The 55,287-nt window shown below is 69.7% G+C and carries 57 protein-coding genes and 1 riboswitch (2 of these 58 cut by a window edge); of the genes, 27 read left to right on the forward strand and 30 right to left on the reverse strand.

Annotation, left to right across the window (positions count from 1 at the left end; translation table 11 throughout):
- Positions 1-361, forward strand: partial view of a bifunctional albaflavenone monooxygenase/terpene synthase gene (locus OG870_RS30760; RefSeq protein WP_266521292.1) — the 3' end only. It extends 1,016 nt beyond the left edge of the window; only the last 361 of its 1,377 coding nucleotides appear in the window; its start codon lies beyond the left edge, outside the window; the stop codon is at positions 359-361.
- Positions 362-364: 3 nt separating this feature from the next.
- Here OG870_RS30760 and OG870_RS30765 read toward each other — a convergent pair whose 3' ends face one another.
- Positions 365-1,327 carry a GlxA family transcriptional regulator gene (locus OG870_RS30765; RefSeq protein ID WP_266844007.1) on the reverse strand — a complete coding sequence of 321 codons (963 nt, stop codon included), beginning with the start codon at positions 1,325-1,327 and terminating at the stop codon, positions 365-367.
- 93 nt (positions 1,328-1,420) lie between these two features.
- Between OG870_RS30765 and OG870_RS30770 the strand changes: the two genes are divergently transcribed.
- The gene (locus OG870_RS30770) at positions 1,421-1,645 is read left to right on the forward strand and encodes a hypothetical protein (protein WP_266521297.1); all 225 of its coding nucleotides are present in this window, start codon (positions 1,421-1,423) and stop codon (positions 1,643-1,645) included.
- Here the strand turns inward: OG870_RS30770 and OG870_RS30775 are convergent.
- From OG870_RS30775 to OG870_RS30815, 9 genes are all read right to left on the reverse strand, one after another.
- Positions 1,612-2,094, reverse strand: coding sequence for a hypothetical protein (locus OG870_RS30775; protein WP_266844005.1), 483 nt, complete (start codon positions 2,092-2,094; stop codon positions 1,612-1,614). The two genes, OG870_RS30770 and OG870_RS30775, sit on opposite strands and share 34 nt — an antisense overlap.
- A gap of 127 nt (positions 2,095-2,221) precedes the next feature.
- Positions 2,222-4,294 (reverse strand): putative Ig domain-containing protein, encoded by a 2,073-nt coding sequence (locus tag OG870_RS30780; protein WP_266844003.1) that lies wholly within the window; start codon positions 4,292-4,294, stop codon positions 2,222-2,224.
- A 237-nt stretch (positions 4,295-4,531) separates the two neighbouring features.
- The gene (locus OG870_RS30785) at positions 4,532-5,152 is read right to left on the reverse strand and encodes a nucleotidyltransferase family protein (protein ID WP_327691714.1); all 621 of its coding nucleotides are present in this window, start codon (positions 5,150-5,152) and stop codon (positions 4,532-4,534) included.
- A gap of 28 nt (positions 5,153-5,180) precedes the next feature.
- Entirely contained in the window at positions 5,181-6,137 is a 957-nt protein-coding gene (locus OG870_RS30790; RefSeq protein ID WP_405626881.1) for a ribonucleotide-diphosphate reductase subunit beta, read from the reverse strand.
- A gap of 59 nt (positions 6,138-6,196) precedes the next feature.
- Entirely contained in the window at positions 6,197-8,578 is a 2,382-nt protein-coding gene (locus tag OG870_RS30795; protein WP_266589834.1) for a ribonucleoside-diphosphate reductase subunit alpha, read from the reverse strand.
- A 121-nt stretch (positions 8,579-8,699) separates the two neighbouring features.
- Positions 8,700-8,828: riboswitch (cobalamin riboswitch) on the reverse strand.
- Between the two features lie 62 nt (positions 8,829-8,890).
- Positions 8,891-9,382 carry a GNAT family N-acetyltransferase gene (locus OG870_RS30800; protein ID WP_266589836.1) on the reverse strand — a complete coding sequence of 164 codons (492 nt, stop codon included), beginning with the start codon at positions 9,380-9,382 and terminating at the stop codon, positions 8,891-8,893.
- A 74-nt stretch (positions 9,383-9,456) separates the two neighbouring features.
- Positions 9,457-11,085 (reverse strand): monocarboxylate uptake permease MctP, encoded by a 1,629-nt coding sequence (mctP, locus tag OG870_RS30805; RefSeq protein WP_266521314.1) that lies wholly within the window; start codon positions 11,083-11,085, stop codon positions 9,457-9,459.
- The gene (locus tag OG870_RS30810) at positions 11,082-11,345 is read right to left on the reverse strand and encodes a DUF3311 domain-containing protein (protein WP_266521316.1); all 264 of its coding nucleotides are present in this window, start codon (positions 11,343-11,345) and stop codon (positions 11,082-11,084) included. Before OG870_RS30810 ends, mctP begins: the two co-directional genes overlap by 4 nt.
- Before the next feature lie 189 nt (positions 11,346-11,534).
- Positions 11,535-12,299, reverse strand: coding sequence for a GntR family transcriptional regulator (locus tag OG870_RS30815; RefSeq protein WP_266521317.1), 765 nt, complete (start codon positions 12,297-12,299; stop codon positions 11,535-11,537).
- Positions 12,300-12,605: 306 nt separating this feature from the next.
- Here OG870_RS30815 and OG870_RS30820 point away from each other — a divergent pair, with 306 nt between their 5' ends.
- From OG870_RS30820 to OG870_RS30835, 4 genes are all read left to right on the forward strand, one after another.
- Complete coding sequence (locus tag OG870_RS30820; RefSeq protein WP_266521319.1) at positions 12,606-13,889, forward strand: extracellular solute-binding protein; 1,284 nt, start codon at positions 12,606-12,608, stop codon at positions 13,887-13,889.
- Between the two features lie 101 nt (positions 13,890-13,990).
- Positions 13,991-14,980 (forward strand): carbohydrate ABC transporter permease, encoded by a 990-nt coding sequence (locus OG870_RS30825; protein ID WP_266521321.1) that lies wholly within the window; start codon positions 13,991-13,993, stop codon positions 14,978-14,980.
- Positions 14,977-15,864: a carbohydrate ABC transporter permease gene (locus tag OG870_RS30830; protein ID WP_266521323.1), complete on the forward strand. Its 888-nt coding sequence runs from the start codon at positions 14,977-14,979 to the stop codon at positions 15,862-15,864. The genes OG870_RS30825 and OG870_RS30830 overlap by 4 nt, the downstream gene beginning before the upstream one ends.
- 9 nt (positions 15,865-15,873) lie before the next feature.
- Positions 15,874-17,361 (forward strand): glycoside hydrolase family 3 protein, encoded by a 1,488-nt coding sequence (locus OG870_RS30835; RefSeq protein WP_266521325.1) that lies wholly within the window; start codon positions 15,874-15,876, stop codon positions 17,359-17,361.
- A gap of 149 nt (positions 17,362-17,510) precedes the next feature.
- Here the strand turns inward: OG870_RS30835 and nagB are convergent, their stop codons facing one another.
- On the reverse strand, positions 17,511-18,296 hold the full coding sequence (gene nagB / locus OG870_RS30840; protein ID WP_266589838.1) for a glucosamine-6-phosphate deaminase: 786 nt from the start codon (positions 18,294-18,296) through the stop codon (positions 17,511-17,513).
- A gap of 295 nt (positions 18,297-18,591) precedes the next feature.
- On the opposite strand from nagB, the gene OG870_RS30845 reads away from it, so the two are divergent.
- A complete protein-coding gene (locus OG870_RS30845; RefSeq protein WP_266592481.1) occupies positions 18,592-19,614 on the forward strand; it encodes an SIS domain-containing protein in 1,023 nt (340 codons plus the stop codon).
- Positions 19,615-19,724: 110 nt separating this feature from the next.
- On the opposite strand, the gene OG870_RS30850 is transcribed toward OG870_RS30845, so the two are convergent.
- Positions 19,725-20,477, reverse strand: a complete 753-nt coding sequence (locus OG870_RS30850; protein ID WP_266589840.1) for an SDR family oxidoreductase — start codon at positions 20,475-20,477, stop codon at positions 19,725-19,727.
- Positions 20,478-20,574: 97 nt separating this feature from the next.
- On the opposite strand from OG870_RS30850, the gene OG870_RS30855 reads away from it, so the two are divergent.
- Positions 20,575-21,207 (forward strand): TetR/AcrR family transcriptional regulator, encoded by a 633-nt coding sequence (locus tag OG870_RS30855; protein ID WP_266589842.1) that lies wholly within the window; start codon positions 20,575-20,577, stop codon positions 21,205-21,207.
- A gap of 433 nt (positions 21,208-21,640) precedes the next feature.
- On the forward strand, positions 21,641-23,107 hold the full coding sequence (locus OG870_RS30860) for a sensor histidine kinase (RefSeq protein WP_266523709.1): 1,467 nt from the start codon (positions 21,641-21,643) through the stop codon (positions 23,105-23,107).
- A 169-nt stretch (positions 23,108-23,276) separates the two neighbouring features.
- On the opposite strand, the gene OG870_RS30865 is transcribed toward OG870_RS30860, so the two are convergent.
- A complete protein-coding gene (locus OG870_RS30865; protein WP_006142322.1) occupies positions 23,277-23,534 on the reverse strand; it encodes a WhiB family transcriptional regulator in 258 nt (85 codons plus the stop codon).
- A gap of 320 nt (positions 23,535-23,854) precedes the next feature.
- Positions 23,855-24,823, reverse strand: a complete 969-nt coding sequence (locus OG870_RS30870; RefSeq protein WP_266521334.1) for a diacylglycerol/lipid kinase family protein — start codon at positions 24,821-24,823, stop codon at positions 23,855-23,857.
- 140 nt (positions 24,824-24,963) lie between these two features.
- Here OG870_RS30870 and OG870_RS30875 point away from each other — a divergent pair, with 140 nt between their 5' ends.
- The gene (locus tag OG870_RS30875) at positions 24,964-25,413 is read left to right on the forward strand and encodes a hypothetical protein (protein WP_266589844.1); all 450 of its coding nucleotides are present in this window, start codon (positions 24,964-24,966) and stop codon (positions 25,411-25,413) included.
- A gap of 36 nt (positions 25,414-25,449) precedes the next feature.
- Here OG870_RS30875 and OG870_RS30880 read toward each other — a convergent pair whose 3' ends face one another.
- From OG870_RS30880 to OG870_RS30890, 3 genes are all read right to left on the reverse strand, one after another.
- Positions 25,450-26,556 carry an RNA polymerase sigma factor SigF gene (locus OG870_RS30880; RefSeq protein WP_405624795.1) on the reverse strand — a complete coding sequence of 369 codons (1,107 nt, stop codon included), beginning with the start codon at positions 26,554-26,556 and terminating at the stop codon, positions 25,450-25,452.
- A gap of 17 nt (positions 26,557-26,573) precedes the next feature.
- On the reverse strand, positions 26,574-26,987 hold the full coding sequence (locus OG870_RS30885) for an anti-sigma regulatory factor (protein WP_019058277.1): 414 nt from the start codon (positions 26,985-26,987) through the stop codon (positions 26,574-26,576).
- Between the two features lie 269 nt (positions 26,988-27,256).
- Positions 27,257-27,517 carry a UBP-type zinc finger domain-containing protein gene (locus OG870_RS30890; protein WP_266843993.1) on the reverse strand — a complete coding sequence of 87 codons (261 nt, stop codon included), beginning with the start codon at positions 27,515-27,517 and terminating at the stop codon, positions 27,257-27,259.
- 62 nt (positions 27,518-27,579) lie between these two features.
- Between OG870_RS30890 and OG870_RS30895 the strand changes: the two genes are divergently transcribed.
- A complete protein-coding gene (locus OG870_RS30895; protein WP_266843991.1) occupies positions 27,580-29,175 on the forward strand; it encodes a Na+/H+ antiporter in 1,596 nt (531 codons plus the stop codon).
- Positions 29,176-29,200: 25 nt separating this feature from the next.
- On the opposite strand, the gene OG870_RS30900 is transcribed toward OG870_RS30895, so the two are convergent.
- Both OG870_RS30900 and OG870_RS30905 read right to left on the reverse strand, forming a co-directional pair.
- Complete coding sequence (locus OG870_RS30900; RefSeq protein ID WP_327691715.1) at positions 29,201-30,094, reverse strand: 1-aminocyclopropane-1-carboxylate deaminase/D-cysteine desulfhydrase; 894 nt, start codon at positions 30,092-30,094, stop codon at positions 29,201-29,203.
- Between the two features lie 22 nt (positions 30,095-30,116).
- Positions 30,117-30,707 carry an N-acetylmuramoyl-L-alanine amidase gene (locus OG870_RS30905; RefSeq protein WP_266521348.1) on the reverse strand — a complete coding sequence of 197 codons (591 nt, stop codon included), beginning with the start codon at positions 30,705-30,707 and terminating at the stop codon, positions 30,117-30,119.
- 294 nt (positions 30,708-31,001) lie between these two features.
- Here OG870_RS30905 and OG870_RS30910 point away from each other — a divergent pair, with 294 nt between their 5' ends.
- From OG870_RS30910 to OG870_RS30935, 6 genes are all read left to right on the forward strand, one after another.
- A complete protein-coding gene (locus OG870_RS30910; RefSeq protein WP_266843989.1) occupies positions 31,002-32,408 on the forward strand; it encodes a family 2B encapsulin nanocompartment shell protein in 1,407 nt (468 codons plus the stop codon).
- A gap of 113 nt (positions 32,409-32,521) precedes the next feature.
- Positions 32,522-33,610, forward strand: a complete 1,089-nt coding sequence (locus tag OG870_RS30915; protein WP_266843987.1) for a family 2 encapsulin nanocompartment cargo protein polyprenyl transferase — start codon at positions 32,522-32,524, stop codon at positions 33,608-33,610.
- Positions 33,611-33,852: 242 nt separating this feature from the next.
- Positions 33,853-34,446 carry a GNAT family N-acetyltransferase gene (locus OG870_RS30920; RefSeq protein ID WP_266843985.1) on the forward strand — a complete coding sequence of 198 codons (594 nt, stop codon included), beginning with the start codon at positions 33,853-33,855 and terminating at the stop codon, positions 34,444-34,446.
- Positions 34,447-34,551: 105 nt separating this feature from the next.
- Positions 34,552-34,746 (forward strand): hypothetical protein, encoded by a 195-nt coding sequence (locus tag OG870_RS30925; RefSeq protein WP_266589854.1) that lies wholly within the window; start codon positions 34,552-34,554, stop codon positions 34,744-34,746.
- Between the two features lie 86 nt (positions 34,747-34,832).
- Positions 34,833-35,246 (forward strand): YciI family protein, encoded by a 414-nt coding sequence (locus OG870_RS30930; protein WP_266521358.1) that lies wholly within the window; start codon positions 34,833-34,835, stop codon positions 35,244-35,246.
- A gap of 10 nt (positions 35,247-35,256) precedes the next feature.
- A complete protein-coding gene (locus OG870_RS30935) occupies positions 35,257-36,477 on the forward strand; it encodes an RNA polymerase sigma factor (RefSeq protein WP_266843983.1) in 1,221 nt (406 codons plus the stop codon).
- A gap of 304 nt (positions 36,478-36,781) precedes the next feature.
- Here the strand turns inward: OG870_RS30935 and OG870_RS30940 are convergent, their stop codons facing one another.
- A complete protein-coding gene (locus OG870_RS30940) occupies positions 36,782-37,189 on the reverse strand; it encodes a VOC family protein (RefSeq protein WP_266843981.1) in 408 nt (135 codons plus the stop codon).
- Positions 37,190-37,216: 27 nt separating this feature from the next.
- Positions 37,217-37,609 (reverse strand): helix-turn-helix transcriptional regulator, encoded by a 393-nt coding sequence (locus tag OG870_RS30945; RefSeq protein ID WP_266521366.1) that lies wholly within the window; start codon positions 37,607-37,609, stop codon positions 37,217-37,219.
- 102 nt (positions 37,610-37,711) lie between these two features.
- On the opposite strand from OG870_RS30945, the gene OG870_RS30950 reads away from it, so the two are divergent.
- Genes OG870_RS30950 through ppk2 form a run of 3 tightly spaced genes read left to right on the forward strand, consistent with a single transcriptional unit; the run spans position 37,712 to position 40,072 of the window.
- Positions 37,712-38,866 (forward strand): inorganic phosphate transporter, encoded by a 1,155-nt coding sequence (locus tag OG870_RS30950; RefSeq protein WP_266521368.1) that lies wholly within the window; start codon positions 37,712-37,714, stop codon positions 38,864-38,866.
- 19 nt (positions 38,867-38,885) lie between these two features.
- The gene (locus tag OG870_RS30955) at positions 38,886-39,155 is read left to right on the forward strand and encodes a hypothetical protein (protein ID WP_266843978.1); all 270 of its coding nucleotides are present in this window, start codon (positions 38,886-38,888) and stop codon (positions 39,153-39,155) included.
- Positions 39,156-39,169: 14 nt separating this feature from the next.
- The gene (gene ppk2, locus OG870_RS30960) at positions 39,170-40,072 is read left to right on the forward strand and encodes a polyphosphate kinase 2 (protein WP_405624801.1); all 903 of its coding nucleotides are present in this window, start codon (positions 39,170-39,172) and stop codon (positions 40,070-40,072) included.
- 173 nt (positions 40,073-40,245) lie between these two features.
- Here ppk2 and sodN read toward each other — a convergent pair whose 3' ends face one another.
- Positions 40,246-40,641, reverse strand: a complete 396-nt coding sequence (gene sodN, locus OG870_RS30965) for a superoxide dismutase, Ni (protein WP_005480378.1) — start codon at positions 40,639-40,641, stop codon at positions 40,246-40,248.
- 145 nt (positions 40,642-40,786) lie between these two features.
- On the opposite strand from sodN, the gene sodX reads away from it, so the two are divergent.
- Positions 40,787-41,221, forward strand: coding sequence for a nickel-type superoxide dismutase maturation protease (gene sodX / locus OG870_RS30970; RefSeq protein WP_266592485.1), 435 nt, complete (start codon positions 40,787-40,789; stop codon positions 41,219-41,221).
- Here sodX and OG870_RS30975 read toward each other — a convergent pair.
- Positions 41,125-41,754 (reverse strand): CGNR zinc finger domain-containing protein, encoded by a 630-nt coding sequence (locus tag OG870_RS30975; protein WP_266589862.1) that lies wholly within the window; start codon positions 41,752-41,754, stop codon positions 41,125-41,127. The two genes, sodX and OG870_RS30975, sit on opposite strands and share 97 nt — an antisense overlap.
- Positions 41,755-41,854: 100 nt before the next feature.
- Between OG870_RS30975 and OG870_RS30980 the strand changes: the two genes are divergently transcribed.
- Positions 41,855-42,628 (forward strand): class I SAM-dependent methyltransferase, encoded by a 774-nt coding sequence (locus OG870_RS30980; RefSeq protein WP_266589864.1) that lies wholly within the window; start codon positions 41,855-41,857, stop codon positions 42,626-42,628.
- Between the two features lie 170 nt (positions 42,629-42,798).
- On the opposite strand, the gene OG870_RS30985 is transcribed toward OG870_RS30980, so the two are convergent.
- The 3 genes from OG870_RS30985 to OG870_RS30995 are packed head-to-tail and all read right to left on the reverse strand — an operon-like array spanning position 42,799 to position 45,532.
- Positions 42,799-43,605 carry an amino acid ABC transporter ATP-binding protein gene (locus OG870_RS30985; RefSeq protein ID WP_323178456.1) on the reverse strand — a complete coding sequence of 269 codons (807 nt, stop codon included), beginning with the start codon at positions 43,603-43,605 and terminating at the stop codon, positions 42,799-42,801.
- Positions 43,602-44,540: an amino acid ABC transporter permease gene (locus OG870_RS30990; RefSeq protein WP_266521422.1), complete on the reverse strand. Its 939-nt coding sequence runs from the start codon at positions 44,538-44,540 to the stop codon at positions 43,602-43,604. Before OG870_RS30990 ends, OG870_RS30985 begins: the two co-directional genes overlap by 4 nt.
- Positions 44,541-44,572: 32 nt before the next feature.
- The gene (locus OG870_RS30995) at positions 44,573-45,532 is read right to left on the reverse strand and encodes an ABC transporter substrate-binding protein (RefSeq protein ID WP_266521424.1); all 960 of its coding nucleotides are present in this window, start codon (positions 45,530-45,532) and stop codon (positions 44,573-44,575) included.
- Positions 45,533-46,106: 574 nt separating this feature from the next.
- On the opposite strand from OG870_RS30995, the gene OG870_RS31000 reads away from it, so the two are divergent.
- The 4 genes from OG870_RS31000 (at position 46,107) to OG870_RS31015 (ending at position 49,464) form a co-directional block, all read left to right on the forward strand.
- Entirely contained in the window at positions 46,107-47,330 is a 1,224-nt protein-coding gene (locus OG870_RS31000) for an NAD(P)-dependent malic enzyme (protein WP_266521426.1), read from the forward strand.
- A gap of 278 nt (positions 47,331-47,608) precedes the next feature.
- Complete coding sequence (locus tag OG870_RS31005) at positions 47,609-48,574, forward strand: zinc-binding dehydrogenase (RefSeq protein WP_266843975.1); 966 nt, start codon at positions 47,609-47,611, stop codon at positions 48,572-48,574.
- A 114-nt stretch (positions 48,575-48,688) separates the two neighbouring features.
- Entirely contained in the window at positions 48,689-48,898 is a 210-nt protein-coding gene (locus OG870_RS31010; RefSeq protein ID WP_016437953.1) for a helix-turn-helix domain-containing protein, read from the forward strand.
- Entirely contained in the window at positions 48,898-49,464 is a 567-nt protein-coding gene (locus OG870_RS31015; RefSeq protein WP_266843974.1) for a Clp protease N-terminal domain-containing protein, read from the forward strand. The genes OG870_RS31010 and OG870_RS31015 overlap by 1 nt, the downstream gene beginning before the upstream one ends.
- Positions 49,465-49,725: 261 nt before the next feature.
- On the opposite strand, the gene OG870_RS31020 is transcribed toward OG870_RS31015, so the two are convergent.
- A complete protein-coding gene (locus OG870_RS31020; protein WP_266589872.1) occupies positions 49,726-50,787 on the reverse strand; it encodes a PadR family transcriptional regulator in 1,062 nt (353 codons plus the stop codon).
- A gap of 1 nt (position 50,788) precedes the next feature.
- Positions 50,789-51,814 carry a DUF4097 family beta strand repeat-containing protein gene (locus OG870_RS31025; RefSeq protein ID WP_266843972.1) on the reverse strand — a complete coding sequence of 342 codons (1,026 nt, stop codon included), beginning with the start codon at positions 51,812-51,814 and terminating at the stop codon, positions 50,789-50,791.
- Between the two features lie 188 nt (positions 51,815-52,002).
- On the opposite strand from OG870_RS31025, the gene OG870_RS31030 reads away from it, so the two are divergent.
- Positions 52,003-52,854 carry a hypothetical protein gene (locus OG870_RS31030; RefSeq protein ID WP_266843970.1) on the forward strand — a complete coding sequence of 284 codons (852 nt, stop codon included), beginning with the start codon at positions 52,003-52,005 and terminating at the stop codon, positions 52,852-52,854.
- 15 nt (positions 52,855-52,869) lie between these two features.
- Here the strand turns inward: OG870_RS31030 and OG870_RS31035 are convergent, their stop codons facing one another.
- Positions 52,870-53,052, reverse strand: coding sequence for a DUF6104 family protein (locus OG870_RS31035; RefSeq protein WP_031091411.1), 183 nt, complete (start codon positions 53,050-53,052; stop codon positions 52,870-52,872).
- Between the two features lie 83 nt (positions 53,053-53,135).
- Positions 53,136-55,287: the 3' portion of a multifunctional oxoglutarate decarboxylase/oxoglutarate dehydrogenase thiamine pyrophosphate-binding subunit/dihydrolipoyllysine-residue succinyltransferase subunit gene (locus OG870_RS31040; RefSeq protein WP_266521442.1), read on the reverse strand. 1,658 nt of this gene lie beyond the right edge of the window; the window shows 2,152 of its 3,810 coding nt (coding positions 1,659-3,810); its start codon lies beyond the right edge, outside the window; the stop codon is at positions 53,136-53,138.

Consider the following 55,287-nt stretch of genomic DNA (forward strand, 5'->3'; position numbering starts at 1 on the left):
CCGGCGGGCGGTGACCGAAACGGCACTCGGTGGCTATCGCATTCCGGCCGGGGCCGACATCGTCTACAGCCCGTACGCGATCCAGCGCGATCCGAAGTCGTACACGGGCAACCTCGAGTTCGACCCCGACCGCTGGCTTCCCGACCGGGTCAAGGACGTGCCGAAACACGCCATGAGTCCGTTCAGCACGGGCAATCGCAAATGCCCCAGCGACCACTTCTCGATGGCCCAGCTGTCCCTGATCACGGCGGCGGTGGCGAGCAAGTACCGCTTCGAGCAGGTGGCCGGTTCCGACGACCGCACCCGCGTGGGCATCACGCTGCGCCCGCAGAAGCTGCTGCTGAAGCCGGTGCCGAGGTGACCGTCAGGCCGCTTCCGGTCCCCTGAACGTGCGGCGGTAGGCATTCGGGGTGGTCCCGATCGCCTGGACGAACTGGTGACGCAGCGCGGCCGCGTTGCCGAACCCGGTTCGGCCGGCGATCGAGTCCACCGTCTCGTCCGTCGCCTCCAGCAACCGCTGGGCCTGCAGCACGCGTTGGCGCAGGATCCAGCGGTAGGGAGTGGTTCCCGTCTCCTGCTGGAAGCGGCGGGCGAAGGTGCGCGGCGACATGTGCGCGCGCTCGGCCAACTGCTCGACGGTGACCTCCTCGTCGAGGTGGCGCTCCATCCACACCAGCACCTCGGCGACCGTGTCGCCGTGCGAGCGGGGCAGCGGGCGCTCGATGTACTGCGCCTGCCCGCCCTCCCGGTGCGGCGGCACCACCATGCGCCGGGCGATCTTGTTGGCCACGTCCGGGCCCTGCTCCTTGCGCACGATGTGCAGACAGGCGTCGATGCCGGCGGCGGTGCCCGCGGAGGTGATCACCGGGTCCTCGTCGACGTACAGGACGTCGGGCTCGACGGTCAGCCGCGGGTACGCCAGCGCCAGCTGGTCCGCGTCGTGCCAGTGCACGGCGCAGCGCCGGCCGTCCAGCAACCCGGCCGCGGCGAGTACGAAGACGCCGGAGCAGACGCTGAGCACCCGGGCCCCGCGCTCGGCCCCGCGCCGCAGCGTCTCCAGCAGCTCGGGCGGAAACTCCCGGGTCCCGTAGCAGGCGCCGGCCGGTACCGCGATGAGGTCGGCCTCCTCCAGCCGCTCCAGGCCGTGCTCGACCTGCATGGAGAAGCCCGCGCGCGTGCTCAGCACCCGCCCCTCGGCCGAGGCGACCGCGAAGTCGTACACGGGCAGTCCGTCGTCACTGCGGTCGGTGCCGAACACCTCGCACACGACGGCCAGTTCGAAGGGATTCACGCCGTCCAGCACGACGGCGGCAACGTTCTGCAGCATGTCTCCAGTGTGCCTCGACATTGGCAGTATTTCGAGGGCCTACGGCAGTCCTGCCACTGTTTGTAAGGAGTGAACGGGACGACAGTGGTGTCCATGGATACGGCACACATCGAAGGACTGATCGGAATGCTGACCGTTCTCGCCATCCTCGTCGTCATGGTCGTCCCGTCAGTGATCGGCATCGCGCACGATCGTCGTATCGACCGTCGGATCCGCGAGGCCGACCGCGCCCGCCGGGAGGCCGCGGGGACCGCGCCCACGGAGCGCCTCACACCGAGGCAGCGCTACCTCACCACCACGGTGACCCACCACTCCTGAATGCCCAGGCAGGAGACCCGGCCCGTCTGGGCGGCGCACAGCGGCCGTGTGGACGTGAGCCGGGTCTTTCCCGTCGACACCGCCTTGAAGGCGGCGCTCGCGTCGCCGCGCTGCAGGACGATCCCGCTGTTGGTGGGTTCGAGCCCGGAGCCGTCGGCGGACAGGGGCTTCCAGGGCCGCTCGGCGGTTCCGTCCAAGGTGACGCGCACGGTGTCGCCCACCGCCAGGCACACGCTCCGGCCGCTGTCCTTGGCGCCGAGCGTCGATGCCTGCGTGCAGCCCGTGGGGCTCGTCGGCGGGCTCGACGGCCGGGTCCCCGTGGGGGTGGGGGAGGACGACACGTGGGTGCCGTCGCCGCCCTTGCCGCTGTCGCTCTGGCTGCCGCAGCCGGCGAGGACAAGGGTGAGTGCCGCGAGGGCGAGGGTCGTGTGGCGGATTGTTCGACGCATGGGGGCCTCCTCTCCCTTCTGACGTGTCACCCGCTCTCCTGGATCCAAGCCGGGCCCCGGCCGCGAAGGCGGCGACCGGGGCCCGGGGTCGTGCGGGTCGTGCGGGGTCGTGCAAGGCAGAGCGGGATCAGCCGGTCGTCACGGCCGTGTCGTCGACGACGAAGCTGGTCTGGAGCGAGGAGTCCTCGGCACCGCTGAACTTCAGGGTGACGGTCGAGCCGGCGTACGAGGACAGGTCGATGGACTTCTGGGCGTACCCGGAGGATTTGTTGAGGTTGGAGTAGGTGGCCAGGGTGGTCGAGCCCGCGGTGACCGTCAGCTTGTCGTAGGCCGTGCTGCTGGAGGTCTCGGCGGTGTCGACGTGCAGGTAGAAGGTGAAGATGGCCTTGCAGCCGGCCGGGATCGTCACCGACTGGGACAGCGTGTCGCTGTGGGTGGAGCCGTAGCCGTCCAGCCACGCGTAGGAGGAGCCGGTGTGCGCCGACTCACCGCTGTCGCTGGTGATGACACCGCTGGAGGCGGTCCAGGTGGTGTTGCCCGACTCGAAGCCCGGGTTGCCGAGCAGCTGCGCCGAGGTGCAGGTACCGCCGCCCGAGGTGCTGACCGTCCAGGTGAAGGACGTCGAGCCGGAAGCGCCCGTGCTGTCGGACGCGGTGACGGTGACCTGGTAGGTGCCCGCGGTGGACGCCGTGCCGGAGATCACGCCGGTCGAGCTGTTGATGGACAGCCCGGTCGGCAGACCGGAGGCACTGTAGGTGAGGGTCGCCCCCGCGCTGTCGCTCGCGCTGATCTGCAGGCCGGCCGAGCTGCCGGTCGCGGTGGACTGGCTGCCCGGGTTGGTGACGGTCACCGTGTTGCCCGAGGTGCTGCCGGCGGTGAAGGCGGTGGTGCCGTTGGGGGTGCCCCAGCCGGTCGGGCCGTCGTAGCCGGTGGCCGCGGTGCAGAAGTACGAGGGGGAGCAGGAGCCGTTGTTGCCGCTGGTGACGTCGTACAGGTTGCTGGTGTGGCTGTAGGGGTACTTCGCCGGGTAGTCGGCGGAACCCGGGGTGCCGGCGAGGGCGTACACACCGGCGATGATCGGTGCGGAGGCGCTGGTGCCGCCGTAGACGGCCCAGCCGGAGCCGCCGTAGGTGTCGTACACGGCCACACCGGTGGCCGGGTCGGCGACGGCCGAGACGTCCGACTCCATCCGCTTGCCGCAGCCGGTGTCGGTCTGCCAGCTCGGCTTGGCGTCGTACGCCGAGCAGCCGGAACCGGTCCCCTCGGTGCTGCTGGTCTTCCACACGGACTCGGTCCAGCCGCGCGAGCCCGAGGAGGTGGACAGGGCGGTGCCGCCGACGGCGGTGACGTACTGCGAGGTCGCCGGGTACTCGGCGCCGTAGCCCTCGTCGCCCGCGCTCACCGTGATCGCGACGCCCGGGTGCTTGAAGTACGAGGTGTCCTCACCCGTCTGCGACGAGGACTCGCTCCCGCCCCAGCTGTTGGACACGAACTTGGCGCCGAGCGCCACGGCCTCGTTCTCGGCGGCGCCGAGGTCGGAGTCGTTGGCGGAGTTGGCCTCGACGAGGATGATGTTGCAGTTGGGGCAGACGGCGCTGACCATGTCGATGTCGAGCGCCTCCTCACCGGCCCAGCCGCTGTCGTTCGAGGGCAGCGAGGTGGTCGAGCCGGTCTGACTGACCTGCTTGAAGCAGCCGTTGGCCTTGGTGCAGTCGGACAGACCGTACGTCGAGCGGTAAGTGGCCAGGTCGGAGGCGGCGTTGGGGTCGTTGTAGGCGTCGACCACGGCAACCGTCAGGCCCGAGCCGCCCGTTGAGGGGAGGTTGTAGGCGCTGTGCAGGTTGGCCGGGCTGAGGCCGGAGGGCGCGGCGGCGGCGAGTGCGGAGGCCAGCCGCTGCCTGATGTCGGTACGGCGCTGGGCGAAGCAGGACGCGTGTCCGGGGGCCGCGGTGGCGCACAGGTGCCGCGTCGGCACCTTCTGGCCCGCCTTACCGGTGGAGTGGAACGTCTGCCGGTCGGGGGAGGTGAGGGCCCTGGCGTTCTGGGTGGAGTGGGTGGAGTGGGAGGAGTGCGCGGCAGCGGGCACCGCGTGCGCGGGGGCCGCGACGAGTCCGGCGAGGCCGAGGGCGAGCGCGGGTATGGCGGCGGTCAGGAGTCTTCGCAGGCTCCGTCTGGGGCTACCGGTACGTGTCTGACGCATAGGGGTACTGCCTCCGTCGTTGGAGTGGGGTTCTCGACGCTGATGGCAGGCCTGTGACGCGCGTAGCGGCGGCGGGGCGCGATGCCGTCATGGGCATGACACTTTGAACGTCCCGCACGGAGGTGTGCGGGACATGACAGGACGGCCAGAAAGTAGCCGGGCGCGACGAGAGCAGAACAGATGCGTCAGCAGAACTTTGCCGCTCCATAGGAACACCATGGACGGCCGATGGAGGGCCTATGGACGCTCCATGGACGAGCCGCCGTGCGGCCACGGCAGCACGGTCAGTTCCGGCCACTGCCCTTGCCAGCGCACCGACTTGGCCTCGTATACGGAGCGCGGGGCGAGGACGGGGTTCGGCCGCAGGACGAGGTTGAAGAGGTTGGAGAGTCCGTGCGGCGCGTACACCCGCCACCGCCCGCCGGCCTCCAGCCGCACACCCAGGCAACAGGTCGTCGCGGCGAAACTGTCGATCGCCGCCTCGGTGCTCGGGTACGGCGGACAGGGCACCCCGAACTTGTCCTCGTACCAGAGATGCACCCGGGCCTCGTTCCGGATCTCGACCTCGGCCGGAAGGTCCGCGAAGACCTCCCGACCGGCCCTGATCACCGCGTCCTCGGCCTCCCAGGACAGGTCGCCGTCGTCGAAGTAGAAGACGTCGTAGTCCTTGATCCCGCCGGCCGGCGGTCTGCCCGTGACGACGTTCCAGACGGTCTGGAACAGGCATCCCGCGGTCAGGTACCACCCGGGCAGACCGAGCGACGCGGTCCGCGCCAGGACGTCCGTCAGTACGTCGTTGCGGGAGAGCACCGTGCGCAGGGATTCGAGTTGCTCGTCGAGAGGGAGACGGCTGATCACCCTCTCGATCTATCACAGTCGGGCGTCGTCAGAAGTCCTCGTCCAGGTCGACCGTGCCCTCCACCGCCACCTGGTAGGCCGACGCGCGGCGCTCGAAGAAGTTGGTCAGTTCCTGGACACCCTGCAACTCCATGAAGGAGAAGGGGTTTTCGGAGCCGTAGACCGGGGCGAAGCCGAGGCGGGTGAGGCGCTGGTCGGCGACGCATTCCAGGTACTGGCGCATCGAGTCGGTGTTCATGCCCGGCAGGCCCTCGCCGCACAGGTCGCGGGCGAACTGGAGTTCCGCCTCGACTGCCTCGCGCAGCATGTCCGTCACCTGCTGCTGGAGCTGGTCGTCGAAGAGGTCCGGCTCCTCCTTGCGGACCGTGTCGACCACGTCGAAGGCGAAGCTCATGTGCATCGTCTCGTCCCGGAACACCCAGTTGGTGCCGGTCGCCAGCCCGTGCAGCAGGCCACGGCTGCGGAACCAGTACACGTAGGCGAAGGCGCCGTAGAAGAACAGGCCCTCGATGCAGGCCGCGAAGCAGATCAGGTTGAGGAGGAAGCGGCGCCGGTCGGACCTGGACTCCAGTCGGTCCAGTTTGTCGACCGAGTCCATCCACTTGAAGCAGAAGCCGGCCTTCTCGCGGATGGAGGGGATGTTCTCCACCGCCGCGAAGGCCGCCGTGCGGTCTTCCGGGTCGGGGAGGTACGTGTCCAGAAGCGTCAGGTAGAACTGGACGTGCACTGCCTCCTCGAAGAGCTGGCGCGACAGGTACAGGCGCGCCTCCGGGGAGTTGATGTGCTTGTAGAGGGTCAGCACGAGGTTGTTCGCGACGATCGAGTCGCCCGTCGCGAAGAACGCCACCAGGCGGCCGATCAGGTGCTGCTCGGCGGGCGTGAGCTTCGCGAGGTCGGCCACGTCCGAGTGGAGGTCGACCTCCTCCACCGTCCAGGTGTTCTTGATGGCGTCCCGGTAGCGCTCGTAGAAGTCCGGGTAGCGCATGGGGCGCAGGGTCAGCTCGAAGCCCGGGTCGAGGAGCTGGGGGTTACGGGTGGGGCTGGTCACTGGCAGGCCTCGCAGGACTCGGGGTTCTCAAGGGAGCAGGCGACCGCATCGGGTTCGGCCGACTGCTGTACGGGGAGGGCGGCTCGGGCCGCGCGGGCGATCCTCGTCGCCGGGCGGGAGCGCAGGTAGTACGTCGTCTTCAGGCCCTGCTTCCAGGCGTACGCGTACATCGAGGAGAGCTTGCCGATGGTCGGCGTCTCCAGGAACAGGTTCAGGGACTGGGACTGGTCCAGGTACGGGGTGCGGGCCGCGGCCATGTCGATCAGGCCGCGCTGCGGGAGCTCCCACGCCGTGCGGTACAGCGCCCGCACCTCGTCCGGGATCCAGGCGAAGTCCTGCACCGAGCCGTTGGCCTCGCGCAGGGCCTCGCGGGTGCGGGCGTCCCAGACGCCGAGTTCCTTCAGGTCGTTCACCAGGTACGAGTTCACCTGCAGGAACTCGCCGGACAGCGTCTCGCGCTTGAAGAGGTTCGACACCTGCGGCTCGATGCACTCGTACACGCCCGCGATCGAGGCGATGGTGGCGGTGGGGGCGATCGCGAGGAGGAGGGAGTTGCGCAGGCCGACCTTCGCGATGCGCTCGCGCAGCGCCGCCCAGCGCTCCGGCCAGGCGTGTTGCGTGTCGTAGTGGTCGGGGTGCAGGACTCCCCTGGCCGTACGGGTCTTCTCCCAGGCCGGCACCGGGCCGTTGCGCTCGGCGAGGTCGGCGGAGGCCTCGTACGCGGCGAGCATGATGCGCTCGGCGATGCGGGTGGAGAGCCGGCGGGCCGCGGGCGAGTCGAAGGGCAGGCGCAGCTTGAAGAAGACGTCCTGCAGGCCCATGGCGCCGAGGCCGACGGGGCGCCAGCGCGCGTTCGACCGGCCGGCCTGCTCGGTGGGGTAGAAGTTGATGTCGACGACGCGGTCGAGGAAGGTGACGGCCGTGCGGACGGTCTCGTCGAGCCGTTCCCAGTCGATGTCCTGACCGGCCACGAACGCCGCCAGGTTCACCGAACCCAGGTTGCACACCGCCGTCTCGCCGTCGTCGGTGACCTCCAGGATCTCCGTGCAGAGGTTGGAGGAGTGGACGACGTGGCCCGGCTCGGCCGTCTGGTTGGCGGTGCGGTTGGAGGCGTCCTTGAAGGTCATCCAGCCGTTGCCGGTCTGGGCCAGGGTGCGCATCATGCGGCCGTAGAGTTCGCGGGCCGGGATGGTCCTGCGGGCGAGGCCCGCCGCCTCCGCCCTGCGGTACGCGGCATCGAACTCCGCACCCCACAGGTCGACCAGCTCGGGCACGTCGGCGGGGGAGAACAGGCTCCACGGCTCGTCGGCGTTCACCCGGCGCATGAACTCGTCGGGGATCCAGTGCGCCAGGTTCAGGTTGTGCGTACGGCGGGCGTCCTCACCGGTGTTGTCGCGCAGCTCCAGGAACTCCTCGATGTCGGAGTGCCAGGTCTCCAGGTAGACGGCGGCCGCGCCCTTGCGCCGGCCGCCCTGGTTCACGGCGGCCACCGAGGCGTCGAGGGTCTTGAGGAACGGGACGATGCCGTTGGAGTGCCCGTTGGTGCCGCGGATCAGTGAACCGCGGCTGCGGACACGGGAGTAGGCGAGGCCGATTCCGCCGGCGTGCTTGGAGAGGCGGGCGACCTGGTGGTAGCGGTCGTAGATGGAGTCCAGCTCGTCGAGCGGGGAGTCGAGGAGGTAGCAGGACGACATCTGGGGGTGCCGGGTGCCGGAGTTGAAGAGGGTGGGGGAGGAGGGGAGGTAGTCGAGGCGGCTCATCAGGCCGTAGAGCGCGGCGACTTCGTCCACCGGGCGGGGGCCCGTTTCCGAAGCGGACGGGGTGTCGTCGGCGAGACCGGCGGCGACACGCAGCATGAAGTGCTGGGGCGTCTCGATCACCCGGCGGGTGATCGGGTGCCGGAGCAGGTAACGGCTGTGGAGGGTGCGCAGGCCGAAGTAGCCGAAGCGGTCGTCCGCCTCGGGGTCCACGAGTGCGTCGAGGCGCGCGGCGTGCAGGCGGACGAACTCCGCCGTGCGGTCGGCGACGAGCCCTTCCCGGTGGCCCACTTCGACCGACTCGGTGAAGGTGGTGACGCCCTGCGAGGCGGCCTCGGCGGCGATGCTGATGGTGAGCAGACGCGCGGCCAGCCGCGAGTACACGGGGTCCTCCGAGATGAGCCCGGCGGCCGCCTCCGTGGCCAGCTCGCGCAGCTCCGCCTCGTCCGCCTGCGCCGAGCGGCCGCGCAGCGCGGCGGCGGCGACCCGGCCGGGGTCGGCTCCGGGGAGGCCGGCGGTCAGCTCGGTCAGGGTCCGCAGCAGTGCGGTTCCCGGGCCGTCCGTTGTCGCCGTTGTCGCGGACGGTGTCGCTGAAGCCGGTTCGGCTGGCGCGATGGTCACGTGGGGCTCTCCCTCGCTCGGCACGGGGCCTTGCGGAGGGCAGGGGGAAGCACGAGCGCGCACGGCGTCGCGTCCACCGGCCCATTCCACGAGGCCCGGACGTCTGAGCACCCGGACGGTTCGGCCGGGCGCACTGTCGGCAGGTCCTCGGACTGACGCCCATACGTGTGCGAACACGCATGAGTACACCGTTGCGGGACAGTTCCGGATTCGCACCGGATTCCCCTGCGACGACAGCGAGCATGAGCATACATCTTGTGCCGGGTGAGGACGGCACCCCCATATGTTGTGTCGCGGTGATTTCGGAGCGTGTCAGAGCGTCAACTCATAGGTGAGGAGTGTGAAGTCGTGGCCCGGGATCGGGTTCCAGTCGCGCCCGGGGGTGCGGACGAATCCGGCGCGTTCGTAGATGCGGTGGGCGGCATGCATGAGCGGCTGGGTGCACAGGACGATGCCGGTGCACTCCGCGGCTCTTGCCCGGTCGACACAGGCGCGTACGAGGGCTTCTCCCGCGCCTCGGCCGCGGGCTGCCCTGTCGACGGCCAGCATGCGTATCTCGGCCTCTCCCGGGCCGGCCAGGTCTGCCATGGGGCCGCCGGACGGGACGTAGGTGACGCCTCCGACCGGCCGGCCACCCAGGTCGGCGACCAGCACCTCGGCGGCGGCCGCTCGCTTGGCGACGTCCCTCAACTCGCCGACGCTCTCGCCGAAGGTGAGCAGGCCGTCCTGAAGGTAGGCCTGGGCGGTGATCTCGCCGATGGTCTCGTACTCTTCGGGCTCCGCCTGCCTGATCACGATGTCCATGGTCCCGAGTCTGCCGGACGGGTACGACAACGGGCCGCCGGATTACTCCGACGGCCCGCTGATCGCCGTAACCGCTAGTGGGACGTCCCCGCGGTCGCCGGAGGCAGTGCCACCTGGACGCCCGCGTCGCCCGCGTCCGCCGTGTAGTCCTCCGGCCTGGTCTCGTCGATGCCCTCCGGGGCCTTCACGGCCTTGAGGACGAAGGTCAGGACCACCGTCACCACCACGTTCAGGACGAACGCCGTCAGGCCGATGTAGCCGATCTCCCCGATGCCGGGGATCTCCTTGGCCGAGCCGCCGAAGTGCTTCTGCGTCGGCGAGGCGACGCCGTACGCGGCGAGGGTGCCGTAGACCATGCCGACCGCCCAGCCCGCGAGCAGCGCCCAGCGGTGGAACCAGCGGGTGAACAGACCGCCGACCAGGGCCGGGAAGGTCTGCAGGATCCAGATGCCGCCCAGGAGCTGGAAGTTGATCGCGACCGTCTTGTCCATGGTGAGGACGAAGACGAGCGCGCCCACCTTCACCAGCAGCGAGACCAGCTTGGAGACCTTGGTCTCCTGCGCGGGCGTCGCGTCCGGCTTGATGAAGTCCTTGTAGATGTTGCGGGTGAAGAGGTTCGCGGCCGCGATCGACATGATGGCCGCCGGGACGAGGGCGCCGATGCCGATCGCCGCGAAGGCCACGCCCGCGAACCAGTCGGGGAACATGTTCTCGAACAGCTGCGGGATCGCCAGCTGCCCGTTCGTGACCTTGACCCCCGCCGCGATCGCCATGAAGCCCAGCAGGGCGAGGAGGCCCAGCATCAGGGAGTACAGCGGCAGGATCGTGGTGTTGCGGCGGATCACGTTGCGGCTCTTCGAGGACAGCGTCGCCGTGATCGAGTGCGGGTACATGAAGAGCGCGAGCGCGGAGCCCAACGCCAGTGTGGCGTACGTCCATTGGCCCGGCTCGGCCGGCGCCAGCGCACCGCGCGGCTTGCCCGTCGCCGGGTTGGTCTGCGCGAACGCGTGACCCGCCTTCGCGAAGATGTCGTCGAAGCCGCCCAGCTTGATCGGGATGTAGATGATCGCCACCGCGATGACGAGGTAGATCAGCCCGTCCTTCACGAACGCGATCAGCGCGGGGGCCCGCAGACCCGAGGAGTACGTGTAGGCCGCCAGCACGCCGAACGCGATCAGCAGCGGCAGGTCCTTCACGAACCAGTTGGTGTTCTCGCCGCCGCCCACTCCCATCACGTCGAGGACGGCCTGGATGCCGACCAGTTGGAGCGCGATGTACGGCATGGTGGCCAGGATGCCGGTGACGGCGACCGCCAGCGACAGCCCCTTCGAGCCGAAGCGGCCGCGCACGAAGTCCGAGGTCGTCACGTACCCGTGCCGGTGCGAGACCGACCACAGGCGGGGCAGGAACGTGAAGATCAGCGGGTACACGAGGATGGTGTACGGCACCGCGAAGAAGCCGGCCGCGCCCGCCGCGTAGATCGCCGCCGGGACCGCCACGAAGGTGTAGGCGGTGTACAGGTCGCCGCCGAGCAGGAACCAGGTGACCCAGGTGCCGAACGACCGTCCGCCCAGGCCCCATTCGTCCAGGCTCTGCTCGTTCTCGGCCTTGCGCCAGCGGGCGGCCAGGAAGCCCATGGCCGTGACGGCCAGGAAGAAGAAGATGAAGACGCCGAGTGCGACGCCGTTCACGCCGTCGTTCATTCCGGCGCACCGCCCTTCTGTGAGGCGCGGGCGCGCTGGTCACGCTGCCACAGCTTGTACGCGGTCATGGTCAGCGCCGTGGAGATGACCACCCACAGCATCTGGTACCAGTAGAAGAACGGGATCCCGATGAACGCCGGGTCCGTCTTGGCGTAGGAGCCGACCCACAGCATCGCCACGAACGGTGCGATCAGGCAGAGGGCGATGACCACACGGACCGGTGTCACCATCGGTGGTCTCACTTCGGGCACTTCGGACATGTTGCGGCTCCGTCCCCTCACGATCACCTGTGATCACCTGTGTAATGCGCAGGCAATCTAGGTCACCGTGTCACGGGAACGGAAGACCTCGTCCGCATATCGGTATGTCGATTCGGTGAAGGCCCGACATCGGTGTCAACAGCGGCGTGCGGGCGGCTGGTCGTCGCTCCCCACGCCCCGTCAGGGCTCTCAGTCGACAGGCCTCTTCAGCCGCGCCACGAACTTGTAGCGGTCCCCCCGGTACACCGACCGCACCCACTCCACCGGCTGGCCCCCCCGGTCCAGTGAGTGCCGGGACAGCATCAGCATCGGCAGGCCCACGTCGGTGCCGAGCAGGCCTGCCTCGCGCGGGGTGGCCAGCGAGGTCTCGATGGTCTCCTCGGCCTCGGCGAGATGGACGTCGTAGACCTCGGCGAGCGCGGTGTAGAGGGACGTGTACTTGACCAGGGACCTGCGGAGGGCCGGGAAGCGCTTGGCGCTCAGGTGCGTGGTCTCGATGGCCATCGGTTCGGCGTTGGCCATCCGGAGGCGTTCGATCCGCAGCACCCGGCCGCCGGCCGTGATGTCGAGCAGTTCGGCGAGGCGGTCGTCGGCGGTGATGTAGCCGATGTCCAGCAGCTGCGAGGTGGGTTCGAGTCCCTGGGCGCGCATGTCCTCGGTGTACGAGGTGAGTTGGAGCGCCTGCGAGACCTTCGGCTTGGCCACGAACGTGCCCTTGCCCTGGATCCGCTCCAGGCGCCCCTCGACCACCAGCTCCTGGAGGGCCTGGCGCACCGTCGTGCGGGAGGTGTCGAACTCGGCGGCCAGCGTGCGCTCGGGCGGTACCGGCGTGCCGGGAGACTGCGTCTCCGTCATGTCGAGCAGGTGCTTCTTCAGGCGGTAGTACTTGGGCACGCGCGCGGTACGGACACTCGCCCCGCCCTCGTTCTCCGCACTGCTGACATCGGTGGTCATGCTCTGCCTTCCCGGCTCCGGATGCGGCTCACGTCGTGATCCCTTCTGTATACCGTCGCCACCTCTTTTGGTCTAGTCCACAAGCCCAAGTGGTCTAGCGGAAGAGAGTACTCCGGCCTCACTGTTTTCGCTGGCTTCTTACTTAAAGGTTCCTGCATATGTAGGTCGCATAACAGCTGGTCAGGGCCTTTTCCCACACCCTTGACAGGCGTTTTGGTCTGGTCCAAGCTCCGGGTACTGGTCTACACCATTGGTCCAGGTCCCGGCCCATGGGCGGGGGGGTGTGGCATCCCTGAGGAGGGTGGCGTGAAGCGCAAGCTGACAGTCGCGATCGGTATCGCGGGCATGATGGTCTCCATCGCCGCGTGCGGCGGCAATGACGACAAGGGCTCTTCCAACAGCGGCGCGGACGCCAAGGAACTGACCGTCTGGCTCACCGTCGACGCCCAGAACAACTGGCCTGACCTGGTGAAGGCCGCCGACGCCTCGGTCAAGAAGGCGCATCCCGGCATCAAGATCAACCACGAGTACTACGGCTGGCCGGACAAGAACACCAAGCTCGACGCCGTCCTCGCCACCGACAAGGCGCCGGACGTGGTCGAGATGGGCAACACCGAGATGCTCGGCTACATGGTCAAGGGCGCCTTCGCCCCCGTCGACGCCTCGAAGTTCACCAACTCCTCCGCCTGGCTCGACGGCCTCAAGGCCTCGGTCACGTACGGCGGCAAGACCTACGGCGTCCCGTACTACGCGGGTGGCCGCGTCGCCAACTGGCGCAAGGACGTGTTCGCCTCGGCCGGCGTCAAGACCCCGCCGAAGACGTACGCCGAACTCACCGCCGCCCTCGACAAGGTGCAGAAGAAGGAGGGCGACAAGTTCTCCGCCTGGTACCAGCCCACCCGCGACTGGTACGCGGCCATGTCCTTCGTCTACGACGCCGGCGGTTCCATCGCCGAGGAGTCGGGCGGCCAGTGGAAGGCGAACCTCTCCTCGCCGGAGTCCGTCAAGGGCCTCACCGAGTTCAAGAACGTCGTCGACAAGTACATGCACGGCGACAAGACCAAGGACGAGTCCGACCGTTACATCGTCTACGGCCAGGGCAAGTCCAGCATGATCTTCGGCGCCGCGTGGGAGGGGGCGACCTCCGCCGACCCGAAGAACGACAAGACCGGCAAGCTCAAGAACAACCTCGAGAACTTCGTGATGCCCGGTCCGTCCGGCAAGAACATGCCCGTCTTCCTCGGCGGCTCCGACCTCGCCATCCCGGTGAAGTCCAAGGCGCAGGCCGTCGCCGCCGAGTGGATCAACGCCTTCACCGGCCCCTCCGGCCAGAAGGGCCTGATCGCCAAGGGCAACCTGCCCAACAACAAGACCGACCTCGCGACCCTGAAGAACGACCCCGCGACGGCGGTCCCGGCCACCGCGGCCGAGTCCAACTGGTTCGTCCCGATGGCGCCGGGCTGGGGCCAGGTCGAGAAGGCCCAGGTCCTGCAGACCATGCTGCAGAACATCGGCACCGGCAAGAAGTCGGTCGAGGCAGCCGCGAAGGACGCGGACGCCGCGATCGACAAGGTCATCAACACCAAGTGACCTTCGGAGCAGGGCTCTGTTGCGCCGACAGGGCCCTGCTTCCCGTACGCCCGTACGGGTTTCGCTTTCGTACGACCTGAGGGACCGCTGAGGAGCGCGCCATGAGTGCCGCAGACACGACCACCCCCGCCAAGGTGCCGCCGCCGCGGCAGGCGCCGCCACCGGCGCCGGTCACCAAGTACCCACGCAGAGCCCGGACTTCGGGCGGCTCGGCCACGCCGTGGCTGCTGCTCGCCCCCTGCCTGCTGATCCTGGCGCTGGTCCTCGGCTATCCGCTGGTCCGCCTGGTCACCCTCTCCTTGCAGAAGTTCGGGCAGTCCCAGCTGTGGGGCTTCCAGCCGGCCGACTGGGTCGGGTTCGACAACTTCAGCGGCGTACTGGGCGACGGCGAGTTCTGGCAGGTCGTGGTGCGCACGATCGTCTTCGCCGCCGGCTCGGTCATCTTCACCATGGTGCTGGGCATGCTGATCGCCCTGCTCCTGCAGCGGGTCTCCGGGTGGGTGAAGACGCTCGTCAACATCGTGCTGGTGGCCAGCTGGGGCATGCCCATCATCGTCGCCACCACGGTCTTCAAGTGGCTGTTCGACGCCGACTACGGCATCCTCAACGCGCTGCTCAGCAAGCTGCCCGGGGTCGACCTGATCGGCCACAACTGGTTCGCGAGCGGCCCGCAGGGCCTGGCCGTGATCATGCTCCTTGTGGTCTGGGGAGCCGTCCCCTTCGTCGTCATCACCCTCAGCGCCGGCCTCACCCAGGTCCCCGCCGAACTGGAAGAAGCGGCCCGGCTGGACGGCGCCGGCTCCTGGGGCGTCTTCCGCCACGTCACCCTGCCCATCCTCAAGCCGATCATCGTGATGCTCACGACCCTTTCGGTCATCTGGGACATGGGCGTCTTCCCGCAGGTCTTCGTGATGCGCAACGGCCACCCCGAGCAGGAGTTCCAGCTCCTGACCACCTACTCGTACGACCGTGCCTTCGTCGTCAACGACTACGCGCAGGGCTCGGCGATCGCCCTGATCACCGTTGTGCTGATGCTCGGTGTGGTCGCCGTGTACATGCGCCAGATGCTGAAGATCGGAGAGGTCGAATGACCATCATGGACGCCGTCGCCACCACGGGGAGCGGGGCTGGGCGCGGGCGGGGGAGCACCCCGCGGCCCCGCAACTCCAAGCTCGGCTGGAACCTCCTCGGTCTCCTCGTCTTCCTCACCGCCGGCTTCCCCGTCTACTGGATGCTCAACACGGCCATCAAGCCGGCCAAGGACACCATCGACCCCGACCCGAGCCTGCTGCCGACCGGCTTCACGCTCGACAACTTCCGCCGGGCGCTGGCCATCGCGGACTTCTGGGGCCCGGTCGGCCGCAGCCTGATCGTCTCCCTCACCGTGGTGGCGATCGGCATCGTCGTCGGCATGCTGGCCGCGCTCGCCATCTCCCGGTTCGCCTTCCGCGGCCGCAAGATCGTCATCGTCGGCATCCTCGCGGTCCAGATGGTCCCGCTGGTCGCCATGATCATCCCGATCTTCCTGCTCCTCAACGACCTGGAGCAGTACGACAAGCTCTCCGGCCTGATCATCACCTACCTGACCTTCATCCTCCCCTTCACGGTGTGGACGCTGCGCGGCTTCATCGTCAACATCCCGAAGGAGCTGGAGGAGGCGGCGATGGTGGACGGCTGTTCCCGCACGGGCGCCTTCATCCGGGTCGTCTTCCCGCTCCTGGCCCCGGGCATGGTCGCCACCTCGGTCTACGGCTTCATCCAGGCCTGGAACGAGTACCTCTACGCCCTGATGCTGCTCAGCCAGAAGAACCAGACCGCGACGGTCTGGCTCGGCAACTTCACCACCAAGCACGGCACCGAATACGCACCGATGATGGCCGGAGCCACGATGATGGCCGTGCCGATCGTCGTGCTGTTCCTCCTCGTCCAGCGCAAGATGGCCGCGGGGCTGACCGCGGGCGCAGTGAAGGGATAACGCCCCCCGATGACGACATTCGCCAGCGGCACAGACACCCTGACCCGCGACGCCCTGTCGGTCCTGCAACCGGGCTTCACCGGCACCACCGCCCCCGACTGGCTGCTGCGCCGCCTCGGGGAGGGCCTCGCCTCGGTCGGCCTGTTCGGCCGCAACATCGCCTCGCCCGAACAACTGGCCGCCCTGACCGCCCAGTTGCGCGCCGAACGCGACGACGTCCTCGTCGCCATCGACGAGGAGGGCGGGGACGTGACCCGCCTGGAGGTGCGGACCGGTTCCAGCTTCCCCGGCAACCTCGCGCTGGGCGCCGTGGACGACGTGGAACTGACCCGGGAGGTGGCCACCGAGCTGGGGCGCCGCCTGGCCGCCTGCGGGGTGAACCTCAACTGGGCCCCGTCGGCCGACGTGAACTCCAATCCGGACAACCCCGTGATCGGCGTGCGCTCCTTCGGCGCCGACACCGGCCTGGTCGCCCGGCACACCGCCGCCTACGTCACCGGCCTGCAGTCCGCCGGCGTCGCCGCCTGCACCAAGCACTTCCCGGGCCACGGGGACACGGCCGTCGACTCCCACCACGCGCTGCCCCGCATCGACGTGGACACGGCGGTACTGAACTCCCGCGAACTGGCGCCCTTCCGCGCCGCCATCGCCGCCGGCACCCGCGCCACCATGAGCGCCCACATCCTGGTCCCCGCCCTGGACCCGGACCGCCCGGCCACGCTCTCGCGCACCGTCCTCACCGATCTCCTGCGCGGCGAACTCGGCTACGACGGACTGATCGTCACCGACGGCATGGAGATGCAGGCCATCGCCGGTACGTACGGCATCGAGCGGGGCAGCGTCCTCGCCCTGGCCGCCGGCGCCGACGCGATCTGCGTGGGCGGCGGCCTCGCCGACGACGAGACCGTACGCCGCCTGCGCGACGCCCTCGTCTCGGCGGTGCACACCGGCGAACTCCCCGAGGAACGCCTGGCGGACGCGGCGGAACGGGTCCGGGCGCTGGCGCGCTGGACCGCCGCCGCGGCACAGGCCGACGCGGAACGCACCGCCGACCCGGAGGTCGGCCTGCGCGCGGCCCGCCGCGCCCTGAGGGTGACCGGCGCCGAACGCTTCACCCCGCTCACCGAACCGCCCTACGTCGCCGCCCTCACCCCCGTCGCCAACTTCGCTGTCGGCGACGAGACACCCTGGGGCGTCGCAGCGGAACTCTTCCGCCTTCTCCCCGGCACCGAGACGGGCAGCTTCGCCGGCGAGCACGCGGGCCGCACGGCCCTGGACGCGGCCGGCCCCCGCCGCATCGTGGCCGTCGTCCGCGACGAACACCGTCATCCCTGGATGGCCACGGCCCTCGACACCCTGCTCGCGGCCCGCCCCGACACGATCGTGGTCGAGATGGGCCTCCCGCAGGCTCCTGCCCGCGGCGCCCTCCACATCGCCACCCACGGCGCTGCCCGGGTCTGCGGCCGCGCGGCGGCGGAGGTCATCGCGGGCGCGTAGAGCCGTGCGACGAGCCAGGCGCCGGTTCCCTCCGGAGGGAACCGGCGCCTGTATGCCGTCGGGGGCGCGGGCCACTGCGCGACCGGGCCACGACCACCAGCAGTCCGCGAACAGCCGATCCCGGCAGACGAGACCGCCTCCAGATCCCCTTAAATCCCCTGCCAATCAGGCTTGTTGACATACGTGTGCCGGAAATAATCGGCCAGCTTCAACTTGGACGCGGCACCCTCGTCGACCACGACCGTCGCATGCGGATGCAACTGCAGCGCCGACGCCGGGCACATCGCGGCCATCGGTCCCTCGACCGTCGCGGCGACCGCGTCCGCCTTGCCCTCTCCCGTCGCGAGGAGCACCAGGTGCCGCGCCTCCAGGATCGTCCCGATGCCCTGCGTGATCACGTGGTGCGGCACCTGCTCGATGTCGCCCTCGAAGAAACGCGCGTTGTCGATCCGGGTCTGCTCGGTCAGCGTCTTGATCCGGGTGCGCGAGGCGAGCGACGAGCACGGCTCGTTGAACCCGATATGCCCATCGGTCCCGATCCCGAGCACCTGCAGATCCACCCCGCCGGCCTCGGCCAGCGCGGCGTCGTACGCCTCGCACGCCCCCAGCACGTCCTCGGCCGTCCCGTCGGGCCCCATGAACGCGTCCATCCCGATCCCGAGCTGCTCCAGCACCTCGCGCCTGAGCACGGAACGGTACGACTCCGGATGCTCAGCCGGCAGCCCCACATACTCGTCGAGCTGCGCGATCCGCGCCCGCGAGACATCCACGACGCCCGACCGGACCTTGGCCGCGAGCGCCTCGTAGATGGGCAGCGGGGTCGAGCCGGTGGCCACGCCGAGCAGCGCCTCGGGCTTGCGCCGCAGGAGCTGGGCCATGGCCTCGGCGATCAGCTCGCCGCCCGACTTGGCGTCCGGAACGATGACAACTTCCACGCTGGGCCTGCCGTTCTGAAGGGCTGTGTGGTTTAGACCAATCTAACAGAATCGACCTCTGCGCCCCAGGGTGGAAGCGGGACATCGCCATTCCACGTGGAGGACAGGCACCGTTGGGCACAGGGGAGTGGAATGGGTGCGGTGCTGCCGGTGTGCAGCGCCGCTCACGGCGACGAGCGACACCCGGGAGGAACCCACCATGACCGCCACGACGCCCGACCCGGCACCCGCCTCGACACCGGCCCCGGCATCCGCCACGACCCCCGGCCCTCGGCACGACGTCCCGGGCCGGATCATGGCCCGTGAGATGGCCGAGCAGCCCGCCGTGCTGCGCCGCATCCTCGAGCAGGGCGCCCCCGTCATCCGGCGGGTGGCCCAGGACATCGCCGCCCGCAAACCCCGCTTCGTCCTGCTGACCGCCCGCGGCACCTCCGACAACGCCGCCCTCTACGCCAAGTACCTCCTTGAGATCCGTCTCGGCCTGCCCTGCGGCCTCACCTCGATGTCCACCACCACGGCCTACGGCGCCCGCCCCGACCTCACCGACGTCCTCGTCGTCACCGTCAGCCAGTCCGGCGGCTCCCCGGACCTCGTGGCCTCGACCCGTGCCGCCCGCGAGGCCGGCGCGATCACCCTCGCGGTCACCAACAACCCCGACTCACCGCTGGCCGGCGTCTCCGAATACCACGTCGACATCATGGCCGGGCCGGAGAAGGCCCTTCCCGCGACCAAGACCTATACGGCCTCCCTCCTCGCCCTCTACCTCTTCGTCGAAGGTCTTCGCGGCGGCGACGGCGCCCCCGCGAAGGTGCTGCCGGACCTCGCCGAGCAGCTACTCGCCCGGCAGGACGAGGTCCGCGCCCTCGCCGCCCGCTACCGGTTCGCCGAACGCATGGTCATCACCTCCCGCGGCTACGGCTATCCCACGGCCAAGGAAGCCGCCCTCAAGCTCATGGAGACCAGCTACATCCCCGCCCTCTCCTACTCCGGTGCCGATCTGCTGCATGGCCCGCTCGCCATGGTCGACAACGTCTCCCCGGTCATCGCGGTCGTCACCGCCGGCAGGGGCGGCGAAGCCCTCCAGCCCGTCCTGGACCGGCTGCGCGGTCGCGGCGCCGACCTGTTCGTCGTCGGTCCCAGGAGTCAGGTCGAGCAGGCCTCGGCCGGCTTCGTCCTGCCCACCGAGGGCGTGGCCGAGGAGGTCCAGCCGGTCCTGGAGATCATCCCGCTGCAGCTGCTGGCCCACGAGATCACCATCGCCCGCGGCCAGGACCCGGACGCCCCCCGCGCACTGGCGAAGGTGACGGAGACGCACTGAGCCGGTGGCTCCGGCGGTTCAGGGCTCGCGTCCCACGCCCCGATCCGCAGCCCGCCGGCCATGGATACGGCCGTGCGCGCCCGGCGGACAGGCCGCGCCCCGGAGAACACCTACGTGAGCGAACCCCCTGTCGCGTCCACCCAGCTTCCCGTCACCCACCGTCCGGCATCCGACGCCAGGAACGCCACCACGTCCGCTATGTCGGCCGGCTCGCCCACCCGCCCCAGCGCCGAGACCGCGGCCGCCTGCGCCCAGCCGTCCTCGGTGGCATGCAGGAACTCGTGGGTGTTGTCCGTGTCCACGAACCCCGGCGCCACCGAGTTCACCGTGATGCCCCGCGCGCCCAGCACCTTCGACAGGTCCCGGGAGAACACGTCCAGCGCGCCCTTGGTCATCGCGTACGCCATGTTCCCCGGCATGACGGCGGACCGGGCGAGGCCCGACGAGATGTTGATGACCCGGCCGCCGTCCCGCATCCGCTCGGCGCCCTGCTTCACGAGGAAGAACGGCGCCTTCACATTCACCGCGAAGACCCTGTCGTACTCCTCCTCGTCCATGTCCTCGATCGGCCGCGTGTTCCCGATCCCGGCGTTGTTCACCAGGATGTCCAGCCCCTCCGCATGCCGGTCGAACTCCGTCCAGAGGGCCTGCGTGTCCCCGGGGCGTCCCAGCTCGACGCCGATCGCGAACGCGGAACCGCCCGCGGCCTCGATCGCCGTCACCGTCTCCTTCGCCGCCCGCTCGTTCCTCCCGTAGTGCACCGCGACCCGGGCCCCCTCGCGCCCCAGCCGCTCGGCGATCCCGCGCCCGATCCCCCTGCTCGCTCCCGTGACGAGTGCCGTCCTGCCCGCAAGCACGCCCATGTCGACGCCCCCTTCGCAATTCCCTAGCGGTCGCTACAGAAAGGACCGTACAGCAGCCCGCCGATATTTCTCTAGCACCCGCTATACAATTCACTCCATGGTGGGCAGCGAGGAGACCAGCACGAAGGCCGGCGTCACGTCGAAGCCGCGTGGCCGGCCCCGTTCCTTCGACCGTGAGACCGCGCTGGAGAAGGCGGTCATGGCCTTCTGGGAGCACGGGTACGAGGCGACCTCGGTCTCCGACCTCACCCGCGTCATGGGTATCGGGGCGCCGAGTCTGTACGCGGCGTTCGGTGACAAGCGAGCCCTGTTCGAAGAGGTCGTGACCTCGTACGGCACGCGCTACGGCTCCTTCGGCGACCGGGCCCTCGCCGAGGAGTCCACCGCCCGGGCGGCCGTGGAGCGGATGCTGCGGGAGGCCGCCGCCGAGTACACGGCCCCCGACCGCCCGCACGGCTGCCTGGTCATCCACGCGGCGACGAACTGCACGACCCCCGAGGTCGAGGTCTCCCTGCGCGACCGGCGCAATGCCAACATCGCCGCGTTCGAGAGTCGTATCAAGGACGGCGTCGCGGCAGGGGAGCTGCCGGCCGGCACCGACGCCGCCGCGCTCGCCCGGCACACGGGGGCGGTCATCCAGGGCATGTCCCAGCAGGCGCGGGACGGGGCGAGCCGGGAGGAACTCGAGGCGCTCGCGGAAATTGCCATGACCATCTGGCCCCGCACATGAACCGACACGGGTTAGGCTGCGTGAGGGATGCTAGGGCGTCCGAGTAGTCGCTCCGGCCCCGGAACTGACAACAACAAACAGGCTCCAACGCATGGACACACAGAGTGGTCTAGTCCACAATGCGTAAAGAGCGTGCGTTGTAAGCATGCGAAGCAAGCAAGCTTCCGTCCTCCCCGCACAGGAGGACGGACGGAGGAACCGGAGCTCTCTGCCCTGACTGCCCCGGCTCCTCATCCTTCGGCCATCCGGGACCGCACACCCCGCGGCCGATGTTGCTCCGGGCTGCGGTGCCGGGAGGGCTGAGGGTCCCTCCCAGGCGCCGCGGCCCGCGGGTGTTTTCAGGGCTTGTACGCAGCCCCGTCGACGGAGCCCGTCGGCCGCCAGTTTTTAGGACCTGCACATACCCCCAGGTACGCTCACACACGTGCCCTCCATGAACGAACTGGTCCGCCAGCACACCGCCCTCGACGACTCCGACCTCGAGTGGCTCCACCTGCTGGTCTCGGAGTGGCAGCTGCTGTCCGACCTCTCCTTCGCCGACCTCGTCCTGTGGGTCCCCACCCGCGACGGCACCCGGTACGTCTCGGTCGCCCAGATGCGCCCCAACACCGGCCCCACCTCCTACCAGGACGACATGGTCGGCCACCTCGTCCCGCGCGGCCGCCGCCCCATGCTGGACGCGGCGCTCGACGAGGGCCGCATCGTGCGCGAGGGCGACCCCGAGTGGCGCGAGGAGGTCCCCGTCCGGGTCGAGTCGATCCCCGTACGACGGGAGGGGCGCGTCCTCGGAGTGATCGCGCGCAACACCAACCTGTTGACCGTGCGCACCCCTAGCCGTCTGGAACTGACGTACCTCCAAAGCGCCTCGGACCTCGCGCAGATGATCGCGGCCGGCTCCTTCCCGTTCGCGAACCAGCAGATGGACATGGACGCCGCACCGCGCGTCGGCGACGGCCTGATCCGTCTCGACGCGGACGGTCTCGTCCAGTACGCCTCCCCGAACGCACTGTCCGCCTACCACCGCATGGGCCTCGCCTCCGACCTCGTCGGCCAGCACCTCGGCAGGACCACCGCCGAACTCGCCCCGACCCGTGGGCCGGTGGACGAGGCACTCGCCAAGGTCGCCAGCGGATGGGCGCCGCGCGAGTTCGAGATCGAGGCCCACGACGGGGTCATCCAGTTCCGTGCGATCCCGCTCAAACCCAAGGGCACCCGCATCGGTTCACTGGTCCTGCTCCGGGACGTCACCGAACTGCGCCGCCGCGAGCGCGAGTTGATCACCAAGGACGCGACCATCCGGGAGATCCACCACCGGGTGAAGAACAACCTCCAGACGGTCGCCGCCCTGTTGCGCCTGCAGGCCCGGCGCATCGAGTCCGACCGCGGACGGGAGGCCCTCGAAGAGGCGGTCCGCCGGGTCGGATCGATTGCGATCGTGCACGAGACGCTGTCCCAGAACCTGGACGAGCGGGTGGAGTTCGACGAGATCGCCGACCGCGTCCTGTCGATGGTCGCCGAGATCTCGCCGGGCAAGGTCGCCGGCCGGCGCAGCGGCCGCTTCGGAATCCTGGACGCCGAGGTGGCCACCCCGCTGTCCATGGTCCTGACGGAGATCCTCCAGAACGCCCTCGAACACGGATTCCGTGAAGGCGACACCGGCACGGTCGAGGTGTCGGCCGTCCGCGGTGGCACGACGAAGGAGGCCCGCCTCCTGGTCACCGTCCAGGACGACGGCGTCGGCCTCCCCGAGGGCTTCGACCCGCACACCTCCGGCAACCTGGGTCTGCAGATCGTACGGACCCTGGTGGAAGGGGAGTTGGGCGGCACGTTCGACATGGTGCCGGCGCCGGAGCGAGGGACGCGGGTGATCCTGGACGTTCCGGTGCAGACCCACAAGTAAGGCGCCGGGCCGGTACACAGCAAGAAGCCCCGGACCTCAAGGTCCGGGGCTGAAATGCTCGTTGCCAGCTTGTGCTGCGCATCGGGGGTACTGCGCGCTGCGGCTCGGGGGCGGGAGATGCATACTCGCTGTACGCGCCGCCAAGCTCAGGCTGTTGCGGGGCGGGTTGTCAGGCGGAGGCCTGACGGGCCCGGTTGCGGGCGGCACGGCGCTTCATGGCGCGACGCTCGTCCTCGCTGAGACCACCCCAGACGCCGGAGTCCTGGCCGGACTCGAGCGCCCACTGCAGACACTGATCCATAACGGGGCAGCGACGGCAGACGGCCTTGGCTTCCTCGATCTGCAGCAGCGCAGGACCGGTGTTGCCGATGGGGAAGAAGAGCTCGGGGTCTTCCTCGCGGCAAACGGCGTTGTGACGCCAGTCCATGGCTGCTACCTCTCCTTGGTATTACATGCAAGTTGCTTGTGAATGTGAACGCTTTCACGAATCCCTCAACAAGTGAAGGGCCGTCCAACAGGTTTCCCTGTTGTGGTCCTGTGGTTTGAAGAGGGGTTCCGGTGGTCTGTGGACGCCGGTGTTGCGGGCTGTCCCGACCGCCACGTAGAGACTCGCAAACCTCAGCGGCGGATACAACCCCTTCCGGAAAGTTTTTTTTGATTCCTCGGTGTCGACTAGGTCACAGCCGTACTTCCATGGGGTGGATCCTGGCCTAAACGTTCGAGTGAAAGGACTTCAGCCCTTTCTGCTCACACAATCACACGCAGTGCACGGCGTACGCCTGTGAACGTCACGCTCGTACGCAGCCCCAGGTGGTCGCCGTCCATCTGAAGGGGTAGAGGCACCTTCGAATGCAAGGTGAACTGGTCCAGGTCGTGCAGGGACACGGCGTGCTTGCCATGGGGTCCGCGCTCGGGGGACGAAGTGAGCAACTGGGTGGCATACCGGGCAGCCGAGACCGTGGACATGCGGCTGAGACCGACCAGGTCGAGCCCGGTGTCGAACGAGGCCTTAGGCGACGCGTACACCGGACGATTGCCCAAATAGGTCCACGGCGAGGTGTTGCAGATTATGGACAGCACCAGATCGGTCATCGGTTCCTGGCCGGGCCGCTCCAGCGTGATGGAGCCGTGCCGCCGATTGGGCTCCTGCAGGAACTGGCGTACGACCTGGCGCAGGTACAGGGCATGCGTGGATCTACGACCCTGCTCGCGCTGCTGTTCGACCCGTCCGACCACGCCCGCGTCGAAGCCGAGTCCCGCGCAGAAGGTGAACCAGCGGGCCGGAACCGCCTCGTCGTCGGTACCCGGTGTGCCCTCGGCGATTCCCATGCCGACCGTGCGCTCGCTGCCCTCGCGCAGGGCGTCCAGCAGTGCGCCGGTCGCCTCCACGGCGTCGTTGGGCAGGCCCAGGGCACGGGCGAAGACGTTGGTGGAGCCGCCGGGGACCACGGCGAGGCGCGGGAGGCGCTCGGGGTCCGGGCCGGCGTGCAGCAGTCCGTTGACCACCTCGTTGACCGTGCCGTCGCCGCCGAGGGCCACGACCAGGTCGATGTCGTCGCTCTCCGCCGCCTGCCGGCCCAGGTCGCGCGCGTGGCCGCGGTACTCGGTGGTGACCGCCTCCAGCTTCATCTCGCTCGCGAGCGCGTGGATCAGCACATCGCGCGTACGTGCGCTTGTGGTGGTTGCCGCCGGGTTGACCACGAGAAGTGCACGCATGAGTTGCAGCGTACCTACTGGGAAGTACCGGGCACAGGCCGAGGTAGGGATCAGGTAAGAGGGGAGGGGGTGAGCCTCGCCACGGGTGCCCGTCTCAACCTGGACACGGAGGCCCGCGTCCCCGGAGCTACCCTTCTGGGGTGACCAGTGAGCAGACCCCAGCCGCCCAGGAAGACACCGGCCCGCGCCCGCGTCGGTTGACGTATGCCGCGGCGCTCGCCGCGCTGGAGGGGCTCGCGCTGGTCGTCGGGGGCGTCTGGTTGCTCGTGGAGGGTCTGACCGGCGCCCCGGACGACAGCCGGTCCGCCGTCACCGGCGGCATCACGCTCGCCGTCCTCGCCCTGCTGCCGCTGCTGGCCGCCCGCGGTCTGCTCGGCCGGCGCAGCTGGAGTCGCGGCCCCGCCGTCATCACCCAGATCATGGCGCTGCCGGTGGCCTACAACCTGCTGCAGGCCGACAGCGTGGCCATCCCGGCGGGTATCGCCCTCGCGGTCGTCGCCCTCACCGCGCTGGTCCTGCTGATCAATCCGGCCACGACCCGGGCCCTGGGAATCCGGGGCCCGGGCCGCGCGCAGGACGGCGAGCGGTAGTCGTACGGCGCGCGGCGGCAGTCGCGGAGCGGAGTACTACTCCTCCACCAGCAGCTTCTCGCGCAGCTGTGCCAGCGTGCGCGCCAGCAGGCGCGAGACGTGCATCTGCGAGATGCCGACCTCCTGCGCGATCTGCGACTGGGTCATGTTGCCGAAGAAGCGCAGCAGCAGGATCCGCTTCTCCCTGGGTGCCAGGTCCTCCAGGAGCGGCTTGAGGGACTCGCGGTACTCGACACCCTCCAGAGCCTCGTCCTCGGCGCCCAGCGTGTCCGCCACGGCAGGCGACTCGTCGTCCGTGTCGGGGACGTCCAGGGACAGCGTGGAGTACGCGTTGGCGGACTCCAGGCCCTCCAGGACCTCCTCCTCCGAGATCGCCAGCTTCTCGGCGAGCTCGTGGACCGTGGGGGAGCGGCCGTGCTGTTGCGAGAGCTCCGCGGTCGCCGTCGTCAGCGCGAGACGCAGCTCCTGCAGGCGCCGCGGCACGCGCACCGCCCAGCCCTTGTCGCGGAAGTGCCGCTTGATCTCGCCGACGACCGTCGGGGTCGCGTACGTCGAGAACTCGACGCCGCGTTCCGGGTCGAACCGGTCGACCGACTTGATCAGGCCGATGGTGGCGACCTGGGTGAGGTCGTCCAGCGGCTCGCCGCGGTTGCGGAAGCGGCGCGCGAGATGCTCGACAAGCGGCAGGTGCATACGGACCAGCCTGTTGCGCAGTTCCGCGTACTCCGCGCTGCCGTCCTTCAGCTCGCGCAGTTCGATGAACATGGCGCGCGCCCCGCTGCGGTCCTGCGGGTCGTGGTGCGTGGCGTGCTGCACGCTCTGTGGGCCCTGCCCGTCGCCCTCGGCGTTTCGCTCGTGCTCGCTCATCGTCCCGCCCGTCGCCCTTCTCCGAGCCCTCGCCTCCGCTCGGACCGGGGTGACCCCGTTCCGCCCGTCCAGAGGCGTGCTCTGCACGGCACCTTCCCGATCCGGCTGCCCGTCGTCCAGGAGGCCGAGCTCCGCGGAGCCGTCCTCCGGATGCGGCCGGGCCTGCTCGGGGATGCCGTCCATGCCGTCGGAGCCGCTGACGGCGTCCCCCGTGCGTCGGGACCCGCCTGTGCCCTCGGCCGGCAGCTCTCGTGTGCCGCGCTCTTCGTCACGCACCGGCCCGTCCCCTGTCCTCACGCCGGCCCGGGTCCCGCGCCGCGCTGTTTGTAGAGGCTGATCGAAACGGTTTTGTCCTCGTCCACGGCCGAGGAGACCTTGCCCGCGAGCGCGGACAGGACGGTCCAGGCAAAGGTGTCACGCGCGGGGGCGTGGCCGTCCGTGGTCGGGGCCGAGACGGTGACCTCGAGGGAGTCGTCGACGAGCCGGAAGACGCAGCTGAGCACCGAGCCGGGCACGGCCTGCTGCAGCAGGATCGCGCAGGCCTCGTCCACCGCGATGCGAAGGTCCTCGATCTCGTCCAGGGTGAAGTCCAAACGGGCCGCGAGGCCGGCCGTAGCCGTACGCAGCACCGACAGGTAGGCACCCGCAGCCGGCAGCCGGACTTCCACGAAGTCCTGGGTCGCGGGCTCGCCTGCGATCTGGGACACCCTCACCTCCAAGGTGGTACAAGCTGATCGGGGCCGAGGGTCGCCCCCCGGGATAACGCGATGTGTGGTTCAGCGGTGACGCTATCGCGCTCTCAAGTTTCCTGTTCCCGGGACCCCGACCCTTGTCGTTACTCACAGTAAAACTGTGGACACGCTCCGTGTCTAGGGGTCTGCGGCTCCAAATGGGAAGAACGCGCGCCGGGTTGACGTACCCAGACGTCAGACGGTCGAACCGTCCGGATCGTGGGTCGTCCTCCGGTCTTCCAGGGTCACACGAGAACGTGGTCCACGAAGCACCAACGCCAATCCTCACCGGGCTCGAATGTGCGCATGATCGGATGGCCGGAGTCCTTGTGGTGCTCCGACGCGTGCCGGTTCGGCGAGGAATCGCAGCAGCCGACATGGCCACAGGTGAGGCACAGCCGCAGCTGAACCGGGTGTGTGCCGTCCCGCAGACACTCCGGGCACGTCTCGCTGAGCGGACCGGGTTGCGGGTCTGGCAGCGCGTCGGCGTGCGTGCACTGTTTCATGATTGCCAGATTACGACGGGCGTGCGGATGACCGCGCGGAAAAACGAGGGCGGGCGAGGACGATGGACGTGATGCCACTGCTGTTGCTGGTGGCGGGCAGCGCCGCGGTCGCCGCGGCCGGCCGGCGCACCCCGGTGCCGGCGCCGCTGCTGCTCGTCGCGGTGGGGCTCGCGGTCTCCTACGTCCCCGGAGTGCCGGACTACACCCTCGATCCGGCCATCGTGCTGCCGCTGGTGCTGCCCCCGCTGCTGCACAAGGAGGCCGTCGAGAGCTCGTACCTCGACCTGCGGGCGTCGATGCGGCCGGTGGCCCTGCTGTCGGTGGGATACGTGCTCTTCGCGACCTTCGTCGTCGGCTGGGTCGCCTATCTGATCGTGCCGGGGCTGCCGTTGCCCGCGGCGCTCGTGCTGGGCGCGGTGGTGGCGCCGACGGACGCGGTCGCGGCGGCGGCGGTCGCCCGTCGGGTGGGGCTGCCCTCCCGGATCACCACGATCCTGCAGGGCGAGTCCCTGCTGAACGACGCGACCGCGATCACCGCCTACCGAGTGGCCGTCGCGGCCGCCGTCGGCGCGGGTGCCTCCTGGATCGGCGGGATCGGCGAGTTCCTGCTGGCCGCGGTTGGCGGTGTCGTGGTCGGTCTGGTGCTGATGCTGCCGATCCACTGGCTGCGCACGCACCTGAAGGAGGCGCTGCTGCAGAACACCATGTCCCTGCTGATCCCGTTCGTCGCCTACGCCGTCGCCGAGCAGGTGCACGCCTCCGGAGTCCTCGCCGTCGTCGTCGTCGCCCTCTACCTGGGACACCGCGCGTGGGAGGTCGACTTCGCCACCCGGCTCCAGGAGGAGGCGGTGTGGAAGGTGGTCGCGTTCGTCCTGGAGTCGGCGGTGTTCGCGCTCATCGGACTGCAACTGCCGATCGTGCTCAGGGGCCTGGGGGAGTACCGGGGTGTGGACGCCGCCTGGTACGCGGTCGCCCTGTTCCTGGTGGTCGTCGCGACCCGTTTCCTGTGGGTGTACCCGGGGACGTTCCTCCCCCGCATGCTGTCCGCGCGCATCAGGGAGCGCGAGGACAACCCCACCTGGAGAGGGCCGATCGTCACGTCCTGGGCCGCCATGCGGGGCGTCGTCTCACTGGCCATCGCCTTCTCGATCCCGCTCACCGTGCACGGCGGGGGCGCCTTCCCGCAGCGCAACCTGATCCTCTTCCTGACCTTCACGACGGTCATCGGGACGCTGGTGGTGCAGGGCCTCACCCTGGCCCCGCTGATCCGCCTGGTGAACTTCCCCGCCCGGGACGCGCAGGCCGAGACCCTCGCGGAGGCCAACGCCCAGGCGCAGGCCTCCCGGATCGCCGAGGAGCGCCTGGACGTGCTCCTCACCGACGAGCGCAACGCCCTCCCGCCGCCCCTCGCCGAGCGTCTCCGCCAGGTCCTGGAGCGCCGGCGCAACGCCGTCTGGGAGCGCCTCGGGCAGGTCAATCCGGTCACCGGTGAATCCGTCGACGACACCTACCGCCGGCTGTCGCGGGAGATGATCGGCGCCGAGCGTGCGATGTTCGTCCGGCTGCGGGACGGCCGCTACATCGACGACGAGATGCTGCGGACACTGCTGCGCAGGCTGGACCTGGAGGAGGCGGCGGCCTACCGGGAGACCGCGTAGCCCTGCGCCGCGCGGGACTGCGGGCCTACGGGAAGGGCCGCCCGGTGACCACGGCGGCCACCGTCGTCCCGCGCGCGAAAGCGCCTTCCCGGGCCAGGGTGACAAGTCCGTACAGCAACTTGGCGACATAGAGACGCTCGACCGGCACGCCGTGGCGCTGCTCGAAGTCCTCGGCGAAGGTGTCGAGTTCGGCGGTGGTGCGGGCGTAACCGCCGAAGTGGAAGCGGTCGTCGAGCGTCCACGCGCCGCGCCGGCCGCCGAACGCGCGTTCCTGGAGCGCCTCTGTGTCGGCGGCCAGGAAGCCTCCCCTGAGCACGGGTATGCCGAGCGCGCGCTGATCGGGGGCCAGTCCGGCGGCCAGTCCGGCCAGCGTGCCTCCGGTGCCGCAGGCGAGGGCGACGACATCCGCCCGCCCGCGCAGCTCCTCGCCCAGGGCCCGACAGCCTCGTACGGCCTCGGCGTTGCTCCCGCCCTCCGGGACGACGTACGCGTCCGCGGCGCCGGCCGCGCGCAGCACGCGCGCGAGGGTGGCCGGTTCTGCCTTGCGGCGGTACGTCGATCTGTCGACGAAGTGCAGTCGCATGCCGTCGGCCGCACACCGGGCCAGGGAGGGGTTGAGGGGGCGGTCGGCCAGTTCCTGGCCGCGGACCACGCCTACCGTCGACAGCCCGAGGAGACGGCCCGCGGCGGCCGTGGCGCGCAGATGGTTGGAGTAGGCCCCGCCGAAGGTGACGACGGTACGGCCGGACGCGGCCACGAGGTTCGGCGCGAGTTTGCGCCACTTGTTGCCGATCAGCTCCGGGTGGATCAGGTCGTCGCGCTTGAGGAGGAGACGGAGGCCGTGGCGGGTGAAACGGTCGTCGGGCAGTTCCTGCAGGGGGGAGGGGATGCGCGGGTGCAGGGTGTCGAGGCCGGTCACGCAACCATTGTGACCTGGTGACTCACTTGAGGCGCTCCCGGATCCGCTCCCGCAGCCAGGCCATCGTGAACCCTCGTGGATCGACCTTCCCGGGCTGCCACTCCAGGTGGCCGATCACCGACCGTTCCGTCCACCCGTGGTGCCGGCACACGGCTGCCGCGGCCTTCTCGATGGCGTCCAGCTGGGCGGCGGGCCAGGGGTCCTTGCCGTCGCCGAGGTTCTCGCACTCGAAGCCGTAGAAGTGGCGGTTGCCGTCGGTGTTCGCCTCGTTGTCCGGCGGGAGCGTCTTCTCGGCGATCACCGCGCGCAGCACGTCGTCGTCGCCGAGACCGGCGTGGTTGGCGCGGCCGTAGCCGACGAGGTGGACTCTGCCGTCCTTGGTGATCACGCCGTGGCACAGCGGTCCGGGAAGTTCGGCGTAGCCGTCCCGGCAGAGCTCCACCGTGTGTTCGCTGCCGCTCGTGACCGTGTGGTGGATCATCACGCCGTGGACCGGGCCCCAGGGGCCCTTGTGGTTGCGGTTGTGATGCCTCCAGTCCCCGACCTCCGCGACCGTGAGGCCTTCCGCCCTGAGGCCGCTCAGGAAACCGCCCGCGGACATGGGTGAGGCCATGACCGTCTCCTTCTTGCCGTGCCGACGGCCGCCCGATGCGACCCTCCGTGAGGGGTGTTGTACCGAAGGTGAGCATCCGGTTACACATTGTGTTCGTGGCGAGGGTCCGAATCCGGCCAGCTCGCGACCGTCGGCGTAGGGGCGGAGCCCCCTGTGTGCCCAGCCCGACGAAGATCCAACCCCGCTCTTTCGGGTAATAGCACCGACACGTTCCGTGATGAAAGGCTGGTCCGCGGAGATCGACGCAGCGGCGCAGATCGGCGTCGGCTGTATGAGCGGGAGGGCAATTCTCATATGTCGGTAGGCGAAGAGGTCCGTTCGGAGCAGGGCAAGCCGCAGCAGAGCCTCGGCACGGCAGCCGCACGGAACCTGGCCACCACGACCAAGTCGGCACCCCAGATGCAGGAGATCAGCTCGCGCTGGCTGCTGCGCACGCTGCCGTGGGTGAATGTCCAGGGTGGTACGTACCGGGTCAACCGGCGACTGAGCTACGCCGTGGGGGACGGCCGCATCACGTTCGTGAAGACCGGCGACCGAGTCGAGGTCATCCCCGCGGAGCTGGGCGAACTGCCCGCGCTGCGTGACTACGAGGACGACGAGGTGCTCTCGGAGCTCGCCCAGCGCTGCCGGCAGCAGGAGTTCGCGCCGGGTTCCGTGATCGCCTCGTTCGGCAGCCAGGCCGACGAGGTCTATCTGCTGGCGCACGGCAGGGTGGAGAAGGTCGGCACGGGCCCGTACGGCGACGACGCGGTCCTCGGTGTGCTCGCCGACGGCGCCTACCTGGGTGACGCGGCGCTGCTCGACCCGGAAGCGATCTGGGAGTACACGGCCCGCGCGGCCACCGCGTGCACGGTGCTGATCCTCTCCCGCCAGGACGTCGACCAGGTCGCGGAGCGCGCCGACTCCCTGCGGGCGCACCTGCGGCAACTGCGGGCGATTCCCGAGCAGCGCACCAACAAGTACGGAGAGAAGGAGGTCGACCTCGCCGCAGGCCACAGCGGCGAGCCCGACATCCCGCACACCTTCGTGGACTACGAGGCCAAGCCCCGCGAGTACGAACTGAGCATCGCCCAGACCGTGCTGCGCATCCACTCGCGCGTGGCCGACCTCTACAACCAGCCGATGAACCAGACCGAGCAGCAACTGAGGCTGACGGTCGAGGCGTTGAAGGAGCGCCAGGAGCACGAGCTGGTCAACAACCGCGAGTTCGGCCTGCTGAACAACTGCGAGTACGACCAGCGGCTCCAGCCGCACGACGGTGTGCCCAGCCCCGACGACCTGGACGAGCTGCTCAGCCGGCGGCGCGGCACCAAGCTGCTGCTCGCCCACCCGCGCGCGATCTCCGCGATCGGCCGCGAGCTCAACAAGCGGGGGCTCGTCCCCGAGACGATCGAGGTGGGCGGCAACCGCATCCCGACCTGGCGCGGTGTGCCCATCTACCCGTGCAACAAGATCCCGGTCACCGAGGCCCGCACGACCTCGATCATCGCGATGCGTACCGGCGAGGCCGAGCAGGGCGTCATCGGACTGCAGCAGGCCGGCATCCCGGACGAGATCGAGCCGAGCCTGTCCGTGCGGTTCATGGGCATCAACGAACAGGCGATCATCAAGTACCTGGTGACGGCCTACTACTCGGCCGCGGTCCTCGTCCCGGATGCGCTCGGTGTCCTGGAGAACGTCGAGATCGGCCGGTGGAGGTGACGTTTCTGCGCCTGGGGGTCGTGTCCCCGCCCACCGCGGCGGGTACATCCCGGTCGTATGTGCCCAGCCGCAGCGGAAGCGCCGCCGTCCGCGGACTGACCGAGGGAGATCCCATGGCCGAGTTCATGACGGAGGCGAAACAGCGCACCCCGGACGGGCAGCCGCTCGACGGGCACGAGGCGGCGGTGATCCTGGAGCGCACCCGGGCGTCCGTCGACCCCCAACTGCGCGCCGCCATCGACTCGTTGCCCGGCTCCATGCGCCGGATCGCGCTCTACCACTTCGGCTGGGAGCACGCGGACGGCACCCCGGCGGCGGGTAACGCGGGCAAGGCGATCCGTCCCGCGCTCGTTCTCACCGCGGCCGCCGCGCTCGGCGGTGCGAGGGCACGGGAGGCAGCCGTCCGGGCGGCCGCGGCGGTGGAGCTGGTGCACAACTTCACGCTGCTGCACGACGACGTGATGGACCGGGACACCACCCGCAGGCACCGGCCCACCGCATGGACCGTGTTCGGTGACGCGGACGCGATCCTTGCCGGGGACGCCATGCAGGCGCTGGCCCTCGGGCTGCTCGCCGAGGATCCGCACCCGGCGTCCGGGCCGGCCGCCGCCCGGCTCGCGGCCTGTGTCGTCGAGCTGTGCGCGGGCCAGCACGCGGACACGGCGATGGAGCGGCGCGGCCCCGGCGAGGTCACCCTCGACGAGGTGCTGACCATGGCCGAGGCCAAGACGGGCGCGCTGCTCGGCTGCGCCTGCGCTCTGGGCGCGCTGTATGCGGACGCGTCCGCCGAGGACGTCGAGGCGCTGGACGCGTTCGGCCGCGAGGCCGGGCTGGCCTTCCAGCTCATCGACGACGTCATCGGCATATGGGGCGATCCGCTGCGCACCGGGAAACCGGTCGGCGCGGATCTGGCGGCCCGCAAGAAGTCCCTGCCGGTGGTCGCCGCGCTCACCTCGGGCACCCCGGCGGCAGCGGAACTGGCCGCGCTGTACGAAGCGCCGTACGACAAGGAGGGAGGTGAGGGCGACATCGCGCGGACGGCTCTCGCCGTCGAGCAGGCCGGTGGGCGCGACTGGGCGCAGGTCCAGGCCGCTGACCGCATGGCCCGCGCGATGCACGAGCTGTCCCGGGCGGTCGCCGACCCGGCGGAGGCGGGCGGCCTGCTCGCCCTGCTGGAGTTCGTGACACGACGCAGCAGCTGACCTCTGCCCTTGCAGGCCCCGGGGCCCACCGGGGCGGTCGCGCGGCTCCTGACCCCGCACGGCCGCCGAGGCTCCGGCCCGGCGGGTCCCGCACATCCCCACGGTGTGCGGGGCCCGTCTTTATGCGGAGGCCCGGTTGCCACTCCCTCAACTCCCTCAGCTCCCTCAACGCACTCGGCTCACAGCCCCGTATAGGCTCAACAGCCGTACGGCCGAGGTCGGTTGAGGCGAGGAGACGGCATATGGGCGTGGCGATCCGGACGGCGGGCGAGGGCGACCGGGAGCTGGTCGTGCGGCTGCTGGACCAGGCCTTCCAGGACGATCCGGTCAGTGGCTGGGTCTTTCCCGGGGCCGAGTACCGCCGTTCGACTCACCACCGGCTGATGGCCGCCTTCACCGGGATCGTGCTCGACGACGGCCGGATCGATGTCACCGAGGACGGCAGCGCGTGCGCGTTGTGGCTGTCCGTGCCCGCCGAAGCGCACGACGCCGACGACGACGGGCCCGCCCAGCTGCGGGCCGCGGTCGACCCCGGGAACGAACGCGTCGAACTGATAGGCTGGCTGACGGCCCGAATCCACCCCGTCGGCCGCGCCCACGAGTACCTGTGGATGATCGGCGTGGCGCCGGAGCGCCAGGGCGAGGGGTTGGGGAGCGCGCTCGTCCAGCACGTCCTCGACCGCTGCGACCGCGAGGACCTGCCCGCCTATCTGGAGGCCAGCAGCGCTCGCAGCCGCGTACTCTACGAGCGCTTCGGCTTCGAACTCGCCGGCCGCCCCCTGGAGCTTCCGGATGGCCCGCTGATGTGGCCGATGTGGCGCGAACCCCGCGGTTGACCCTGCGGCTGAACCAGCCCTCCGGTGGAGTCGGTGCGCACGTTCGGCAACGGAGTACCCGTCCGTACGTACGCGCGGCGGCGCCGACCGGCCTACGCTGAGGGCATGGACAGCTCAGAACGCGTCTGTCCGGAGTGCGGACAGCCCGTGGAGACGGTGGTCAAGCGCCACAAGACACTGGGCGCATGGGTGCCGGTGTGGGTGTCGGGCCCCTGTCGCAACCCCAGGTGCGAGGCATACGTCCCCCGGGGCGCCGAGTCCGGCGAGGAGCCCGGAGAGACGGCCGCGAAAAAATCCTGAGACCCGTGTCGAGAAGCCCGGCCCGGCTCCGACGTCCCCTGTGAGAGCCGCCCGCCACGGGCGGCGCGAGCCGAAGGAGCAGAGTCATGAAGTACCTGGTCATGGTGCAGTGCACGCAGGCGGACTACGAGGGCATGAGCGGCAAGGCCAACGCGCACTCCCCGGCCTGGAGCCAGGAGGACGTCCAGGCCATGTACGCCTTCATGGGCGCCGTCAACAACGACCTCGCCGAGAGCGGCGAGCTGGTCGACGCGCAGGGCCTGACCGAGCCGGCGAAGACCCGGCTGGTCGGCCTGGGTGACGACGGCAAGAGCGTGATCACCGACGGCCCGTACGGCGAGACCAAGGAGCTGCTGGCCGGCTACTGGGTCCTGGACTGCGCGAGCCTGGAGCGCGTCACGGAGATCGCCGAGCGCATCATCCAGTGCCCCCAGCCCGCCGGGGCGGCCGACTACCCCGTGGTGATCCGGCCCATCGACAGCGGCTCCGCGGACGTCTGAGCACAGCCGCATGGGCCGAGCCGCCGAGGTCGAGGACCTGCTGCGCCGGAATGCGCCGCAGGTCCTCGGCGCGCTGGTGCGCCGGTACGGGCACTTCGACGCCGCCGAGGACGCCGTACAGGAGGCGCTGCTGGCGGCGGCCGACCAGTGGCCCACGGCGGGAGTGCCGGACAACCCGCGCGGCTGGTTGATCAAGGTGGCCTCGCGGCGGCTGACCGACGCGCTGCGGTCGGAGGAGGCGCGACGGGCCAGGGAGGAGAGGGTGGTGGCGCTGACTCCGCGCGACGCGTTCACCGCTCCGCCACCGGGAGTGGACCGGGCGCCCCGCGAGGATGACACCCTCACGCTGCTCTTCCTGTGCTGCCACCCGGACCTCACCCCGCCCGCCCAGATCGCGCTCACCCTGCGTGCGGTCGGCGGTCTGACGACGGCGGAGATCGCCCGCGCGTATCTGGTCCCGGAGACGACGATGGCGCAGCGCATCAGCCGGGCCAAGCAGAAGGTGCGGGGGGTGCGCTTCGGGCGGCCGGAGAGCTGGCAGAACCGTCTGCCCGCCGTTCTGCACACGCTCTACCTGATCTTCAACGAGGGCTATACGGCGACGTCGGGCGCGGTGCTGCAGCGGCGCGAACTGGCCGGCGAGGCGATCCGGCTGACCCGTACCGTCCACCGGCTGCTGCCCGACGACGGAGAAGTGGCCGGTCTGCTGGCCCTGATGCTGCTCACCGACGCCCGCCGCGCGGCACGCACCGGCCCGCACGGCGAACTCGTGCGCCTCGACGAACAGGACCGCGACCGCTGGGACAAGGCCGCGATCGAGGAGGGCGTCGCGCTGGTCACCCGGGCACTGTCCCGGGGCGGCGCGGGCCCCTACCAGGTGCGCGCCGCCATCGCCGCCGTACACGACGAGTCGCCGTCCGCGGAGGCGACCGACTGGCAGGAGATCCTCGGTCTGTACGAGGTGCTGGTCCGCCTGGTCCCGGGTCCCGTCGAACGCCTCAACCGCACCGTGGCCGTCGCCATGGTGGACGGTCCGGAGGCAGGGCTCGCCGAACTCGACCTGCTGGAACCGCAGTTGGGACACCGCCTCGACGCGGTCCGCGGCCACCTCCTGGAGCGCGCGGGCGCCCACGAACAAGCCCGCCGCGCCTACGAGTCCGCGGCAGCGGCGACCCTGAGCCTGCCCGAACAGCGCTATCTCCAGGGGCGGGCGGCACGGCTGAGGCCGTAACCTGGGCCCATGACCGGTGAGTTGGGGGGAACGCGCCGCCGAATGTGGCGCTGGGCCGTGCTGGTGTGGGCGACCGCCGTGGCCGTCGGGGGAGGGCTCACCCTGTGGCTGCAGGACTCCATGCAACCGCGGCCGCCGGCTGTCCGGGAGCAGGAATCCCCCGCCGAACCGGCCGCCCCGCTACTGAAGGCCACCGCCTGCCCGAGGGGGCCACGGGCTTCGTGTGCGTGGACGCGTGGGCGACTCCTTGAGAGTCGGCGTATGAGCCTCGGCCGGTCCGGGGGGCGCGTCTCGGCCCGCGGGTTCACCGTTCCATGAACCGCAGCATGTTCCCCGCCGGATCCCGGAACGCGCAGTCCCGGACCCCGTACGGCATGTCCGTCGGCTCCTGGATCACCTCGGCGCCCGATTCCTGGACGCGGGCGAAGAGGGCGTCGCAGTTCGCGGTGGTGAAGTTGACGCCGCGCAGCATGCCCTTGGCCAGCAGCTGCTCCATCGCATCCCGGTCGGCGGGGGAGAGGTCGGGGTTCGCCGCGGGCGGTTCGAGGACGATCGACACGTCCGGTTGCAGCGGCGACCCGACGGTCACCCACCGCATGCCCTCGTACTTGACGTCGTTGCGGATCTCCAGGCCCAGGACGTCGCAGTAGAAGGCGATCGCCTTGTCGTGGTCGTCGACGGCGATGAAACAGTTGTTCAGTTTCAGGTCCATGCATCCAACCTAAGGTCATGAGCGGCGCTACGCCCGGGTCGGGCGCGTGTACGCCCGCGCCACGCAGGGCGGGATCGCCGCGCTCTCCTCGTGCGAGCGAGCCCGGTAGGAGCTCGGCGTCTCGCCGACCAGCTCGGTGAAGCGGGCGCTGAAGGAGCCGAGGGAGGAGCAGCCCACCGCCATGCAGACCTCCGTCACGGTCATGTCGCCGCGGCGCAGGAGGGCCTTGGCCCGTTCGACCCGGCGGGTCATGAGGTAGCCGTACGGTGTCTCGCCGTAGGCCTCCCGGAAGCTGCGCTGGAAGTGGCCCGGCGACATCAGCGCGGTGCGGGCGAGGGCGGGGACGTCGAGGGGTTCGGCGTACTCGCGGTCCATGCGGTCGCGTGCCTTGCGCAGCCGTACCAGATCCTCACGGTTCACCACGTCAGCATCGCACGATCCACACCGTCCGGGTGCTTGGTTCTGGAGCGTGCTTCACCTCATGTTCGCCTGCTGTATGAAAGCGCTTGTTCCCCTAAGGCGATGGACCACATCACGTTCCTCGTGGCGGTCGTCATCGTCACGGCACTGGCCTTCGACTTCACCAACGGATTTCACGACACCGCAAACGCGATGGCCACCTCCATCGCCACCGGCGCCCTCAAACCCAAGACAGCGGTGCTCATCAGCGGAGTTCTCAACATCGGCGGTGCGTTCCTGTCCACCGAGGTCGCCAAGACGATCTCCGGCGGCATCGTGGACGACACCCTCGTCAGCCCGGGGATGATCTTCGCGGGGCTGGTCGGGGCGATTCTGTGGAACCTGCTGACCTGGCTGGTCGGGCTGCCGTCCAGTTCCTCGCACGCCCTGTTCGGCGGGCTCATCGGCGCGGTGTGGGTCGGCGCGGGCTCCAACGGCGTGCACTTCGACAAGGTGGTCGACAAGGTACTGATCCCCGCCGTGGCCTCGCCGATCGTGGCCGGCGTCGCCGCCCTGATCGCCACCTACCTCGCCTACAAGCTCACCGCCCGCGGCCGCAGGGACTCGGTCACCAAGGGCTTCCGGCTCGGCCAGATCGCCTCCGCCTCGCTGGTCTCGCTCGCCCACGGCACCAATGACGCGCAGAAGACCATGGGCATCATCACGCTGACCCTGATCTCGGCGGGCGCGCTCGGCCACGACGCCGGCCCGCCGGTGTGGGTGATCGGTTCGGCCGGTCTCGCCATCGGCCTCGGCACGTACATCGGCGGCTGGCGGATCATCCGCACGATGGGCAAGGGCCTGACGGAGATCCAGTCCCCGCAGGGCTTCGCCGCCGAGACCGCCTCCACGACCGTCATCCTCACCTCCGCGCACCTCGGCTTCGCCCTGTCCACCACGCAGGTCGCCTCGGGCTCCATCCTCGGCGCGGGCCTCGGCCGGCGCCTGGCGGAAGTGCGCTGGGGCGTCGCCGGCCGCATGGTCGCCGCCTGGCTGATCACGCTGCCCGCCGCCGCGCTGGTCGGAGGCGTCTCCGCGAGCGTCGTCAAGCACGGCGGCAATCTCGGCACCGTCGTCGTCGCCCTGGTCGGTGCCGCCGTCGCCGCGGGCATCGTCGTCGTCTCGCGCCGCAACCCGGTGCACGCCGACAACGTCAACGACCACCACGAGGTGGCCATCCGCACCGAGCCGCCGGCCAGCGTCGGCACGGCCGCCTGAGACACGGAGAGTTCGCATCATGAACATCGACTGGAGCGCACTCGGCCAGGTCACCGGGGTGAGCATCGGCGCCACCGTCGCCGTGGTCGTCGTCTTCGCCCTCGGCGTACTCGGCGTCGCCCGATTCGAAGGGGCACGGGAAGATGGCGGTGGGACCGGCGGTGGGACCGGCGGTGGGATCGGTGGCGGGGTCTCGTCCCTCGGTCTCGCCCAGGCCGGCCTGTGCTTCCTTGCCTGCGCCGCCGTGGTGGCGTACGGGATCTACCTCATCGTGCCGCAGTTCCACTGACATCCGGAGCAAGGATGACCATGCCGCCCCTGCTGTCCGAGTCGGCCGACCTGACGGTCGACTACACCGACCCCGACGACCCCGTACTCATCCGCCCGGACGGAAGCCCGATCGACACCTGGCGGGAGAACTACCCGTACGCGCAGCGTATGGAGCGCAAGGAGTACGACTGGCACAAGCGGCTCCAGCAGATCGAACTGCTGAAGCTGCAGAGTTGGATAAAGGAGACCGGGCGCCGGCTCGTCATCGTCTTCGAGGGGCGTGACGCGGCCGGCAAGGGCGGCACCATCAAACGCTTCACGGAGCACCTCAACCCGCGCGGCGCACGGGTGGTCGCGCTGGAGAAGCCGACGGAGCGCGAGAGCGGCCAGTGGTACTTCCAGCGCTACGTCGAGCACCTTCCGACCGCGGGCGAGATCGTGCTGTTCGACCGGTCCTGGTACAACCGGGCGGGCGTCGAGCGGGTCATGGGCTTCTGCTCGGACGACGAGTACCGGCGCTTCATGCGCCAGACGCCGCTGTTCGAGCGGATGCTCGCGGACGACGGCGTAGACCTGCTGAAGTTCTGGTTCTCCGTCTCGCAGGGCGAGCAGCGCACCCGATTCACCATCCGCCAGGTCGACCCCGTACGGCAGTGGAAGCTCAGCCCGATGGACCTGGCCTCGCTGGACCGCTGGGACGACTACACCGCCGCCAAGGTCGCCATGTTCCGTGAGACGGACACCGAGCACGCGCCCTGGACAGTGGTGAAGAGCAACGACAAGAAGCGGGCCCGCGTCGAGGCCATGCGCAGCGTGCTGGCCCGCTTCGACTACTCCGACAAGGACGAGGAGGTCGTCGGCAGCCCCGATCCACGGATCGTGGGCGCGGCGCCGGGCCTGCTGGAGGCGGGAGAGGACGACGACGACGGCCGTTAGGAACGTCCGCCGTCAGGAAAGCCGAAGCCGTCAGCAACGTCGAAGGGGTCAGGAACGCCGAAGGGGTCAGGAACGCTGAAGGGGTCCGGCCGGTTGCCCGGTCGGACCCCTTCGGTGTGCCCGTGGACCTGCGATGGTGCACCGATCGCCGGTCCTCGCGAACGGGGCGTTCGTCAGGCCTTCTTGGTCTCCCAGAAGATCTTGTCGATCTGGGCGATGTAGTCCAGGGCCTTCTGACCCGTGGCCGGGTCGGTGGACGCCTTGGCGGCCGAGAGGGCCTTCAGGGCGTCGTTGACCAGCTGGTGCAGCTCCGGGTACTTCTCGAAGTGCGGGGGCTTGAAGTAGTCGCTCCAGAGCACCGAGACGTGGTGCTTCGCGAGCTCGGCGCGCTGCTCCTTGATGACGGTGGCGCGCGCCTGGAAGTGCGGGTCGTCGTTGGCGGCCATCTTGTCCTGCACGGCCTTCACCGACTCCGCCTCGATGCGGGCCTGGGCCGGGTCGTACACACCGCAGGGCAGGTCGCAGTGTGCGCTGACCTTGACCTTGGGGGCAAACAGGCGGGAAAGCATGGAGCGTTCCTTCCTCGTGATCGTCTTCTCAGGTGCGACATTACTCCCTGGGGGAGGCGTTTTCGCGAGTGCCCCCATGGGCTTAGGACAAAAGTCCGGGGTCAGACTGAGACTGGTGGAGGAACGTACCGGGGAGGTGCCGGGTATGCCGGAGCTGTCGCAGGAGATCGAGCGTGGGCGGGCGCTGCTGCCCTTCGGGACGGCCGAGGTGACCGGCCCGTCCATGGTGCCCACGCTCCACCACGGGGACCTTCTCGTGGTGCAGTACGGGGCTCGGGTCAGGCCCGGTGACGTGGTCGTCCTGAGGCATCCGTTCCAGCAGGACCTGCTGGTCGTCAAGCGTGCGACGGAGCGCCGCGAGGGCGGCTGGTGGGTGCTCGGCGACAACGCCTACGCGGGCGGCGACAGCACGGACTACGGGACCGTACCGGAGGAGCTGGTGCTGGGCCGGGTGCGCTTTCGGTACCGGCCGCTCAGGGCGGATCAGCGCTCGCCGTTCGCGCTCGCGCGCTGGGCGCTGTCGGCCGCCAGGCCCGTCTTCCCGGACCGGTCGGCCTCCAGGCGCTTGCGGGCGCGGTAGGCGGCCACGTTGGCGCGGGTCGCGCATCGGTCGGAGCAGTAGCGCCGGGAGCGGTTCGTCGACGTGTCCAGGTAGGCGTTGCGGCACGGCGCCGCCTCGCACAGGCCCAGACGGTCGACGCCGTACTCCGTCAGATGGAACGCCAGGCCCATCGCCGCGATGGCCGCGAAGCCCGCGGTGGCGTTCGACGGGTGGTCCGCCAGGTGCATGTGCCACAGCGGGCGGCCGTCGTCGTCCCGGTGGTCATGGCCCGAGATCTGCGGGCTCACCGGGAACTCCAGCAGCAGCGAGTTGAGCAGGTCGACCGCGAGCGTCTCGTCCCCCTTGTCCGCCGCCTCGAAGACCGCGCGCAGCCGGGCCCGGACCGAGCGGAAGCGGGTGACGTCGGCGTCGGTGGCGCGCCGGGCCGCCGACGCGTTGGCGCCGAACAGCTCGCGGACGGCCCCGACCGAGGTCAGGGAGTCGTTGCCCCGCGTCGGCTCCTCCGTGTTGACGAGTCGCACGGCGTAGTCGGAGTAATAGGCCAGTTCCACTTGTAGTCCTTACAGAGGAGCTCTATGGTCGTGTGCGGGAGGAGGTAACGGCTGCCTAACCTCCCAGGGTATTACGCGACGGACGGGAGAAGGGGACTCCATGAACGCCACGACCCAAACCGGTGCGGCGCGCACCGACTGGCAGGCCTGGCAGAAGAGCTGGGACCGACAGCAGGAGTGGTACATGCCGGACCGCGAGGAGCGGTTCCGGATCATGCTCGACATGGTCGAGGCCTGTGTCGGGCCCGAGCCGCGCATCCTGGATCTCGCCTGCGGCACCGGCAGCATCACGGCGCGGCTGCTGAGCCGCTTTCCGGAGGCCGTCAGCACCGGCGTCGACCTCGACCCGGCCCTGCTCGCCATCGCCCGCGGCACCTTCGAGGGGGACGACCGGGTCACCTTCGTCGAGGCCGACCTCAAGGACCCCGACTGGCCCGCACGGCTGCCGTACGACACGTACGACGCGGTACTCACCGCCACGGCCCTCCACTGGCTGCACAGCGACCCACTCGCCGCCCTCTACGGCCGGATCGCGGAACTCGTCCGCCACGGCGGCGTCTTCATGAACGCCGACCACATGATCGACGAGACCACGCCCAGGATCAACGCGGCGGAACGCACCCAGCGGCACGCCCGCATGGATCAGGCCATGCGCGACGGCGCCCTGGACTGGGCGGAGTGGTGGCAGGCGGCGGCGAAGGATCCCGCCCTCGGCGAGCCCACCGCCCGCCGCTTCGAGATCTATGGCGAGCATGCCGACGGGGACATGCCGTCCGTGCAGTGGCACGCGCGCGTGCTGCGCGAGAAGGGGTTCGGGGAGGCACGGGCGGTGTGGTGCTCGCCGTCGGACACGCTGGTCCTGGCCCTGAAGTGAGATAGCCGTGCCGATGCGGTATGGCGCCTTCCGGGGGACGTGCCGTGCACGCGAAGCCGCTCCGCGAGCGTCAGGGGTGGGAGGCAAAGGAGCAGTGCGATGCAAAGGGCCGGTGCGGAAGGGAGATTCCCTTCCGCACCGGCCCTTTGCCGATCCCTACCAGGTCCAGGTCAGAGAACCTTCGACAGGAACGACTGCGTCCGCTCGTGCTGAGGGTTCGTCAGGACGTCGCGCGGGTGGCCGGATTCGACCACCACGCCGCCGTCCATGAAGACCAGGCTGTCGCCGACCTCGCGGGCGAAGCCCATCTCGTGAGTGACGACGATCATCGTCATGCCGGACTCGGCCAGGTCGCGCATGACGTCGAGGACGTCGCCGACCAGCTCCGGGTCGAGGGCCGAGGTCGGCTCGTCGAAGAGCATCAGCTTCGGGTCCATGGCGAGCGCCCGGGCGATCGCGACGCGCTGCTGCTGGCCGCCGGAGAGCTGCGAGGGGTAGCCGGCGGCCTTGTCGGCGAGGCCGACCCGCTCCAGCAACTGATGGGCGCGCTCCCGGGCCTGGGACCGGCTGACACCCTTGACCTGGACCGGGGCCTCCATGACGTTCTCCACGGCCGTCATGTGCGGGAACAGGTTGAAGCGCTGGAAGACCATGCCGATGTCCCGGCGCTTGACCGCGACCTCGCTGTCCTTCAGCTCGTACAGCTTGTCGCCCTTCTGGCGATAGCCGACCAGTTCCCCGTCGACCGACAGCCGCCCGGCGTTGATCTTCTCCAGGTGGTTGATGCACCGGAGGAAAGTCGACTTGCCGGAGCCGGAGGGGCCGATGAGGCAGAAGACCTCGCCGGACCTCACCTCCAGGTCGATGCCACTGAGGACCTCAAGGGGGCCGAAGGACTTGTGGACGCCCTCCGCCTTGACCATCGGGATGCTGGAGTCGCGCACGGGCGCGTCCGTCTTGCTGAGCTTGTCGGTCATGCCGTGCCTCCCTTCGGACGGCCGATGGACAGCAGGTTCTTCCTGATCCTCTGCCACGGTGTGGGCGGCAGGCTGCGGCTGGAGCCGCGGGCGTAGTACCGCTCGATGTAGTACTGCCCGACGCTCAGGACCGAGGTGAGGATCAGGTACCAGGCGGCGGCCAGGAACAGCATCTCCACCGGGGCGCCGGAGGTCTGCCCGATGTCCTGGGCATAGCGCAGGAGTTCGGGATACTGCACTGCCGAGACCAGCGAGGTGGTCTTCAGCATGTTGATGACCTCGTTGCCCGTGGGCGGCACGATCACGCGCATGGCCTGCGGGATGACGATGCGTCGCAGGGTCTTGCCGTGGCTCATGCCGAGGGCGTGCGACGCCTCCGTCTGTCCTTCGTCGACCGAGAGCAGGCCGGCACGGCAGATCTCGGCCATGTACGCGGCCTCGTTGAGACCGAGGCCGAGCAGCGCCGTCAGGAACGGCGTCATGAAGTCCGACCAGTAGTTCTTGTAGATCGGACCGAGGTTGATGTACTCGAAGACCAGACCCAGGTTGAACCAGACGAACAGCTGGACCAGGACCGGGGTACCGCGGAAGAACCAGATGTAGAACCACGCGATGGACGAGGTCACCGGGTTCTTCGACAGGCGCATGACGGCGAGCAGGACGCCGCCGGCGATGCCGATCACCATCGAGGTCACCGTCAGGAGCATCGTCTGGCCGACGCCCTTGAGGATGCGGCTGTCGAAGAAGTAGTCCGGAACGGCACCCCAGTTGATCTTGCCCTGGGCGAACGCGTAGATGATCGCGACCAGGACCCCGATCGCGATCACGGCGGAGACGTACCGCCCGTAGTGCCGGACCGGGATGGCCTTGATGGCCTCCGGTCCGGCCGGGGGAGTGTCCTCGGGGCCCGCCGTCTTGTCGATGTCAGCAGTCACGGGTATTGCCTTTCAGTGGCCGCGGGCCGCGGTCACTTGCCGCCGTTGACGGTGGCTGCCTTGACGGAGCCATCGGCGACGCCCCACTTCTGGATGATCTTGTCGTACTCGCCGCTCTTGATGATCGCGTCGAGCGCGGCCTTCAGGGCGTCCCGCAGCTGGGTGCTGCTCTTGGCGACCGCGATGCCGTACGGGGCGGCCTCGACCTGGTCGCCGACGATCTGGAAGTCCTTGCCGCCGCCGGAGGTCTTCACGGCGTACGCGGCGACCGGGAAGTCCGAGGAGCCGGCGTTGACGCCGCCCGCGCGGACGCGGGTCTGGGCCTGCTGGTCGTTGTCGAAGGACTCGATGGCGAGCTTCTTGCCGGCCGGGCACTTCTTGGCCTCGGCCTTGGCGAGGTCCTCGGAGACCGTGCCGCGCTGCACCGCGATCTTCTTGCCGCACAGGTCGGACCACGACTTGATGCCCTGGTCGTCGCCCTTCTTGGTGTAGATCGAGACACCGGCGTTGAAGTAGTCGACGAAGTCGACGCCCTCGCCGACCTTCTTGCCGGTCTCGGAGTCGATGCCCTCCTGGCGGTCCTTGGTGTCGGTCATCGCGGACATGGCGATGTCGTACCGCTTGGAGCGCAGACCCGTGATCAGGGTGTCGAAGGTGCCGTTCTGGAAGTCGAACTTGACGCCGAGCTGCTTGCCCATGGCGGCCGCGAGGTCGGGGTCGATGCCGGCCGTGTTGCCGGAGCTGTCCTTGAACTCGACCGGCGCGTACGCGATGTCCGAACCGACCTTGATGACACCCGCGTCGCGGATCGAGGCCGGCAGCTTGTCGGCCAGCGGCGCCGTGCTCGTCGACGCGCTGCTGCTGGCCGAGTCCTTGTTCTTGGTCTGGTCACCGCAACCGGTGAGGATCAGGGCGCCTGCGACCGCGATCGCACCGACCGCGGCCAGACGGGTGCGTGCGGCGGTCGTACGACGGGTGGAGCTTGCGGTCATTTTGGGTTCCTCCGGCGGATGGGTGGAGTTGCCGATGAGTCGACGAGAGCACACACCTTCGGGTGTCGCGACCTCGTGTGTTTACGGCATCTTGCCATTCGGACTAAGCCGTTCAGACGACCCGCCATGTCAAAATCGGATAACGGGTGCCCCCCGAAACGCACCAGGTTGGTACAACCTGGCCGGATCATCTGCGGGAATCCTCCATTCCGGCCGGAGGATCTTCGGCCCGTCGCGTGATACGGGACGTGTACTCCGAGGCATTGATCACTGTTCGACCGCTGGTCAAGGGTTCGTCGAGGACGTGTCCCCATATTTCGTGACGATCCTTGTCACCGGGACGTGACCTTCCGGTTCCACGGTGTGACCTTGGACTTATTGGACTCGTCTCGGCCCAGTGCGTCCGGTAAGAAGGTTCTTTACACCCCTCATCCGGGGCTCAGGGCGCGTGTGCGGCGCGCCCGTCGCGTACGGCCCGTACGCATCACCGAAACCGGGCCGGACGCGGTGCCCGCCCACCCCTCACCAGGAGTGGCCACCCTCAACCAAATGAAGACTTAAGGGGTAAAACAAAGTGGCAGCGGAGATCGTCAATCCTCGCAGCGACAGCAAAACGGATCAGGACGGCGGGGCCGAGCCCCTCGATTCCTTCGATCCCGCGTTCGCGCTGCACCGCGGCGGCAAGATGGCTGTGCAGGCCACCGTGCCGGTCCGTGACAAGGACGACCTGTCCCTCGCATACACACCGGGCGTCGCGCGGGTGTGCACCGCGATCGCCGAGCAGCCGGCACTCGTCCACGACTACACGTGGAAGTCGTCCGTGGTGGCCGTGGTCACCGATGGCACGGCCGTGCTCGGGCTCGGGGACATCGGCCCCGAGGCCTCCCTTCCGGTGATGGAAGGCAAGGCGATTCTGTTCAAGCAGTTCGGCGGCGTGGACGCCGTGCCGATCGCGCTCGCCTGCACGGACGTCGACGAGATCGTCGAGACCGTGGTGCGGCTCGCCCCGTCCTTCGGCGGCGTCAACCTGGAGGACATCTCGGCACCGCGGTGCTTCGAGATCGAGCGCAAGCTCCAGGAGCGGGTCGACATCCCGGTCTTCCACGACGACCAGCACGGCACGGCGGTCGTGACGCTGGCGGCCCTGCGCAACGCCGCGCGGCTCACCGGGAAGGGGCTCGCCGATCTGCGGGCCGTCATCTCCGGCGCCGGTGCGGCCGGTGTCGCCATCGCCAAGATGCTGGTCGAGGCCGGCATCGGCGATGTCGCCGTCGCGGACCGCAAGGGCGTCGTCTCGGCCGACCGGGAAGACCTCACGCCGGTCAAGCGTGAGCTCGCCGGGTTCACGAACAAGGCGGGGATCACCGGGTCGCTGGAGGCGGCGCTCGAGGGCGCCGACGTCTTCATCGGCGTTTCCGGCGGTACGGTCGCGGAGGAGGCCGTCGCCTCGATGGCCGAGGGCGCGTTCGTGTTCGCCATGGCCAACCCGAACCCCGAGGTGCACCCCGACGTCGCGCACAAGTACGCGGCGGTCGTGGCGACCGGGCGGTCGGACTTCCCGAACCAGATCAACAACGTGCTGGCGTTCCCGGGCATCTTCGCCGGTGCGCTGCAGGTGCGGGCCTCCCGGATCACCGAGGGCATGAAGATCGCGGCGGCCGAGGCGCTGGCGGGGGTCGTCGGCGACGACCTCGCCGCGGACTACGTCATTCCGTCGCCCTTCGACGAGCGGGTCGCTCCGGCGGTCACGGCGGCCGTTGCGGCGGCCGCCCGGGCCGAAGGTGTTGCACGGCGCTGACTCTCCGCGTCGGCTGAATGGCCCCGTCCGTTCGGGCGGGGCCATTTCTTTGCCCACTCGCCCGCCCGTTCGGGTGGACGAGGCGTGGACGGCGCCTGTGCGGGTTCGCCGCCGGACGGGCTGCCATGCGCCGGGGACGGGGACGGGGACGGGCACGGGCACGGGCACGGGGCACGGGGACGGGTCGGGATGCCGCAGCGCCAACCCTGTGACAAGAGGGTGTGTGTCACAGCGCCTCCCGGTTCCGTCGAGGCAGGGCGCCGCCTATGGTCAACTTCATGTTCGCCGTCTACGCCGCCCGAATCGACCGCGACCAGCCGCTCAACGGCCTTGAACTGGGGGACCGTCCGGCTCCCCAGGCCCGGTCCGGCTGGAGTGTCGTCAACGTCAGGGCCGCCTCCCTCAACCACCACGACCTCTGGTCCCTCAAGGGCGTGGGTCTGCCCGAGGACAAACTGCCGATGATCCTCGGCTGCGACGCCGCCGGCGTCGACGAGGACGGCAACGAGGTCGTCCTGCACTCCGTGATCGGACAGAGCGGTCACGGAGTCGGCCCCAAGGAACCCCGTTCCATCCTCACCGAGCACTACCAGGGCACCTTCGCCGAGCAGGTCGCCGTGCCGACCTGGAACATCCTGCCCAAGCCCAAGGAGCTCTCCTTCGAGGAGGCCGCCTGTCTGCCGACGGCCTGGCTGACGGCGTACCGCATGCTCTTCACCAACGCGGGTGTACGGCCCGGCGATTCGGTCCTCGTCCAGGGCGCCGGCGGTGGTGTCGCCACCGCCGCGATCGTGCTCGGGAAGGCCGCGGGGCTGCGGGTCTTCGCCACCAGCCGCGACGAGGCCAAGCGAAAGCGCGCCGTGGAACTGGGTGCCGTCGAGGCGGTCGAGTCGGGGGCCCGGCTGCCGCAGCGGGTGGACGCCGTCATCGAGACCGTCGGCGCGGCGACCTGGTCGCACTCCGTGAAGTCGCTGAAGCCCGGCGGCACGCTCGTCATCTCCGGTGCGACGAGCGGTGACCGGCCCTCGCACGCCGAACTGACCCGCATCTTCTTCCTGGAGCTCAAGGTCGTCGGCTCCACGATGGGCACCAAGGACGAACTGGAGGACCTGCTCTCCTTCTGCGCCGCCACCGGAGTGCGCCCCGTCATCGACGAGGTGATGTCGATGGACCGGGCCCGCGAGGGCTTCGAACGGATGGCGTCCGGCGAGCAGTTCGGGAAGATCGTGCTCACCAACGGCTGAGGGCCGCGTCCGCACCTCCTGTCATCAACGGCCGACCTGGCTGCTCTCCAGGTCGGCCGTCTGCGTTTGTCAACCATGATTGACAGGGGCGGAGTGTCAATGTAAGTTGACATCATGACCGAAGCAACGGATCTCGCCGAGCGCGCGGGCGACCGCGATCCACGGGTCGGACTGCGCGCCGTCGCCGCACTGCGCAGGCTGCTGGAGCAGTTGGAGGCGGTGCAGGTGCGCAGTGCGCGCAACCAGGGCTGGTCGTGGCAGGAGATCGCCGCGGAACTCGGTGTGAGCAGGCAGGCCGTGCACAAGAAGTACGGGAGGCATTGATGTTCGAGCGGTTCACGAAGAACGCCCGCGTGGTGGTGCAGGAGGCCGTTGCGCACGCGGACGGGGCGGGAGCACCGGCCGTCGACGCCGAGCACATGCTGCTCGCGCTCCTCGACCACGAAGGCACTCGCGCCTCGTTCGCGCTCGCCTCGCTCGGGGTGGCCGGTGAACGCAAGGAGTCGGTACGGGATGCGGTGACCGAGGCCCGACGGCGGGCCGGACTGTCCCAGGCCGAGACCGACGCCCTGGCCGGGCTGGGGATCGACGTGTCGGAGATCGTCGCCCGGGTCGAGGAGGTGCACGGCGTCGGGGCCATGTCCGGCGACCGCAGGGACAAGGGCTCGTGGTCCGGGCGCCGTCCGTTCAGCCGTGCTGCCAAGCAGACCCTTGAGAAGTCGCTGCGCATCGCCGTCGCCCACGGCGACCGGCACATCGGAGACGAGCACATCCTCCTGGCCCTGACCGTCCGTCCCGGCCTGTCCACCGAACTCCTCGCCGACCATGGCGTCACGCACGAGTCGCTGACCCGGGTGCTGTACGGCAGCGGAGAAGCGAAGGCCGGCTGAGCGGGGGCGGGCGCGCACACCCGGTTCGCCCTGGAGGGCGTCGTCTCGCGTATCTGCTCCAGGGTGGGGAGAGGCCCGGCGAGGAGTGGCGGCCGGTGGCCCGACTGGACTCCTGCGCGCTGCCCCTCGGCGTCAACCTCGGTGCCGCGGGCGTCGGTTACGCCTTCCGCTCGCTGGACGGCAGGGAGGGCCTCTTCATGTGGCGGTGCCTGAGGCTTCGCCGGGCGCACCGCCACATGAAGCGGCCTCCGACGCCGTGGCTCAGACCCTCGGCCCGCGCAGTATGGCGCCGATGTGTGCCGCCGCCGTCGACAGGTGGCGACGGGCGTCGCTGAGCTGATCGTCCGTGACGCCGTGGTCGCGGGCCGCGTCGCGGATGTCGTCCCGGAAGCGGTCGAGCAGGCGGTCCAGGTCGCGGGTCGGGTCGCCGGTGGCATCCTCGTGCGCCCAGGACGGTTCGTACTCGGCGGGGAAGTCCTCCTTGGTGTGCGAGTACTCGGGCCGCGGTGCCGAGGCGCCGGCGGCGGTGCCCCGGCCGAACCCGAAGTCCTTCCCGAACTCCTTGCCGAAGTCCTTTCCGAAGTCCCCGAACTCCTTGGCCAGTTCGGTCAGGCCCTCGCGTACCCCCGTGGGCCAGTCACCCCGTGCGAAGTGGTCCTGTACCTGTTCCTGCACCCGTCGGCCGATGCGCTGAAGCTCCTCCTGCGCCTGGGCCCGGACCCGCTCCTGCGCCTCCTTGGCTTGGCGCCTGGCCCGCTGTGCCTCGTCGCGGGCCCTTCGGCTTTCGTCCTTGGCGCGCCGGGCCTGCTCCTTCCACTCCTGCTTGACGCGGCGCATCTCCTCCTTGGCGGTACGCCACGCCTCCTTGTCGGCGTAGTCGGCGAAGTCCCCCAAGGGGGCGTCCTGCTCATCGCGGCCCTTGGTGCCACCGCCGCGGCGCGCCTCGCTGGCCGCCGCCCGCATCTCGCGCCGCAGGTCACCCGCCGCGCCGCGCACATCGGCCCTGATCTCGGCGGCGAGCTCCGCGACCGACTCGCGGATCTCCAGCTCCAGGTCAGCCAACTCGCCGCTGCGGTCGGCCAGTTCGGCGCGGCCCGCCTCCGTGATGGCGTAGACCTTGCGGCCGCCCTCGGTGGTGTGGGTGACCAGGCCCTCGGCCTCCAGCTTGGCCAGACGGGGGTAGACGGTGCCCGCCGACGGTGCGTACAGCCCCTGGAAGCGCTCCTCCAGGAGGCGGATCACCTCGTAGCCGTGGCGCGGGGCCTCGTCCAGCAGCTTCAGCAGGTAGAGGCGGAGGCGGCCATGGGCGAAGACGGGGGGCATGTCAGAGCACCTTCTTGTCGGTCGTGCCGTCGGCCGGGGCGTCACTCGCACCGTCGCCCCCGCCGGAAACAGAATTGTCCCCCGAGTCGCCGTGCGGTTCGGCCGCCGGGGTGTCTGCCGGGCCGGCCTCCGCGGCCGTCTCTTCGGCCGGCGGTCGGATGTCCTCGGTGCGGATGTCCTCAAGGTCGATGTCCTCGGGTTCCACGTCCCAGGGCTCGTCCTCGGCCGGAGGCCTGCGCAGCAGGGCGATCGAGCCCGAGACGGTCGTCGCCTTCAGGCTGCCGCTGCCCGCGCCGAGCCGGCCGGTGATCCTCTTGGCGCCCCATTGGCCGCTGACCCGGAGGTCCTCGAAGGCGTTGGAGACGGAGCCGCTCGCGGTGTTCGCCTCCACCTGCGCGTCCGCCGGGTGGGGGAGCCGGATGGCGATCTCGCCCGAGACGCTGGTCAGGTTGATGTCGGTCGGACGGCCGGCCGGGTCGAGGTCGACGATCATCGAGCCGCTCACCGAGTCCGCCTTGACGGACGACCCCGCCTCGACCACGGTCAGGTCCCCGGAGACGGAGTTGAACCGGAGGTCTCCGCTGAGCGCCTGCGCCTCCACGTTCCCCGAGACGGTGTCCGCGCGGACCGGGCCGGTCAGCCTCACCAGGGTGGTGTCACCGGTGACGCCCTTGACCTCCGCGCGTCCGTCGAGCCCGGACACCACGGCCGCGGCGCCGACGACACCCACCTCGACGCGCGTGCCGGCCGGGACGGCGAGGGAGACGGCGGCGCTGCGCCGCCAGCCCTTGCGGTCGAGCCACTTGAGGAAGCCCTTCCAGGGGAGGTCCTCGTAGGCCACGGTCAGGGTGCCGCCCCGCTGGGTCACCGCCAGTGGTGGTCCCTCGATCTGGGTGACCTCGAGTCGGGAGGAACCCTCGTCGGTCCCCACCACGTTCACCGTTCCGTTGACGATGCGTACGTGGAGCTCTTGTACGGGCTCGTCGAACGTCAGTTTCCTGGGTTCCGTGACGGACCACTCGGACATGGTGCAGACCTCCCCGTCGCAACGCGCCATATCGCGTCTCCTGTAATTCACGATATATCGCGGCCGTCGAAAGTCAAGACACGTCGAGACACACGTTCTGGTGATCCGCACTTCCCGCGCCTCCCCGAAAATGACCGATGGGCGTCCCTGAAAATGACCGATGGAAGGAATCGCCCTAGTTTGTGACCATGTCGACGGAAGTCCCTCGCAGCGGTCCCGCCGGTCCTGCCGACACCGCCCCCGGCGCCCTGCTGCTCTGCCGGGCGGAACCAGGGTCCGTCGCACCGGCCGCCCACCTGCTGCGCGAGCACATGCTGCTCACCGGCGCGGGCTCGGGTTGGAGCGTGCTCGTCCCCGAGGGTTCGCCGTGGCTGTACGGCGATGAACCCGTCGACCGCGTCCTGACCGGCTGGGCCACCGCCCTCGCCGTCGGCGCCTCCTGGCCCGTGCTCGCCCTGTGGTGGGACGCAGACCGCGCCGGATACACGCTCGCGTCCGGCTTCCGCCGACCGGTCGGCTACATCTGGCTCGCGAAGGGCACGCCGGCCGGCGAGGACGAGGCGATGCACACCTTCGCCACCCGCCTGGGCCTGGACCCCGTACGGGATCTGCAGTCCCTCGAAGAACTGACGAAACCGGACCCCGGAGCGGACGCCCGCGCGCGGCTGCGCGGTCTGCTCGCGGTCCTCACGCGCGCGGGGGTGTCCCTACCGGCCGGCCTCGCCCCCGGCGAACCCGCCGACCGCCTCCACGAGATCGCGTCCGGCCGGACGGACGCCCAGCAGATCGAGTGGCCGGGCCGGCACGAGGCGGTGCGCACGCAACTCGACGCGGTCGACCGCAGTCGGCTGGGCCCCTGGATGCCCTGGGCAGGCACCCCGAAGGCGCGTGCCCTGTCCCTGGCCCAGGCGGCAACGGGCCTCCCGCTCACCGTGTGGGGCCTGCGGCGGCGCAGCGGGGGATGGACCCTGGCGGGCGCGCTGCTGCTGGCGAACGGGGCGGTGGGGGTGGCGTACGAGCTGATGCGGCCGCGCGACTGACGGCCGGTCGCGCTGTCAGTCGTCCTCGTCCTCGTCGTCCAGCCGCGCCAGCCACGTCGCCAGGCGCTCCACCGGCACTTCGAAGTCCGGATTCAGATCGACGAACGTCCGCAGCTGTTCGGCGAGCCACTCGAAGGTGACTTCTTCTTCGCCACGCCGCTTCTCCAGTTCTTCGATGCCACGGTCCGTGAAGTACATGAGGTCAAGGATAAGTGTGCTGAAACGGCCGGGCCGCACCCCGCTCGGGGGTGCGGCCCGGCCGCGCGTGACAGAGGTCGCGACTACGCCTCGAACACCTCACGCACCAGCTGCTCCTGCTCGGCCTGGTGCCGCTTCGCGGAACCGACCGCCGGGGACGAGCCGTGCGGACGCGAGATCCGCCGCAGACGCTCGCCGTGCGGAATGTCCGCGCCGACCGCCAGGTCCAGGTGGTCGATCAGGTTGAGGGCGATGAACGGCCAGGGACCCTGGTTCGCCGGCTCCTCCTGGGCCCACAGGTACTTCTCGACGTTCGGGTACTTGGCGATCTCCGCCTGGAGCTCGGCGCCCGGCAGCGGGTACAGCCGCTCGACGCGGACGAACGCCACGTCCGTGGCGCCGCGCTTGGTGCGCTCGGCCTCCAGGTCGTAGTACAGCTTGCCCGACACGAAGACGACCTTGCGGACCGCGGCCGGGTCGACCGTCGAGTCGCCGATGACGGGGCGGAACTGACCCGACGTGAACTCCTCCGTCTTCGACGCGGCGGCCTTGAGGCGCAGCATCGACTTCGGGGTGAAGACCACCAGCGGCTTGTGGTGCGGGTTGTGCACCTGCCACCGCAGGAGGTGGAAGTAGTTCGACGGGAGGGTCGGCATCGCGACCGTCATGTTGTTCTGCGCGCACAGCTGCAGGAAGCGCTCGACGCGAGCCGAGGAGTGGTCCGGGCCCTGGCCCTCGTAGCCGTGCGGGAGCAGCAGCGTGACGCCGGAGGTCTGGCCCCACTTCTGCTCGGCCGCCGAGATGTACTCGTCGACGATCGTCTGTGCGCCGTTGACGAAGTCGCCGAACTGCGCCTCCCACATCACGAGGGACTCGGGACGGGCCAGCGAGTAGCCGTACTCGAAGCCCATGACCGCGTACTCGGAGAGCAGGGAGTCGTAGACGTTGTAGCGCGCCTGGTCCTCGGCGAGGTACTGGAGCGGGGTGAAGTCCTCGCCCGTCTCGCGGTCGATGAGGACCGCGTGGCGCTGGCCGAAGGTGCCGCGACGGGAGTCCTGGCCCGAGAGGCGCACCGGGGTGCCCTCCAGGAGCAGGGAGCCGATGGCCAGGGTCTCGCCCATGCCCCAGTCGATCGTGCCGTCCTCGACCATCGTCGCCCGGCGTTGCAGCTGCGGCAGCAGACGCGGGTGGACGTGGAAGGTGTCGGGGATGTTGACCTGGGACTCGGCGATCCGCTTCACGACCTCCGAGGAGATCGCGGTGGTCACCGGGACCGGGAACTCGGCCTGAGGGTCCGACACCGGGGCGACACCCGGCTGGGCGATGGCCTCGCGGACCTCCGTGAAGACCTTCTCCAGCTGGCCCTGGTAGTCCTGCAGGGCCTGCTCGGCCTCTTCCAGGGTGATGTCGCCGCGACCGATCAGCGACTCGGTGTACAGCTTGCGCACCGAGCGCTTCTTGTCGATCAGGTCGTACATCAGGGGCTGGGTGAAGGCCGGGTTGTCCGACTCGTTGTGACCGCGGCGGCGGTAGCAGATGAGGTCGATCACCACGTCCTTGTTGAACGCCTGACGGAACTCGAAGGCCAGCCGCGCGACGCGGACCACGGCCTCCGGGTCGTCGCCGTTCACGTGGAAGATCGGGGCCTCGATCATGCGGGCCACGTCGGTGGCGTACATCGACGAACGCGAGGACTCCGGCGCCGCCGTGAAGCCGACCTGGTTGTTGATGACGATGTGGACCGTGCCGCCGGTGCGGTAGCCGCGCAGCTGCGACATGTTCAGGGTCTCGGCCACCACGCCCTGGCCCGCGAAGGCCGCGTCACCGTGCAGGGCGACCGGCAGGACCGTGAAGTCCGTGCCGCCCTTGTTGATGATGTCCTGCCGGGCGCGGACGATGCCCTCGATGACCGGGTCGACCGTCTCCAGGTGGGACGGGTTGGCGGCCAGCGTGACCTTGATCTGCTCGCCGTCCAGGCCGGTGAAGGTGCCCTGAGCGCCCAGGTGGTACTTCACGTCGCCGGAGCCGTGCATCGACTTCGGGTCGAGGTTGCCCTCGAACTCGCGGAAGATCTGCGCGTACGACTTGCCGACGATGTTCGCGAGCACGTTCAGGCGGCCGCGGTGGGCCATGCCGATGACGACCTCGTCCAGCCGGGACTCCGCCGCGCTGTCGAGGACCGCGTCCAGCAGCGGGATGACGGACTCGCCGCCCTCCAGGGAGAAGCGCTTCTGG

It is taken from the genome of Streptomyces sp. NBC_00461, assembly GCF_036013935.1.
Taxonomy (GTDB): domain Bacteria; phylum Actinomycetota; class Actinomycetes; order Streptomycetales; family Streptomycetaceae; genus Streptomyces.

Coding starts and splice junctions, on each gene's coding strand:
- OG870_RS30765 (WP_266844007.1), bottom strand. CDS start 1,327: ATGCTGCAGAACGTTGCCGCCGTCGTGCTGGACGGCGTGAATCCCTTC.
- OG870_RS30770 (WP_266521297.1), top strand. CDS start 1,421: ATGGATACGGCACACATCGAAGGACTGATCGGAATGCTGACCGTTCTC.
- OG870_RS30775 (WP_266844005.1), bottom strand. CDS start 2,094: ATGCGTCGAACAATCCGCCACACGACCCTCGCCCTCGCGGCACTCACC.
- OG870_RS30780 (WP_266844003.1), bottom strand. CDS start 4,294: ATGCGTCAGACACGTACCGGTAGCCCCAGACGGAGCCTGCGAAGACTC.
- OG870_RS30790 (WP_405626881.1), bottom strand. CDS start 6,137: ATGCGCTACCCGGACTTCTACGAGCGCTACCGGGACGCCATCAAGAAC.
- OG870_RS30800 (WP_266589836.1), bottom strand. CDS start 9,382: ATGGACATCGTGATCAGGCAGGCGGAGCCCGAAGAGTACGAGACCATC.
- mctP (WP_266521314.1), bottom strand. CDS start 11,085: ATGAACGACGGCGTGAACGGCGTCGCACTCGGCGTCTTCATCTTCTTC.
- OG870_RS30810 (WP_266521316.1), bottom strand. CDS start 11,345: ATGTCCGAAGTGCCCGAAGTGAGACCACCGATGGTGACACCGGTCCGT.
- OG870_RS30815 (WP_266521317.1), bottom strand. CDS start 12,299: ATGACCACCGATGTCAGCAGTGCGGAGAACGAGGGCGGGGCGAGTGTC.
- OG870_RS30825 (WP_266521321.1), top strand. CDS start 13,991: ATGAGTGCCGCAGACACGACCACCCCCGCCAAGGTGCCGCCGCCGCGG.
- OG870_RS30830 (WP_266521323.1), top strand. CDS start 14,977: ATGACCATCATGGACGCCGTCGCCACCACGGGGAGCGGGGCTGGGCGC.
- OG870_RS30835 (WP_266521325.1), top strand. CDS start 15,874: ATGACGACATTCGCCAGCGGCACAGACACCCTGACCCGCGACGCCCTG.
- OG870_RS30845 (WP_266592481.1), top strand. CDS start 18,592: ATGGCCCGTGAGATGGCCGAGCAGCCCGCCGTGCTGCGCCGCATCCTC.
- OG870_RS30850 (WP_266589840.1), bottom strand. CDS start 20,477: ATGGGCGTGCTTGCGGGCAGGACGGCACTCGTCACGGGAGCGAGCAGG.
- OG870_RS30855 (WP_266589842.1), top strand. CDS start 20,575: ATGGTGGGCAGCGAGGAGACCAGCACGAAGGCCGGCGTCACGTCGAAG.
- OG870_RS30860 (WP_266523709.1), top strand. CDS start 21,641: ATGAACGAACTGGTCCGCCAGCACACCGCCCTCGACGACTCCGACCTC.
- OG870_RS30865 (WP_006142322.1), bottom strand. CDS start 23,534: ATGGACTGGCGTCACAACGCCGTTTGCCGCGAGGAAGACCCCGAGCTC.
- OG870_RS30870 (WP_266521334.1), bottom strand. CDS start 24,823: ATGCGTGCACTTCTCGTGGTCAACCCGGCGGCAACCACCACAAGCGCA.
- OG870_RS30890 (WP_266843993.1), bottom strand. CDS start 27,517: ATGAAACAGTGCACGCACGCCGACGCGCTGCCAGACCCGCAACCCGGT.
- OG870_RS30895 (WP_266843991.1), top strand. CDS start 27,580: ATGGACGTGATGCCACTGCTGTTGCTGGTGGCGGGCAGCGCCGCGGTC.
- OG870_RS30905 (WP_266521348.1), bottom strand. CDS start 30,707: ATGGCCTCACCCATGTCCGCGGGCGGTTTCCTGAGCGGCCTCAGGGCG.
- OG870_RS30910 (WP_266843989.1), top strand. CDS start 31,002: ATGTCGGTAGGCGAAGAGGTCCGTTCGGAGCAGGGCAAGCCGCAGCAG.
- OG870_RS30915 (WP_266843987.1), top strand. CDS start 32,522: ATGGCCGAGTTCATGACGGAGGCGAAACAGCGCACCCCGGACGGGCAG.
- OG870_RS30920 (WP_266843985.1), top strand. CDS start 33,853: ATGGGCGTGGCGATCCGGACGGCGGGCGAGGGCGACCGGGAGCTGGTC.
- OG870_RS30925 (WP_266589854.1), top strand. CDS start 34,552: ATGGACAGCTCAGAACGCGTCTGTCCGGAGTGCGGACAGCCCGTGGAG.
- OG870_RS30930 (WP_266521358.1), top strand. CDS start 34,833: ATGAAGTACCTGGTCATGGTGCAGTGCACGCAGGCGGACTACGAGGGC.
- OG870_RS30935 (WP_266843983.1), top strand. CDS start 35,257: ATGGGCCGAGCCGCCGAGGTCGAGGACCTGCTGCGCCGGAATGCGCCG.
- OG870_RS30940 (WP_266843981.1), bottom strand. CDS start 37,189: ATGGACCTGAAACTGAACAACTGTTTCATCGCCGTCGACGACCACGAC.
- OG870_RS30950 (WP_266521368.1), top strand. CDS start 37,712: ATGGACCACATCACGTTCCTCGTGGCGGTCGTCATCGTCACGGCACTG.
- OG870_RS30955 (WP_266843978.1), top strand. CDS start 38,886: ATGAACATCGACTGGAGCGCACTCGGCCAGGTCACCGGGGTGAGCATC.
- ppk2 (WP_405624801.1), top strand. CDS start 39,170: ATGACCATGCCGCCCCTGCTGTCCGAGTCGGCCGACCTGACGGTCGAC.
- sodN (WP_005480378.1), bottom strand. CDS start 40,641: ATGCTTTCCCGCCTGTTTGCCCCCAAGGTCAAGGTCAGCGCACACTGC.
- sodX (WP_266592485.1), top strand. CDS start 40,787: ATGCCGGAGCTGTCGCAGGAGATCGAGCGTGGGCGGGCGCTGCTGCCC.
- OG870_RS30980 (WP_266589864.1), top strand. CDS start 41,855: ATGAACGCCACGACCCAAACCGGTGCGGCGCGCACCGACTGGCAGGCC.
- OG870_RS30985 (WP_323178456.1), bottom strand. CDS start 43,605: ATGACCGACAAGCTCAGCAAGACGGACGCGCCCGTGCGCGACTCCAGC.
- OG870_RS30995 (WP_266521424.1), bottom strand. CDS start 45,532: ATGACCGCAAGCTCCACCCGTCGTACGACCGCCGCACGCACCCGTCTG.
- OG870_RS31005 (WP_266843975.1), top strand. CDS start 47,609: ATGTTCGCCGTCTACGCCGCCCGAATCGACCGCGACCAGCCGCTCAAC.
- OG870_RS31010 (WP_016437953.1), top strand. CDS start 48,689: ATGACCGAAGCAACGGATCTCGCCGAGCGCGCGGGCGACCGCGATCCA.
- OG870_RS31015 (WP_266843974.1), top strand. CDS start 48,898: ATGTTCGAGCGGTTCACGAAGAACGCCCGCGTGGTGGTGCAGGAGGCC.
- OG870_RS31020 (WP_266589872.1), bottom strand. CDS start 50,787: ATGCCCCCCGTCTTCGCCCATGGCCGCCTCCGCCTCTACCTGCTGAAG.
- OG870_RS31025 (WP_266843972.1), bottom strand. CDS start 51,814: ATGTCCGAGTGGTCCGTCACGGAACCCAGGAAACTGACGTTCGACGAG.
- OG870_RS31030 (WP_266843970.1), top strand. CDS start 52,003: ATGTCGACGGAAGTCCCTCGCAGCGGTCCCGCCGGTCCTGCCGACACC.
- OG870_RS31035 (WP_031091411.1), bottom strand. CDS start 53,052: ATGTACTTCACGGACCGTGGCATCGAAGAACTGGAGAAGCGGCGTGGC.